General features: G+C 62.3%; 49 protein-coding genes and 3 pseudogenes (2 of these 52 running past the window's edge). 24 read left to right on the forward strand and 28 right to left on the reverse strand.

What is annotated here, in order from left to right; all coding sequences use genetic code 11:
* Window positions 1–76 carry the start of an alkane 1-monooxygenase gene (locus PFEN_RS17205; protein WP_191488023.1) on the reverse strand. Its footprint begins 1,202 nt before the window's first position, so only the first 76 of its 1,278 coding nucleotides appear in the window; it begins with the start codon at window positions 74–76; its stop codon lies beyond the left edge, outside the window.
* 244 nt (window positions 77–320) lie between these two features.
* The gene (locus PFEN_RS17210; protein ID WP_191488024.1) at window positions 321–1,313 is read right to left on the reverse strand and encodes an alpha/beta fold hydrolase; all 993 of its coding nucleotides are present in this window, start codon (window positions 1,311–1,313) and stop codon (window positions 321–323) included.
* A 255-nt stretch (window positions 1,314–1,568) separates the two neighbouring features.
* On the opposite strand from PFEN_RS17210, the gene PFEN_RS17215 reads away from it, so the two are divergent.
* Genes PFEN_RS17215 through PFEN_RS17225 form a run of 3 tightly spaced genes read left to right on the forward strand, consistent with a single transcriptional unit; the run spans window position 1,569 to window position 4,872 of the window.
* Complete coding sequence (locus PFEN_RS17215; RefSeq protein WP_191488025.1) at window positions 1,569–3,128, forward strand: flavin-containing monooxygenase; 1,560 nt, start codon at window positions 1,569–1,571, stop codon at window positions 3,126–3,128.
* Window positions 3,125–4,030, forward strand: a complete 906-nt coding sequence (locus PFEN_RS17220; RefSeq protein ID WP_191488026.1) for an SDR family NAD(P)-dependent oxidoreductase — start codon at window positions 3,125–3,127, stop codon at window positions 4,028–4,030. The genes PFEN_RS17215 and PFEN_RS17220 overlap by 4 nt, the downstream gene beginning before the upstream one ends.
* Before the next feature lie 14 nt (window positions 4,031–4,044).
* The gene (locus PFEN_RS17225) at window positions 4,045–4,872 is read left to right on the forward strand and encodes a metal-dependent hydrolase (protein ID WP_191488027.1); all 828 of its coding nucleotides are present in this window, start codon (window positions 4,045–4,047) and stop codon (window positions 4,870–4,872) included.
* 6 nt (window positions 4,873–4,878) lie between these two features.
* Here PFEN_RS17225 and PFEN_RS17230 read toward each other — a convergent pair whose 3' ends face one another.
* Together PFEN_RS17230 and PFEN_RS17235 are read right to left on the reverse strand one after the other, a co-directional pair.
* Window positions 4,879–6,024, reverse strand: coding sequence for an HlyD family secretion protein (locus PFEN_RS17230; protein WP_191488028.1), 1,146 nt, complete (start codon window positions 6,022–6,024; stop codon window positions 4,879–4,881).
* Complete coding sequence (locus PFEN_RS17235; protein ID WP_191488029.1) at window positions 6,021–7,682, reverse strand: MFS transporter; 1,662 nt, start codon at window positions 7,680–7,682, stop codon at window positions 6,021–6,023. Before PFEN_RS17235 ends, PFEN_RS17230 begins: the two co-directional genes overlap by 4 nt.
* 395 nt (window positions 7,683–8,077) lie before the next feature.
* Here PFEN_RS17235 and arnC point away from each other — a divergent pair, with 395 nt between their 5' ends.
* The 8 genes from arnC (at window position 8,078) to PFEN_RS17275 (ending at window position 17,559) form a co-directional block, all read left to right on the forward strand.
* Window positions 8,078–9,091, forward strand: a complete 1,014-nt coding sequence (gene arnC / locus PFEN_RS17240) for an undecaprenyl-phosphate 4-deoxy-4-formamido-L-arabinose transferase (protein WP_191488030.1) — start codon at window positions 8,078–8,080, stop codon at window positions 9,089–9,091.
* Window positions 9,088–11,079, forward strand: coding sequence for a bifunctional UDP-4-amino-4-deoxy-L-arabinose formyltransferase/UDP-glucuronic acid oxidase ArnA (gene arnA / locus PFEN_RS17245; RefSeq protein WP_191488031.1), 1,992 nt, complete (start codon window positions 9,088–9,090; stop codon window positions 11,077–11,079). The genes arnC and arnA overlap by 4 nt, the downstream gene beginning before the upstream one ends.
* Window positions 11,079–11,963 (forward strand): 4-deoxy-4-formamido-L-arabinose-phosphoundecaprenol deformylase, encoded by an 885-nt coding sequence (gene arnD, locus PFEN_RS17250; RefSeq protein ID WP_191488032.1) that lies wholly within the window; start codon window positions 11,079–11,081, stop codon window positions 11,961–11,963. Before arnA ends, arnD begins: the two co-directional genes overlap by 1 nt.
* Complete coding sequence (gene arnT / locus PFEN_RS17255) at window positions 11,960–13,609, forward strand: lipid IV(A) 4-amino-4-deoxy-L-arabinosyltransferase (protein ID WP_191488033.1); 1,650 nt, start codon at window positions 11,960–11,962, stop codon at window positions 13,607–13,609. Before arnD ends, arnT begins: the two co-directional genes overlap by 4 nt.
* On the forward strand, window positions 13,606–13,950 hold the full coding sequence (gene arnE / locus PFEN_RS17260) for a 4-amino-4-deoxy-L-arabinose-phosphoundecaprenol flippase subunit ArnE (protein WP_191488034.1): 345 nt from the start codon (window positions 13,606–13,608) through the stop codon (window positions 13,948–13,950). The genes arnT and arnE overlap by 4 nt, the downstream gene beginning before the upstream one ends.
* A complete protein-coding gene (gene arnF, locus PFEN_RS17265; RefSeq protein ID WP_191488035.1) occupies window positions 13,947–14,354 on the forward strand; it encodes a 4-amino-4-deoxy-L-arabinose-phosphoundecaprenol flippase subunit ArnF in 408 nt (135 codons plus the stop codon). Before arnE ends, arnF begins: the two co-directional genes overlap by 4 nt.
* Complete coding sequence (locus tag PFEN_RS17270) at window positions 14,351–15,712, forward strand: UDP-glucose dehydrogenase family protein (RefSeq protein ID WP_191488036.1); 1,362 nt, start codon at window positions 14,351–14,353, stop codon at window positions 15,710–15,712. Before arnF ends, PFEN_RS17270 begins: the two co-directional genes overlap by 4 nt.
* Before the next feature lie 251 nt (window positions 15,713–15,963).
* Window positions 15,964–17,559, forward strand: a complete 1,596-nt coding sequence (locus tag PFEN_RS17275; RefSeq protein ID WP_191488211.1) for an ArnT family glycosyltransferase — start codon at window positions 15,964–15,966, stop codon at window positions 17,557–17,559.
* A gap of 711 nt (window positions 17,560–18,270) precedes the next feature.
* On the opposite strand, the gene PFEN_RS17280 is transcribed toward PFEN_RS17275, so the two are convergent.
* The 7 genes from PFEN_RS17280 to PFEN_RS17310 all read right to left on the reverse strand — a co-directional run bounded on the left by PFEN_RS17280 (window position 18,271) and on the right by PFEN_RS17310 (window position 27,124).
* Window positions 18,271–20,118: a polyurethanase gene (locus tag PFEN_RS17280; RefSeq protein ID WP_191488037.1), complete on the reverse strand. Its 1,848-nt coding sequence runs from the start codon at window positions 20,116–20,118 to the stop codon at window positions 18,271–18,273.
* Window positions 20,119–20,143: 25 nt separating this feature from the next.
* A complete protein-coding gene (locus PFEN_RS17285; protein WP_191488038.1) occupies window positions 20,144–21,493 on the reverse strand; it encodes a TolC family outer membrane protein in 1,350 nt (449 codons plus the stop codon).
* A gap of 1 nt (window position 21,494) precedes the next feature.
* The gene (locus PFEN_RS17290) at window positions 21,495–22,823 is read right to left on the reverse strand and encodes an HlyD family type I secretion periplasmic adaptor subunit (RefSeq protein WP_191488039.1); all 1,329 of its coding nucleotides are present in this window, start codon (window positions 22,821–22,823) and stop codon (window positions 21,495–21,497) included.
* Window positions 22,820–24,601 (reverse strand): type I secretion system permease/ATPase, encoded by a 1,782-nt coding sequence (locus PFEN_RS17295; RefSeq protein ID WP_191488040.1) that lies wholly within the window; start codon window positions 24,599–24,601, stop codon window positions 22,820–22,822. Before PFEN_RS17295 ends, PFEN_RS17290 begins: the two co-directional genes overlap by 4 nt.
* Window positions 24,602–24,795: 194 nt before the next feature.
* Complete coding sequence (locus PFEN_RS17300) at window positions 24,796–25,107, reverse strand: AprI/Inh family metalloprotease inhibitor (protein WP_191488041.1); 312 nt, start codon at window positions 25,105–25,107, stop codon at window positions 24,796–24,798.
* Window positions 25,108–25,242: 135 nt separating this feature from the next.
* A complete protein-coding gene (locus PFEN_RS17305) occupies window positions 25,243–26,691 on the reverse strand; it encodes a serralysin family metalloprotease (protein WP_191488042.1) in 1,449 nt (482 codons plus the stop codon).
* 169 nt (window positions 26,692–26,860) lie between these two features.
* The gene (locus tag PFEN_RS17310; RefSeq protein WP_191488043.1) at window positions 26,861–27,124 is read right to left on the reverse strand and encodes a hypothetical protein; all 264 of its coding nucleotides are present in this window, start codon (window positions 27,122–27,124) and stop codon (window positions 26,861–26,863) included.
* Window positions 27,125–27,245: 121 nt separating this feature from the next.
* On the opposite strand from PFEN_RS17310, the gene PFEN_RS17315 reads away from it, so the two are divergent.
* The 9 genes from PFEN_RS17315 (at window position 27,246) to PFEN_RS17355 (ending at window position 36,291) form a co-directional block, all read left to right on the forward strand.
* The gene (locus PFEN_RS17315) at window positions 27,246–28,097 is read left to right on the forward strand and encodes an AraC family transcriptional regulator (RefSeq protein WP_191488044.1); all 852 of its coding nucleotides are present in this window, start codon (window positions 27,246–27,248) and stop codon (window positions 28,095–28,097) included.
* A 49-nt stretch (window positions 28,098–28,146) separates the two neighbouring features.
* Window positions 28,147–28,758 carry a LysE family translocator gene (locus PFEN_RS17320; RefSeq protein WP_191488045.1) on the forward strand — a complete coding sequence of 204 codons (612 nt, stop codon included), beginning with the start codon at window positions 28,147–28,149 and terminating at the stop codon, window positions 28,756–28,758.
* A 135-nt stretch (window positions 28,759–28,893) separates the two neighbouring features.
* Entirely contained in the window at window positions 28,894–29,835 is a 942-nt protein-coding gene (locus PFEN_RS17325; protein ID WP_191488046.1) for a choline ABC transporter substrate-binding protein, read from the forward strand.
* Between the two features lie 177 nt (window positions 29,836–30,012).
* Window positions 30,013–30,942, forward strand: coding sequence for an alpha/beta hydrolase (locus PFEN_RS17330; RefSeq protein ID WP_191488047.1), 930 nt, complete (start codon window positions 30,013–30,015; stop codon window positions 30,940–30,942).
* Window positions 30,943–31,058: 116 nt separating this feature from the next.
* On the forward strand, window positions 31,059–32,096 hold the full coding sequence (locus PFEN_RS17335; protein WP_191488048.1) for a LacI family DNA-binding transcriptional regulator: 1,038 nt from the start codon (window positions 31,059–31,061) through the stop codon (window positions 32,094–32,096).
* Window positions 32,097–32,195: 99 nt separating this feature from the next.
* A complete protein-coding gene (locus PFEN_RS17340; RefSeq protein WP_191488049.1) occupies window positions 32,196–32,984 on the forward strand; it encodes a sugar phosphate isomerase/epimerase family protein in 789 nt (262 codons plus the stop codon).
* On the forward strand, window positions 32,977–33,930 hold the full coding sequence (locus tag PFEN_RS17345) for a sugar kinase (RefSeq protein ID WP_191488050.1): 954 nt from the start codon (window positions 32,977–32,979) through the stop codon (window positions 33,928–33,930). Before PFEN_RS17340 ends, PFEN_RS17345 begins: the two co-directional genes overlap by 8 nt.
* A 65-nt stretch (window positions 33,931–33,995) precedes the next feature.
* Window positions 33,996–35,294, forward strand: a complete 1,299-nt coding sequence (locus PFEN_RS17350) for an MFS transporter (RefSeq protein ID WP_191488051.1) — start codon at window positions 33,996–33,998, stop codon at window positions 35,292–35,294.
* A gap of 19 nt (window positions 35,295–35,313) precedes the next feature.
* Window positions 35,314–36,291 (forward strand): NAD(P)-dependent oxidoreductase, encoded by a 978-nt coding sequence (locus PFEN_RS17355; protein ID WP_191488052.1) that lies wholly within the window; start codon window positions 35,314–35,316, stop codon window positions 36,289–36,291.
* A 49-nt stretch (window positions 36,292–36,340) separates the two neighbouring features.
* Here PFEN_RS17355 and PFEN_RS31495 read toward each other — a convergent pair whose 3' ends face one another.
* The 3 genes and pseudogenes from PFEN_RS31495 to PFEN_RS17365 form a co-directional block, all read right to left on the reverse strand.
* Entirely contained in the window at window positions 36,341–37,204 is an 864-nt protein-coding gene (locus PFEN_RS31495; protein ID WP_412071451.1) for a methyl-accepting chemotaxis protein, read from the reverse strand.
* Window positions 37,199–38,110: pseudogene (locus tag PFEN_RS31500) on the reverse strand (MCP four helix bundle domain-containing protein); the annotation flags it as partial. The gene PFEN_RS31495 and the pseudogene PFEN_RS31500, both read right to left, overlap by 6 nt.
* 377 nt (window positions 38,111–38,487) lie before the next feature.
* A complete protein-coding gene (locus tag PFEN_RS17365; RefSeq protein ID WP_191488054.1) occupies window positions 38,488–39,894 on the reverse strand; it encodes an NAD(P)/FAD-dependent oxidoreductase in 1,407 nt (468 codons plus the stop codon).
* Between the two features lie 243 nt (window positions 39,895–40,137).
* Between PFEN_RS17365 and PFEN_RS17370 the strand changes: the two genes are divergently transcribed.
* The gene (locus PFEN_RS17370; RefSeq protein ID WP_191488055.1) at window positions 40,138–40,428 is read left to right on the forward strand and encodes a DUF1652 domain-containing protein; all 291 of its coding nucleotides are present in this window, start codon (window positions 40,138–40,140) and stop codon (window positions 40,426–40,428) included.
* Window positions 40,429–40,477: 49 nt separating this feature from the next.
* On the opposite strand, the gene PFEN_RS17375 is transcribed toward PFEN_RS17370, so the two are convergent.
* Window positions 40,478–42,943, reverse strand: a complete 2,466-nt coding sequence (locus PFEN_RS17375; protein WP_191488056.1) for a UvrD-helicase domain-containing protein — start codon at window positions 42,941–42,943, stop codon at window positions 40,478–40,480.
* A 282-nt stretch (window positions 42,944–43,225) separates the two neighbouring features.
* Here PFEN_RS17375 and PFEN_RS17380 point away from each other — a divergent pair, with 282 nt between their 5' ends.
* Window positions 43,226–43,924, forward strand: a complete 699-nt coding sequence (locus PFEN_RS17380) for a pirin family protein (RefSeq protein ID WP_191488057.1) — start codon at window positions 43,226–43,228, stop codon at window positions 43,922–43,924.
* A gap of 189 nt (window positions 43,925–44,113) precedes the next feature.
* Here the strand turns inward: PFEN_RS17380 and pgm are convergent, their stop codons facing one another.
* Together pgm and PFEN_RS17390 are read right to left on the reverse strand one after the other, a co-directional pair.
* Complete coding sequence (pgm, locus tag PFEN_RS17385) at window positions 44,114–45,760, reverse strand: phosphoglucomutase (alpha-D-glucose-1,6-bisphosphate-dependent) (RefSeq protein ID WP_191488058.1); 1,647 nt, start codon at window positions 45,758–45,760, stop codon at window positions 44,114–44,116.
* A 162-nt stretch (window positions 45,761–45,922) separates the two neighbouring features.
* On the reverse strand, window positions 45,923–46,192 hold the full coding sequence (locus PFEN_RS17390; RefSeq protein WP_191488059.1) for a DUF1652 domain-containing protein: 270 nt from the start codon (window positions 46,190–46,192) through the stop codon (window positions 45,923–45,925).
* Between the two features lie 425 nt (window positions 46,193–46,617).
* On the opposite strand from PFEN_RS17390, the gene eco reads away from it, so the two are divergent.
* A complete protein-coding gene (gene eco, locus PFEN_RS17395; protein ID WP_191488060.1) occupies window positions 46,618–47,097 on the forward strand; it encodes a serine protease inhibitor ecotin in 480 nt (159 codons plus the stop codon).
* A gap of 38 nt (window positions 47,098–47,135) precedes the next feature.
* On the opposite strand, the pseudogene PFEN_RS17400 reads toward eco, so the two are convergent.
* Window positions 47,136–47,282: pseudogene (locus tag PFEN_RS17400) on the reverse strand (threonine ammonia-lyase, biosynthetic); the annotation flags it as partial.
* Here PFEN_RS17400 and PFEN_RS17405 point away from each other — a divergent pair.
* Window positions 47,280–47,837, forward strand: a pseudogene (locus PFEN_RS17405) (MFS transporter); the annotation flags it as partial. The pseudogenes PFEN_RS17400 and PFEN_RS17405 sit on opposite strands and share 3 nt — an antisense overlap.
* A gap of 61 nt (window positions 47,838–47,898) precedes the next feature.
* Here the strand turns inward: PFEN_RS17405 and PFEN_RS17410 are convergent.
* From PFEN_RS17410 to pcaQ, 10 genes are all read right to left on the reverse strand, one after another.
* Entirely contained in the window at window positions 47,899–49,362 is a 1,464-nt protein-coding gene (locus tag PFEN_RS17410) for an amidase (RefSeq protein WP_191488061.1), read from the reverse strand.
* A 16-nt stretch (window positions 49,363–49,378) separates the two neighbouring features.
* Window positions 49,379–50,626: an MFS transporter gene (locus PFEN_RS17415; protein ID WP_191488062.1), complete on the reverse strand. Its 1,248-nt coding sequence runs from the start codon at window positions 50,624–50,626 to the stop codon at window positions 49,379–49,381.
* A gap of 10 nt (window positions 50,627–50,636) precedes the next feature.
* Window positions 50,637–51,572: a transporter gene (locus PFEN_RS17420; RefSeq protein ID WP_191488063.1), complete on the reverse strand. Its 936-nt coding sequence runs from the start codon at window positions 51,570–51,572 to the stop codon at window positions 50,637–50,639.
* Window positions 51,573–51,641: 69 nt separating this feature from the next.
* Window positions 51,642–52,634 (reverse strand): helix-turn-helix domain-containing protein, encoded by a 993-nt coding sequence (locus PFEN_RS17425; RefSeq protein WP_191488064.1) that lies wholly within the window; start codon window positions 52,632–52,634, stop codon window positions 51,642–51,644.
* A gap of 151 nt (window positions 52,635–52,785) precedes the next feature.
* The gene (gene pcaC, locus PFEN_RS17430; protein WP_191488065.1) at window positions 52,786–53,172 is read right to left on the reverse strand and encodes a 4-carboxymuconolactone decarboxylase; all 387 of its coding nucleotides are present in this window, start codon (window positions 53,170–53,172) and stop codon (window positions 52,786–52,788) included.
* Between the two features lie 14 nt (window positions 53,173–53,186).
* Entirely contained in the window at window positions 53,187–54,548 is a 1,362-nt protein-coding gene (locus tag PFEN_RS17435) for a 3-carboxy-cis,cis-muconate cycloisomerase (protein WP_191488066.1), read from the reverse strand.
* 39 nt (window positions 54,549–54,587) lie between these two features.
* The gene (locus PFEN_RS17440) at window positions 54,588–55,937 is read right to left on the reverse strand and encodes an MFS transporter (RefSeq protein WP_191488067.1); all 1,350 of its coding nucleotides are present in this window, start codon (window positions 55,935–55,937) and stop codon (window positions 54,588–54,590) included.
* A gap of 75 nt (window positions 55,938–56,012) precedes the next feature.
* Window positions 56,013–56,615, reverse strand: a complete 603-nt coding sequence (gene pcaG, locus PFEN_RS17445; RefSeq protein WP_191488068.1) for a protocatechuate 3,4-dioxygenase subunit alpha — start codon at window positions 56,613–56,615, stop codon at window positions 56,013–56,015.
* Between the two features lie 12 nt (window positions 56,616–56,627).
* Complete coding sequence (pcaH, locus tag PFEN_RS17450) at window positions 56,628–57,347, reverse strand: protocatechuate 3,4-dioxygenase subunit beta (protein ID WP_191488069.1); 720 nt, start codon at window positions 57,345–57,347, stop codon at window positions 56,628–56,630.
* A 115-nt stretch (window positions 57,348–57,462) separates the two neighbouring features.
* Window positions 57,463–57,671: the final stretch of a pca operon transcription factor PcaQ gene (gene pcaQ, locus PFEN_RS17455; protein ID WP_191488070.1), read on the reverse strand. Its footprint extends 721 nt past the window's final position; only the last 209 of its 930 coding nucleotides appear in the window; its start codon lies off the right edge, out of view; it ends in the stop codon at window positions 57,463–57,465.

Consider the following 57,671-nt stretch of genomic DNA (forward strand, 5'->3'; position numbering starts at 1 on the left):
TCGGCAACGCACCGAGCCACCAGAGATGGCGCTTACCGTCGGTCCAGACCCCAGGCGCCGCCAGGGAAGCGCTCATGGCAGCCACCTCGGGACCGAAACCACGGGCGACCGCAGATCCGGATGACAGGCAGGCAGAGACAGAGCAAATGCGTCACAAAGCGTTATTTTCATTATTTTAATCGCTCAAATGCACTTTTAAAAAAAACATTCAAAACATTTTTTTAAATATTTAGCTCGGTTTCGTTAGCCCGTCAACTATTTTTTTCACTGAGATTTGAATGTCGCTCGTGGAACCTCTGGCCGACCTCGCAGGCGCTCGCTCAGGAAGGCCCGAGTACCGCAGTTGCTGGGGCAAAGGCGAGGTGGTGGCGCGGTTTTGCCTGCCGGGCGATGTCCCGGACCAGATCGGCCACCGGCTCCGCGGCGGTGACGGGCAGCATGTGCCCGGCCCCTTCGATAATTTCCAAGCGCAGGCCCGGCAGTTTGCCGAGCATCGATTCGCCATGCTTGCGGTAACTGAGTACACGATCCCCGGATCCGTAGATCAAGCCCACCGGAAGTGTCAGCTGCGGGTAGCGCCTGACCATTTCCGGGAGATCGTTGTTCATCGTGGCGACCTCGCTGGAGGCGCAATAGAAGTTGTTGCTGCGTAGCCCCAGCAGCCCGCCGCCGCGCTCGGCAAAGTCCTCGGGCGGCGGCTCGGGGGCGAACACCGCCTTGATCAGGCCCTTGCGTCCGAGCATCCCCAAGGGCACCGAGAGGGTTCGCGCGAGCCAACCGCGCAACCACGCGGGCCTCACCCACAGGGACAGAAACATCAGGGGCAGGACGCGCTGGGGATGGGTCAAGGGCGCCACCAGCACCAGGCCACACACCAACTGCGGATGGTCAAGCGCCAGGGACAAGGCCAACGCGCCGCCCAGCGAATGCCCGAGTACCAGGGGCCGGTCCAGGTCGAGGGTACGAATGAATTCGGCGATCAGCCCGGCCTGCGCCGGGATATCGACCCTGGCGCCCGGACTGCGGGATGAGTAACCGGAACCGGGACGATCCAGGGTGATCACCCTGAACTGCTCGCGCAAACACGGCGACAAGGCATAGGTCAGGTTGCGCCCACAACCGGTCAGCCCATGGATCATCACCAATGCCGGGCCACTGCCCTCGTCCTGATAATGAATCCGCTCCCCACCCACCTCGATGAAACGCCCCTCGGGTGGCACCTTGGCCTCAATGTACCGATCGATCCGCGAGCTGATAGCCCACAACGCGGCATTCACCGCCGCAAAAATTGCAATTCCCACAATCCATTCCATTGCTTGCTCCTCGCAGCCCTGCGTCGAGGCGCTATACCGGGATTGGCTGCCACCTCGAGAATCGCCTACACCTCATGTACCGGCCCATCGGTCGGATGAGTCGTCAGCATTCGGCAGGCCACTAGCGTAGGCGATATTTTCAGACAAGCTATTTAAATTATTTTTTAAAACATTTAATTTAATTGTGCAATGCTGAAGACTCACCCAGCGCTGCCGCTCAGCGGCGGACGCGCGTCCCCCCCCGAGGTACACGGCATGAATGCGTACTCGTCACCCGCGCCGGACGGCGAAGCCGTTGAGATTGCGATCATCGGCGCTGGCTTTGCCGGACTGTGCATGGCCATCCGATTGAAGCAGGCCGGCTTCAACGACTTCTTTGTCGCCGAGCAAGCCGACGCCCTGGGCGGCACCTGGCGCGACAACCACTATCCGGGCTGCGCTTGCGATGTGCAGTCGCATGTCTACTCCTTCTCTTTCGCGCCCAATGCGCACTGGAGCCGGCAATTTGCACCCCAGGCGGAAATTCGCGCCTACCTTGAGCGTTGCGCGGCGGACTTTGCGATCACCGCGCACCTGCGCTTCGGCATGGGCCTGAGCCGCGCGGTGTTCGACGAAAGCCACCAGCGCTGGGCCCTGGACTTTACCGACGGGCGCCGGGTGTCGGCACGCGTACTGATTTGCGGCACGGGTGGACTCTCGCGTCCGGCATTGCCGGCGATTGCCGGGCTGGCCGACTTCCAGGGCAAGCGCTTCCATTCCCAGCACTGGGATCACCACTATGCACTGGAAGGCAAGCGGGTCGCGGTGATCGGTACCGGTGCCAGCGCGATCCAATTCGTGCCACGGATCGCCGCACGGGTGGCCCACCTGAGCCTGTTCCAACGTACGCCGCCGTGGATCCTGCCGAAACCCGACCGCCCATTGTCGGCCGCCGAACGCTGGTTGTTCCGGCACCTGCCCTTTACCCAACGCCTGGCCCGCTCGACCATTTACTGGGCACTGGAAAGCCGGGTGATTGCCTTCTCCCGCTATCCGTGGTTGATGAAGCAGGTGCAGAAAGTCGCCTTGCGCCATCTGCACCGGCAAATCGCCGCGCCAGCGCTGCGCCGGACCCTGACGCCCGACTACACCATCGGTTGCAAGCGCATCCTGATCTCCAACGACTACTACCCGGCGCTGACGCACAGCCACGTACAGGTGGTCAGCCAGCCGGTAACGCGGATCGAGGCCGATGCCGTCGTCACCGCCGATGGTGTTCGCCACCCCGTGGATTGCCTGATCTTCGGCACCGGCTTCCAGGCCACCGAGCCCCTGCCCCGGGGCCTGATCACCGGACGCAACGGCCTCGACATCCTCGATGCCTGGAGCGATGGCGCCCACGCCTACCTGGGCACCTGCCTGCCGGGCTACCCGAACTTCTTCATGATCATCGGTCCGAACACCGGGCTGGGGCACAATTCGATGATCCTGATGATCGAGGCCCAGGTCGCCTACATCCTTCAGGCCCTGGAGCAGATGCGCAGCCAGCGGCTCGAAACCCTGGAGGTCAAGCCCGACGTCGAAAGTCGTTACAACGAGCAGATCCAGCGGCAGCTCCAGCGCGCGATCTGGTCAACCGGCGGCTGTCGCAGCTGGTACCTGGACCCGCGCACCGGCAAGAACACCACCCTCTGGCCCGGCTCGACCTGGCGTTTCCGACAGATCACGCGTCACTTCGAGCTCAACGACTATCGGGTCTCGGCTCAGCTATCGCCACGCCCGGAACCGGCCCCCACCAGCGTTCAAGCACAATCCTCGGGGAGCCCGCGCCCATGAACACATTCGACGGCAAGGTGGCGGCCATTACCGGTGCTGGCGCCGGCATGGGTCGCGCCCTGGCCATTGCCCTGGCCCGCGAAGGCTGCCATCTGGCCCTGGCGGACAACAACCCCCAAGGCCTGGCGCAAACCCTGGAGTTGGCCAGGGCCGCCGCGCTGCTGCCGCTGCGCATGACCACCCGGGTACTCGATGTGGCCGAGCGCCAGGCCCTGTTCGACTGGGCTGCCGCCACGGCCGCCGAGCATGGCGGCATCAACCTGGTCTTCAACAATGCCGGGGTGGCACTGTCGAGTACCGTCGAAGGCATGAACCAGGAAGACCTCGACTGGATCGTCGGGATCAACTTCTGGGGCGTGGTCCATGGCACCCAGGCCTTCCTGCCCTACCTCAGGCAGACCGGCAACGGGCACATCATCAATACCTCCAGCGTCTTCGGCCTGTTCGCCCAACCCGGGATGAGCGCCTACAACGCCAGCAAGTTCGCCGTGCGCGGCTTCACCGAGTCGTTGCGCCAGGAACTGGACCTGATGGGTATTGGCGTCTCGGCCACTTGCGTGCACCCCGGTGGCATCCGCACCGATATCGCCCGCTCCAGTCGTATCCGCGACAACGTCAAGGGCTTGCTGATCGATAACGAGGACCAGGCGCGGGCGGATTTCGAGAAGCTCTTCATTACCGATGCCGATCAGGCGGCCCGGGTGATCCTCCACGGCGTGCGCCGAAACCGCCGGCGGGTGCTGATCGGGCGCGATGCGCGGATCCTCGATCTGCTGGTGCGCCTGCTCCCCAGCGCCTATCAGACCCTGGTGGTGTTCGTCACGCGACGGATGTCGCCCTTGGGTAAACGCAAGAGCCGACCTGGCGTCCGTGATGCCAAGGACCCAGGCGGTGTCAATTGAAAGGAGTACCTGCCATGTTCCCTGTACGCCGTGATGTCCATGTCGACCTGCCCGCCGAGCGTGCCAAGGACTGGCATGCCCACGGGCCCTGGGTCACGCATTTCTTCAATGCCCTGTCCTTGCTCTTTCCCTCGGGCGAGCTGTTCTTCATGGACAGCGTGCGCCATTACCGTGGGCAGGTGCACGACCCCGAGCTCAGGCGTCAGATCCAGGGCTTCCTCGGCCAGGAAGCCATGCACAGCCGCGAGCATCTGCGCTACAACGACATGCTGCAAGGCGCCGGCCTGCCGGCGCACAAGCTGGATCGACGGTTGCGGATGATTCTCGACTTCCAGAAAAAGCATTTCCCGCCCGCCGTCAACCTGGGCATCACCATTGCCCTGGAACATTACACGGCGATGCTCGCCGACCTGCTGCTACGCGATCCGAGCCGCTTCGACGACTCGGTCGAAAGCTATCGGCAGATGTGGATGTGGCATGCGCTGGAAGAAACCGAGCACAAGTCGGTGGCCTTCGACGTATGGAATAGCGCGCTCAAGCCCGGCCCGAGGCGCTACCTGATCCGGATCGGCACCATGCTGAGCACCACGCTGATGTTCTGGCTGGTGGTGTTCGACTTCCATGTACGCCTGCTGATCGCCGACCGCAAGGCCGGTCATCACCTGAAAGGCTGGTGGAGCATGACCAGGTACCTGCTCGGTCGCCACGGCGTGTTTCCGCGCATCGCCCTGCCCTGGCTGGCTTACTTCAAACCCGGCTTCCATCCCTGGGACCATGACAACCGCGAGCATCTGCGGCGCATCGATACCCTGGTCGAGGCGCTGGACAGGCACCGTCCATGACCCCTCTCAGTCCGGCTCCACGGGCTGAACCTGGCTGGCGGTGTCGATACTCACCACCACCGACATCCCCGGGCGCAGCCGGTTGATCTCCTCCTGCCCCGGGTCCACGGTGATCCGCACCGGCACTCGCTGGGCGATCTTGACGAAGTTGCCAGTGGCATTGTCGGCCTGCAACAGGCTGAACTCCGAACCGGTCGCCGGGGCAATGCGCTGAACCCGGCCCGTGAACCGGCGATGGTTGAGGGCATCGATGGTGAAGGTTGCCGCCTGCCCTTCGCGTACCGACGCCATCTGGGTTTCCTTCATGTTGGCAATCACCCAGTGCCGATCCGGCACCAGGGCCATCAACTGCGCGCCGGAGTTCACATACGCCCCCAGCCGGACCCCGATCTGTCCCAGTTGGCCATCCCGGGGGGCGGTGATGCGGGTATTGGACAGGTCGATCCGCGCCAGCTCCACCGCCGCCTCGGCATTAGTCACGGCCGCCTCCAGTGAATCCCGGTTGACCAGCACCGTTTGCAGATCCTGGCGGGAGATATCCAGCGCCGCCCGGGCCTGAGCCACTGCCGCGCCCGTCTGGGCACGGTCGGCGCGGGTCACATCCAGTTCGCGCCGGGACACCGACCCATCGGCGATCAGCGCCTCGTTGCGCTTGAGGTCGGCGCTGCTCTTGAGCACCTGGGCCCGGCTGTTGTCGAGCGCGGCCTGGCGCTGCTCGATGGTCGCCTCGGCGCTGCGCCGTTGTTGCCGGTTGTTGGCCAGCGCGGCCTTCTGCACCGCGAGTTGGGCCAACGCCTGGTCCAGCCGCTGCTTATAGATACGGTCGTCGAGGCGCACCAGCAGGTCGCCGGCCTTGACGAACTGGAAGTCCTGCACCGGCACCTCGAACACATATCCACTGAGCTGCGGACCGATCAGCGTCACCTGCCCGCGGATCAGCGCATTCTCGGTGCTTTCGATCGCGCTGCCGAATGGCGGCAGTTGCCAGGCATACAGCACAATCAACACGCCAGTGATGGCAATCGCGGCAAACCCCAGCGAAGAGACGATCCGCACCCCCAGGGACCGCGGTTCGGTGGACGAGGCCCCTGTGGGGGTGAGCCCTTCGGGAGTGGCTGCAATGGCATTGGTGGTGGTCGCAGGTTCGCTCATCGTGACGGGGCACCGCTGGTCAAGGTGGAAGACGGGGCGTTACGGGCGCTCTTCTTGTTCATGCTGAGCAACCACAGGCTGCGGGTGAAGATCCACAGCATGGTCAACAGCGCAATCACCGCGATCAGCATGAATACGTCGTTATAGGCCAGGATATTGGCCTCGCGGGTAGCGGACGCGGCCAGTGCCTGCATGCCCTGGGTGGTGCGCAGCGCCGGATCGAAGATCACTCCCGCATAGGCTGCGCCAGTGCTTTGCAGGCGCGCGGCCACCTGCGGGTCGATCAGGCTCAGGTGTTCGACGATACTGCTGGAATGGAATTTTTCCCGCACCACCTGAAAGGTTCCCAGCAAGGCGGAACCGATCAGACCACCCAGGTTGTTGCAGATCCCGAACAACACCGAAAAACTCACCAGGTTGCGCGGGTTGGTCATCACGTTGCGGGTGCCCAGCGCCATGGTCGGGCCGAGGAAAAAGGTACCGCCGAAAGCCAGCAGGAACTGGCTGGCATACATGTTGGCCGGGCGTGTCAGGTTGCTGGAAAAACTGTCCATCGACGAACCGGCGGTCATTAGCGCCAAGGAGATGATCAGCGGTTTGAACAGATGCTCGGGGTGAATGGTCAGGGCGCTGACAACCAGCCCGGCGATGCTGCCCAGCAACATCACGACGTAGAGGCTGCGCATCTGCTCGCTGCCCATGTTCAAGGCCTGCAGAAACCCCACCGCGCCAGTAGACTGCTCCGACAGCACCATGCGGATCAGAATCACCGCCAGCCCCAGGCGGATCATCGCCCCGCTGCCCAGCCAGCGGGTCATCAGCATCGGGTTGCTGCGGTTGTGCTCAATGGCCAGTCCGGCGAGGATCAAGACGATGGAAGCCGCCGAAGCGATCCCGATCCAGGGCGCTTCCAGCCACCAGTCGATCCGTCCCAGGGACAGCACCGCGCACAGCAGCGCCACGCCACTGGCGAGGATGGCGAAGGTCAGGAAGTCGAGTTTCTCAAAAGTCTTGAAGCGGTCGCCCGGCGGCAGCTTGAGCAGGAACACACAGCCCAGGGCCGCCAGGGCCAGCCCCAGTTCGAACAGATACAGCCCCCGCCACTCGGCGATCTGCAACAGATCTTCGGAAAACAGCCGCGCCAGGGGCAATGCCAGTTGGGAGGTGCCCAACCCCAGCACCAGGGCCTTGAGCCGCCACTTCGCCGGGAAGGCCTGGATCATGTAATACAAGCCCAGGGAATTGAGGGCCGCCCCGACCATCCCGTGGGCCGCCCGTACGGCAATTGCCGAACTCAGGTCGTTGACGAACAGATGACCGAAGGTCACCAGCGCATAGAGCACCAGGAACACCTCGGTGAAGGCCCGCAGGCCGAACTGCTGGCGAAACTTCACCAGCAGCAGGTTCATCGAGACGTTGGTCATGACATAGGCCGCCGGCAGCCAGGCCATCTCCGCCGTGGTCGCGCCCAGGGCGCCTTGCAGGTACGGCAGGTTGGCGATCACCAGCGAGTTGCCCAACCCACCGGTCAGGGCCACCAGCAGACCGACCATGGCATAGGCCCAGCGCCTGGGCGTGGAATGCACCGGCGTCGACGGCGATCCGGGCAGGCTGGGGCGCTCGTGGGGCAGCCAGTCGCGCGGCGCGTAGTGATTCATCCGGGGCTCAGCTCCAAACACTGCAATGCGAGTCTCTTCAGCTGTTTCACAGATTACCTGAATCGAGGCTGTCCATTGATCAAAAACAACAGGACATTCATCTCTTATTCATAGGCTTTTCACATTTGGGCGTTTACCGTAGAATCCAGCCCGCGCTCCGCACCAGGGAACTGATAAAAATCATGAACATAACGCTGTTATGCAGCTTTGACATTTGTTTTTTTTAGGCTTTAATCGCGGCATGTCTTTTATTACCCCTGTATCATCCCACGGTCTTGCCTCTATGCTTGCCCGCATAAAAGGCATCGTTCATTGTGCCTGAGCGTTGAGTCCGGCATGCTATCGGCTGGCTTGAAGCATCGCCGCACCATTGAAACCTTTCTGGAAAGAAGCCTTTGAAACCTTATCCAATCCAGCGCGTGTCGATCGTTATCCCGGTCTATAACGAAGAGCAGAGCCTGCCCGAACTGTTGCGCCGTACCGAGGCCGCCTGTTCGCAGCTGACCCAGGATGTCGAAATCATCCTGGTCGACGACGGTAGCCGCGATCGCTCCGCCGATCTTCTTCAGGAAGCCGCCGAGCGTGACGGCAGCCCGGTCATCGCGGTGATCCTGAACCGCAACTACGGTCAGCACGCCGCGATCATGGCCGGCTTCGAGCAATCCACCGGCGATCTGGTCATCACCCTGGACGCCGACCTGCAGAACCCGCCGGAAGAGATTCCACGCCTGGTGGAACAGGCCGCGCTGGGCTACGACGTGGTCGGTACCGTGCGCAATAATCGCCAGGACTCGGCCTTGCGCCGCTGGCCATCGCGCCTGATCAACATGGCCGTGCAACGCTCCACCGGCGTCGCCATGAGCGACTACGGCTGCATGTTGCGCGCCTATCGCCGGACCATCGTCGATGCGATGCTGGCCTGCCGCGAGCGCAGCACCTTTATCCCGATCCTGGCCAACAGCTTTGCCCGGCACACCACCGAAGTACTGGTGCAGCATGCCGAGCGTGAGCACGGTGACTCGAAATACAGCCCGATGCGCCTGATCAACCTGATGTTCGACCTGGTCACCTGCATGACCACCACGCCCCTGCGGCTGTTGAGCATCATCGGCTTCACCATGGCCGGCCTCGGCGCCTTGTTCGCCTTGCTGCTGGTGGTGCTGCGCCTGATCTTCGGCGCCGCCTGGGCCGGCGACGGCTCGTTCGTGCTGTTTGCTATCCTGTTCGTCTTCACCGGCGGCCAGTTCATCGGCATGGGGCTCCTGGGTGAATACCTGGGCCGCATGTATAGTGACGTACGCGCGCGTCCGCGCTTCTTCATCGAGAAAGTGCTGCGTAGCCAGCCCTCTCCTGCCAGCACTGCTGGTGATACCCCTTCTACTACTACCGCCAATCAGGTCGCACCATGAATCCGAAAGTTGTCGTCTTCGCCTATCACGATATTGGTTGCACCGGCATCGAGTCCCTGCTCGCCGCAGGTTATGACATTGCCGCAGTGTTCACCCATGCCGACGACCCGAAGGAGAACGCCTTCTACGGTTCCGTAGCCCAACTCTGCGCGCGCAAGGGTATTACGGTGCACGCACCGGAAGATGCCAACCACCCGCTGTGGATCGAGCGCATCGCCAAGCTGAACCCGGACTACATCTTCTCGTTCTACTACCGTAACCTGCTCAGCGAAGAGCTGCTGGCAACCGCCAAGAACGGCGCGTTCAACCTGCACGGCTCCCTGCTGCCACGCTACCGTGGTCGCGCACCGGCCAACTGGGTGCTGGTCAACGGCGAAAGCGAAACCGGCGTGACCCTGCACCGCATGGTCAAGCGTGCCGATGCCGGTGGCATCCTGGCGCAGAACCGCGTCGCCATCGAGCGTGCCGACACGGCCCTGACCCTGCACACCAAGCTGCGTGACAGCGCCGCCAGCCTGCTGGCTGAAGCCCTGCCGCAACTGGCCGCCGGCAAACTGAGCGAAACCGCCCAGGACGAGTCCAAGGCCACTTATTTCGGTCGCCGCACCGCGGCTGACGGCAAGCTGGTCTGGAAAAAGCCCGCCGAAGAACTGTTCAACCTGGTTCGCGCCGTGACCCAACCTTACCCGGGTGCTTTCTGCGCCGTGGGCGAGCACAAGCTGATCGTCTGGAGCGCCGAAGTCGTCAAGGGCAACGAAGGCCAGGCACCTGGTCGCGTGATCAGCGTCGATCCGCTGCGCATCGCCTGCGGTGAAGACTCCCTGGTGATCAACGCCGGCCAGCGCAACGACAACGGCCTGTTCCTCAGCGGTCCACAACTGGCCAACGAACTGGGCCTGGTGGACGGTTCCTTCCTGCGTGGCGCCGAGTCGGGCCGCAAGCCACGTCGTACCCGCGTACTGATCCTGGGCGTCAACGGTTTCATCGGTAACCACCTGTCCGAGCGCCTGCTGCGCGACGACAAGTACGAAGTCTATGGCCTGGACATCGGCTCCGACGCCATCGAGCGCCTGCGCAGCCATCCGAACTTCCACTTCGTCGAAGGCGATATCAGCATCCACTCCGAGTGGATCGAATATCACATCAAGAAGTGCGACGTGGTCCTGCCGCTGGTGGCCATCGCCACCCCGATCGAATACACCCGCAACCCGCTGCGCGTATTCGAACTGGACTTCGAAGAGAACCTGAAACTGGTTCGCTACTGCGTCAAGTACAACAAGCGCGTGATCTTCCCGTCGACTTCCGAAGTCTACGGCATGTGCCAGGACGAGAACTTCGACGAAGACACCTCGAACCTGATCGTCGGCCCGATCAACAAGCAGCGCTGGATCTACTCGGTTTCCAAGCAACTGCTGGACCGCGTGATCTGGGCTTACGGCGCCAAGGGCCTGAACTTCACCCTGTTCCGTCCGTTCAACTGGATGGGTCCACGCCTGGACCGTCTGGATTCGGCGCGTATCGGCAGCTCCCGCGCCATCACCCAGCTGATCCTGAACCTGGTGGAAGGCACGCCGATCCGTCTGTTCGACGGTGGCGAGCAGAAGCGTTGCTTCACCGACATCGCCGACGGCATCGAGGCCCTGGCCCGTATCGTCGACAACGAGAACGACTGCTGCAACGGCCAGGTCATCAACATCGGTAGCCCGAACAACGAAGCCAGTATCCGTCAGTTGGGCGAAGAACTGCTGCGTCAGTTCGAAGCTCACCCGCTGCGCGGCAACTTCCCTCCGTTCGCTGGTTTCCGCGACGTGGAGAGCAAGGCGTTCTACGGTACCGGCTACCAGGACGTGTCGCACCGCAAACCAAGCGTCGAAAACGCCAAGCGCCTGCTGAACTGGGAGCCGACCGTCGAGATGAGCGAAACCATCGGTAACACCCTGGACTTCTTCCTCAAGGAAGCCATGCTCGAAATCGCGGACAAGCGCTGATGCAGGCTGGACTTCGCATCGATGTGGACACCTATCGCGGCACCCGTGAAGGGGTACCGCGGTTGCTGGAACTGCTCGACGAGGCCCAGGTCAAGGCGACGTTCTTCTTCAGCGTCGGACCGGACAACATGGGGCGCCACTTGTGGCGCCTCATCAAACCCCAGTTCCTGCTGAAGATGTTGCGTTCCAAGGCTGCCAGCCTGTATGGCTGGGACATTCTGCTGGCCGGCACTGCCTGGCCAGGCAAGCCAATCGGTCGGGATCTGGGGCATCTGATGCGCCAGACCCTGGCCGCTGGCCATGAAGTCGGCCTGCACGCCTGGGATCACCACGGTTGGCAGGCCAACGCCGGACGCTGGAGCGAGGCCCAACTGGTCGAGCAGATCCGTCTTGGCGTCGATTGCCTGAGCGATATCACCGGCCAAGCCGTCGAATGTTCGGCCACCGCCGGTTGGCGCGCGGACGAGCGTGTCGTGCAAGCCAAGGAGCAATTCGGTTTTCGCTATAACAGTGACTGCCGCGGACACGGTCTGTTTCTGCCACGGTTGGCGGATGGCAGCCTGGGTACCCCGCAAATTCCCGTGGACCTGCCCACTTTCGACGAAGTCGTGGGTGCGGATCTGGCCGCGAAAGATTTCAATGCGTTCATTCTCGACCGGTTCAGTCCGGCGCGCCTGAACGTCTACACCATTCACGCAGAAGTAGAAGGGATTCTGATGGCAAACGAGTTCCGCCAGCTCTTGGCCCAGGCCAAGGCGCGCGACATCGAGTTCCAACCCCTGGTCAACCTGCTGCCCGCGCAATTGGACCGTTTGCCCGAAGGGCGACTGGTACGTGGCACCCTCAGTGGCCGTGAAGGCTGGCTGGGGGTACAGCAAGGATGACCAGACGCTGGGCTTTGCCACTGCTGTTTCTCGCTTTCCTGCTGTTTTATCTGCTGCCACTGGTCACCCATGGCATGTGGATTCCCGACGAAACCCGTTACGCACAGATCGGCCAGGAAATGCTCACGCGCGGCCAATGGGCTTCGCCGCATTTCATGGAGCTGCGTTACTTCGAAAAACCCATCGCCGGTTACTGGATGATCGCCATTGGTCAGGCGATCTTCGGCGAAAACTTTTTCGGCGTGCGCTTCGCCTCGGCCCTGAGCAGCGGGCTGAGCGTGCTGTTGGTCTATCTGATCGCCGGACGTCTGTGGAACGACGAACGCAAGCAGTTTGCCTGCGCCGCGCTGTACATGAGCTTTGGCCTGATCGCCGGGCAAGCCGGCTACGCCAACCTCGATCCGCAGTTCACCTTCTGGGTCAACCTGAGCTTCGTCGCCTTGTGGTTCGCCATCGACAGCAGCAGCCCACGCGCCCGCCTGTGGGCCTGGGCGGCCCTGGGCCTGGCCTGCGGCATGGGCTTCATGACCAAGGGTTTCCTCGCCCTGATGCTGCCAGTGCTGATCGCCCTGCCCTACATGATCTGGCAGAAACGTTTTCGCGAACTGGTCGGTTATGGCCTGGTGGCCGTGCTCGTGGCCACGCTGATCAGCCTGCCCTGGGTCCTCGCGGTTCACCTGCAGGAGCCGGACTACTGGCGTTTCTTCTTCTGGCACGAGCATATCCGTCGCTTTGCCGCCGAAGACGCGCAGCACACCCGCCCATGGTGGTTCTACCTGCCGATGATCGTGGTCTCCAGCCTGCCCTGGGCCCTGCTGCTGCCAATTACCCTCAAGGACGCCTGGAACACCCGCGGCCAGCGCATCACCGTGTTCCTGCTGCTTTGGCTGCTGTTGCCGCTGGCGTTCTTCAGTCTCAGTCGCGGCAAGCTGCCGACCTACATCATGCCGTGCCTGATGCCCCTGGCGTTGTTGATGGGGCATTCGCTGATGGACCGCATCAAGCTTGCGCAAGGCCAGGTTCCCCGTCTCAACGGCCTGCTCAACCTGGTGCTGGGCCTGGCGGCGCTGGCGGCGTTGGTGTATTTCCAGATCAAGCAGCCGTTCTACGATAACGAGCCGCTGCACCTGACCCTGCTCTGCGTGTTCCTCGGCAGCTGGATTCTGGTCAACGCCCTGTCCGTGTTCAAGCCGCTGGCCTTCTGGGCCACCCCGGCGCTGGGCATGGGCATGCTGGTACTGTTGCTGCCGGCGGCGATGCCGAACGTCATCGTCCACAACAAGATGCCGGACCAGTTCATCGCCCACCATGCCGAGGAACTGAGCCAGAGCCGGCATTTCCTGAGCAACGACCTGGGCGCCGCTTCCGCATTGGCCTGGCGCATGAAACGCAGCGACATCACCCTCTACAATACCCAGGGTGAACTGCAGTACGGCCTGGGCTATCCCGAGGCCGCGGGTCGCAGCCAGGACCTGAGCCAGATCCAGGCCTGGATGGACAACGCCCGCCGCGAAGGCCAGGTCGGCGTGGTGATGCGCGTCAAGGATCAGGACGAACTGCATGAGATCGACCTGCTGCCCAAGGATCATGTTCGCTATGAAGAAGGCAACATGGTCATCCTGATTTTCTCGAAGACCGCCCCATGACCCTGATGTTGTTGCTCAGCGCCTGCCTGTTGACCTGCCTGGGCCAGGTCGCCCAGAAGTTCGCCGTCGAAAGCTGGCGCGGCCCGTCCCTGGGCATGCTGCATAAACTGCGCTCGCCCTGGCTGTGGCTGGCGCTGGCCAGCCTCGGTTTCGGCCTGCTGGTCTGGCTGCTGGTCCTGCAACGGCTGGAAGTCGGGATTGCCTATCCGATGCTCAGCCTGAACTTTGTCCTGATCACCCTGGTGGCGCGCTACCTGTTCAAGGAGTCGATCGATACCCGCCATTGGTTGGGCGTGGCATTGATCATCGCCGGTGTGGTCCTTTTGGGGCGTCACGTATGAGCCAGGCTCGCGGTTTTACCCTGGCCACTGGCAGTGTCCTGCTGGTCAGCGGTGCCCAACTGGGCATGCGCTGGAGCATGACCCGCCTGCCGGAACCGGCGCAATGGCTGGACGCGCTGATGACCCAGGACGTATCGTTGCTGGCATTGGCCGTGGTGGCCGGGTCGATTCTCGCCTACGCCCTGTCCATGCTGTGCTGGCTGGCCGCCTTGCGCGACCTGCCCCTGGGTCGGGCCTACTCGTTGCTCAGCGTGAGTTACGCGCTGGTCTACCTGTTGGCCGCCGGGCTGCCGTTTTTCAATGAAAGCTTCAGTCTTTCAAAATCGCTGGGAGTGGCCCTGGTCATTCTCGGTGTGTTAACGATCAACTCTCCACGTATACCCCGTCCTAGGGACTCCGTATGAAAATCAGCGTAATTGGTAGCGGTTATGTCGGTCTGGTGCAGGCGACTGTGCTGGCCGAAGTCGGTCATGATGTCGTCTGCATGGACGTCGACCAGAACAAGATCGACTTGCTGCGCAAAGGCCACATCCCCATCTTCGAACCAGGGCTGGAGACCATGGTCAAGACCAACCTGGAAAGCGGTCGCCTGCATTTCACCAGCGACGAAAAGCTGGCGATCGAGCATGGCCAGGTGCTGTTTATCGCCGTCGGCACGCCGTCGGACGAAGACGGTTCGGCTGACCTCAAGTACGTCCTCTCGGTAGGCGACGCCGAGGTCCGCCACCGCGTCGAGCCGCTGATCCTGGTGGAAAAATCCACCGTTCCGGTCGGCACCGGCGACACCCTGCGCGCGCATATCCAGGCCGCCCTGGACAAAGTCGGCCGCAGCCTGGAATTCGATATCGTCTCCAACCCGGAATTCCTCAAGGAAGGTTCGGCGGTGGAAGACTGCCGTCGCCCGGACCGGATCGTCATCGGTTGCGAGCGCGAAGAAGTGCGCGAAGTCATGCGCGACCTCTATGCGCCGTTCAACCGCAACCATGATCGCATCATGTTCATGGACCTGCGCAGCGCCGAGCTGACCAAGTACGCCGCCAACTGCATGCTGGCGACCAAGATCAGCTTTATCAACCAGATCGCCGAATTGGCCGAACACCTGGGCGCGGACATCGAAGCCGTGCGCATGGGCATCGGCGCCGACCAGCGCATCGGTTACCACTTCATCTACCCGGGCTGCGGCTACGGCGGCTCGTGCTTCCCCAAGGACATGCGCGCCCTGATCCACAGCGCCCAGGCGGCCAACTGCTCGAGCGACCTGCTGCAAGCGGTCGAGGCGATCAACGAGCGCCAGAAGTACAAGCTGTTCGACCGTCTGACCGCGTTCTACAAGGGCGACCTGAAAGGCAAGACCTTCGCCCTCTGGGGCCTGGCCTTCAAACCCAACACCGACGACATGCGTGACGCACCGAGCCGCGTGCTGATGGAAGCCCTGTGGGCGGCCGGCGCACAGGTTCGCGCGTTCGACCCGGAAGCCATGCAGGAAACCCAGCGCATCTACCCGGATGAGCCAGGCCTGTCGCTGATGGGCACGCCGGAATCGGCACTGGTCGGCGCCGATGCGTTGATCATCTGCACCGAGTGGCAACAGTTCAAGGCGCCGGACTTCGATCTGATCAAGCAGCGTCTAAAGGCGCCGGTGATCTTCGACGGCCGTAACCTGTTCGACGCCAACCGCATGCAGCGCAAGGGTTTCACCTACTTTGCGATCGGTCGCGGCGCCTCGCTGGACCTGCCGGTGACCCGCTACGGCCAGGAGTGACATCCTGATTGAGAATACCCTGGTTGAGCCTGAGCGGTGGGAGCGGGGCTTGCCCGCGAAGCTTTTAGCGGTCTCAAGGGCCTCTTCGCGGGCAAGCTCCGCTCCCACAGGTTCGAGGGTGTTCTAGGGGTTTGGTGTCAGACAGTGATATCGGGCCTATCCGAGATAGACAAACGACGCGGCCATTGCCCAATGACCGCGTTTTCGTTCCTAACGGGCTCGCCCGTTGTTTTAGGTCCACGGCCGTGACATTGACGTCCTCATCCCGAAATACCCTGAATCGCCAATCCCTCGGCCTGGGCCTGGTGGCCCTGTTGCTGTTCATCGCCGGGGTCTATCAGCAAGCCGCCATCGGCTTCGACTCGCGCTTCGTGCTGTTCGCCGAGGAAATGCTGCGCCACGGTCCGAGTTTCTTTCCGACCACATATGGCGAGCCCTATCCGGACTATTCGGCATTTTCCACCCTGTTGATCTGGTTGCTGGCCCTGCCCTTCGGCACCGTCAACGCCTTCGCCGCCTGGCTGCCGAGCGCCCTGGCGTCGGCCTGGATCGTGGTGTTGATGTACCGGTTGGTGGCCCCTCATTCACCGCGCTGGGCGCTGCTGAGCATCGCCTTGCTGTTGTTGACCAACAACTTCCTGATCGAAACCCGTGCCGTTTCCCTCGACCAGATGCTGGCCGCCGTGTCACTGGCGGTGTTCTACCTGGGTTACGCGGCCAGATACTATGCCGCCCCAAGGCGCGCAATACTGCTCCTGGCGCTGCTGGTGCTGGGCTTTGCCATTCGCGGGCCGATGGGCCTGGTGATTCCCACCGGCATGCTGTGCAGCTTCTATCTGCTCAGCGGTCAGTGGCGCCGACTGTTCGTGTTTGGCTTCCAGGCCCTGTTCCTGCTGGCGGCCTGTATCGGCCTGCTGTTGTGGCTGGCCTCGCTGGACGGCGGCCCGGCCTTTCTCCAGGAAGTGATCCACATGCAGTTCACCGGCCGCATGGACGGCACGGCGGGCTCCAGCGATACGCTGTATTACTTCAGCAGCGCCTTTGGCAATTACGCCTTGGCCTATCCGCTGGCGGTGCTGGTGCTGGTGGCCATCCTGGCGACCGGTCGCCAGCATCGTGGCCCGGCCTTGCAGTTGACCCTTTATGCGGTCGCGGCTGGCCTGATCGTGATGCTCGGCTTGTCCGTGCCCCAGGCGAAAAAGGCCCGCTATATCCTGCCGATGGTGCCCATGGCGGCGATCATCGCGGCCTATCCGTTCCAGGTCGCCCGGGGCCGTCTGTTCGCCTGGTTGCGCGGACTGATGCAGGGCCTGTGGCTGATACTGCCGGGCCTGCTGATCGGTGGGATGTTCATGTTGCATCGGCGCTTTCCTGAAGAACTGCCGACCCTGGGTGTTGCGCCCTACCTGGTCGGGGCCTTGCAGGTGATTGCCGTGGTGGCGCTGTTCAATGCCCGCTGGCGTGCGCTCGGGCTGGCCGGTTGCGCGGTTCTGGCACTGTGGAGCAGCTATATCCTGATCGTCGAGCCGACCGAACGCGTGGCCTACGACACCCGAGCCTTTACCCAGGCGACCCAGCAGTTGATGCGGCAGGATCCGGCGCCGCTGGTCATGCACGCGGTGGGTAAGGACGGACGGGCAATCAAGTTCATGGTCAATGCCGAGGGCGATCTGCGGCCGATCTTCACGGAAACGCCTGAGCAACTTCAGGCCGTGGCGCGACCGGCCTGGGTGATGATGGGCAAGAACAGTTATGAAGCACTGAAAGGCACGGCCATCGGTGATTTGACGCCGGTGCTCAGCCAGCGGTTCGACAAAAACGATTATGTGTTGCTGAAGCTGCCATAACGCAGTCTTGTGGTGAGTTGAGAACTTGTGGCGAGCGGGCTTGCCCGCGCTCGGCTGCGAAGCAGTCGTAAACCCGGTTATTGCGGTCTGCCTGGCAGGTCGCATTCGCCGGTTTCAGGGGCGCTTCGCTCCCCAGCGCGGGCAAGCCCGCTCGCCACATAGATCTCAGCGAGACTTGAGATCTTATTCAAGCCTGCCTATCCATAGATCTCAGCGAGACTTGAGATCTTATTCAAGCCTGCCTATCCATAGACCTCAGCCAAAATTGAGATCGCAGTCTTGTGGTGAGGTGAGAACTTGTGGCGAGCGGGCTTGCCCGCGCTCGGCTGCGAAGCAGTCGTAAACCCGATTATTGCGGTCTGCCTGGCAGGTTGCATTCGCCGGTTTCAGGGGCGCTTCGCCCCCCAGCGCGGGCAAGCCCGCTCGCCACATAGATCTCAGCCAGACTTGTGATTTTATTCAAGCCTGCCTATGCATAGACCTCAGCCAGACTTGTGATCTTATTCAAGCCTGCCTATCCATAGATATCAGCCAGACTTGAGATCTTATTCAAGCCTGCCTATCCATAGATCTCAGCCAGACTTGAGATCTTACTCAAGCCTGCCTACCCATAGATCTCAGCCAGACTTGAGATCGCAGTCTTGTGGTGAGGTGAGAACTTGTGGCGAGCGGGCTTGCCCGCGCTCGGCTGCGAAGCAGTCGTAAACACCGTCAGGCAATCACCACGCTCGCCCCCTTCAGCACATCCAGCCCCACCCCCACCAGCGTCACCGAATCCACGCCGAAACTCAGCACGGTATCGTGCCCCACCACCCTGGCATGCTCCTGGATAGTGTGTCCCTGGGAATCGGCATACCCCATGAACACCAGTTTATCGGACGCCTGGAAGCCGATGATCTTGTCCTGGCCGAACGATCCGTTGAAGCCGTTGAACAGGAAGGTATTACCCCCACCCTTCGAGTCCATCAGGTCATTGCCGGCGCCACCGACAAACAGGTTGCCGCCCTTGGCCGCACCGATCAGGTGATCGTCGCCGCCATTACCCAACAACCACTCTCCCGAAGACTTCGCGGTCAGGGTATCGGCGGCGTCACTGCCCACCTGCGAGTTGACATAACTCCCCTCTGACAGACTCTGATTGCCCACCACATGGGCCACCTCCTTGTTGAAGAACACCAGGCTCGACTCCTTGCTGAGCAGCGTACCGATGTTCCGGGCAATGCTGATCCCACCCTCGACATCACGGATATACAAGGTGCCGTGGCCGTCATTGGCGATATCGAAGCTGCCCAGGGATTTCTGCAGGTCAAAGGTGTTGTTACCCTTGCCGCCGAGGATGATGTTGTAGCCACCATCGTCCCGGAAGGTGTCGTTGCCGCCGCGCCCCTCGATGTAATCATTGCCATGGCCGCCCTTGAGCAGGTCATTGGCATCGCTGCCGATGATGAAGGTGCTGCCGCCATGGGTTTCGGCATTGCGATTGAGGTCCTGCACCCAGGTCTTGTCCCGCGCCGGATCCGACAGGTTGGCAACGATAATGGTCGAGTCCTTGCTGGTCAGGTCATAGAACTGCGAGCCCGTGACGCGGTTCAGGCCATCGCCATAGGCCGTCGGCAGATGGGAGATCCAGGTGGCGACATTACCGATGGAGAACGGCAGCACATTCCAGGCATCGGAGGCGTAATGGTCGTTGAAACTGACGATGTTGTTGGTCGCCGAAGCCTTGTTCGCATCGTGCACGCCCAGGCTCGCCAGCGTCAGACTGGAGCCGTCGAGCACTCGGAATACCGGGTCGTTTTCATAACCGATGTTCAGTACCTGGGTACCCGGGCCGCTCTGGGTCGGTGAAGCGAAGGCGATGTAGTTGGCGTCCTGATAGAACCCGCCCCAATGGTCCTTGCTCAGGTCGGCCACGCTGTTGACCGCCAGCCCGCCCAGGCTGTGGCCGCTGACCAGCACATCCTTGCCGGAAAGACCATTGCTCGCGGCAAAGCCGGCGACACTCTTGAGCAGCCCGTCGAAGGCATTGGCACTGTAGTTCTTCGCGTAATCCTTGGGCCCGATGGCTGCCAGCAAATCGTTGATCGCATCGCCGAGGGTGTCGCTGACCTCGCTTTCGCGCGGACCGCTGGTGCCGCGAAAAGACACGCCAATCTCCGTCAGATGCCCGCCAGCGTCGTATTTGCCGAGGATTTCCGCCTGCGCCGTGGTGTAGCCGGCCCTCTCGCCATAGAAAGTGCCGCGGGCGTCGGTCTTGCCGGCGTAACCCAGTTGCGCGGCACTGATGGGCGTCCAGCCAGCGGCCTTGACCGCCACCAGCGCGGCTTTCTCCGAGTCGGGGTTCCACGGCACTCCGGGAATGACCCCCTGGGCATCCGTGCCGCCGATCAGGGCCTTGACCAAGGTGGCCGGCAGGCCGAGGCCGAAGCCATTCTGCTGGTAGCCCACGGCAAAGCCGTTGTCGAGATTGTGATAGGCGTACAAGGTAATCGCCAGCGCATCGCCATACAGCGCTTTCGAAGCCTCGGCCCCGACGTTTTTATAGTCAAACACACCCATGGTATTGCCTCCTTGCTGGTTGGAATTATTGACGCACAAAGGCCTCATCGACCCTGGCCAGGTCGGTTTCGCGCAAGGTGCCCGCGTAGTAATGCAATTTGGTCCAGGCCATCAAATAGTCATAGCGCGCCTGGGCCAGGTCGCGCCGGGTGCTGTAGAGCTGCTGCTCGGCGTTGAGCGCATCAAGATTGACCCGCTCGCCGCCAAGGATGCTCTGCCTGGTCGACACCACCAGGGCTTCGGCCGAAGCCAGCGCCTTGCGATAAGCGCGCAACTTGCTCACCCCCGACAGGCAGGCACTGAACTGACGGCGCAGTTCGATCAGGGTTTCGCGGGTCTTGCCGTCCAGTTCGTATTCGGCCTGCTCCAGGTTGGCACTGGCCTGACGCACCGAAGCCGAAACCCCGCCGCCAGCGAACAATGGCACGTTGACCTCGAAACCGATGGTGTTGGTGTCGTAGCGCTGGTTGTAGGTATTGCCGCTGTCGGACTCGCTCTTGCGCACGCTGGCGTAGGCATTGAGCTTGGGCAGGTGCCCGGCGCGATTGCGCTCCACTTCGTAGCGGGCCACTTCCAGGGCCTGACGCTGGGATGCCAGGGTCGGATTGTTTTCCAGGGCCATGGCATGCCAGGAGTCGAAATTGGCCGGTTCCAGGGGAAACGACTGGAAAGCCTGGGCCAACGGCGCCAGTTCGGAAACATCCACCGAAGGCACGCCAATCAGGGCCCCCAGCTCGCGCAAGGCGGCGTCCTGCTCGTTACGCGCCTCGATTTCCTCGGCGGTGGCCAACTCGAAACGCGACTCGGCTTCGAGAATATCGGTACGCGTGCCCTCACCCTGGCGGAACAACTGCTCGTTCTGCTGGAACTGCTCCTGATAGGCTTTCTTGCGCGCCTGGGCGATCTCGATCTGGTCCTGGGCAAACAACGCCTGGGTGTAATAACTCAGCACCCGCACCAGCAGTTCCTGGCTCTTGCCGCGAAAGGTTTCATCGGCGAACAGCGCCTGCGCCACGCCCTTGCGGTAGTTGGCGTAGGCTTCATAGTCGATCAGCGGTTGTTGCAGCATCAGCGTGGAACCGGAGCTGGTGTAGCGACGGTCCTCGTCGGCGTTACCGCGTTCGTTGAGGTAGGTGGCCCGCGAATCGTTACGCCCCTGGTTGTAGTTGTAGGAAATCTTCGGCAGCAGGCCGGCCCGGCCAATGGCGCGGCTTTCCTGACCGGCATCGCGCTCCTTGAGTGCGCCGAGGAATACCGGATCGTTACGCAGCGCCTGCTCGTAAACCTGGAACGGCCCCATGGCCTGGCTGCCGGTGCTGACCAACAGGGACAGCGTTGCCGCGATCATCGACAGTGTCTTCATTCGGTGGAACATCCTATTGCTCGGTCAACGCGGAACCCGCGCGGTCCAGCAGTGGTTTGAACAGATAGTTGAGCAATGAGCGCTCGCCGGTACGCACGAACATCTCGGCGGGCATGCCCGGTTTGATCACCAACCCGTTGAGTTTTTCCAGGGCGCTATCGCTCACCGAGCTGCGCAGCACGTAGTACGGCGCGCCGGTCTTTTCATCGAGCAACTGGTCGGCGGATACCAGACTGACTTCGCCGGGCACCCGTGGGGTGCGGCTCTGGTTGAAGGCGGTGAACAGGATGTCCACTGGCAGATGGCGGCCGACCTTGTCCACCAGGTTGACCGGCAAGTGCCCCTCGACTTCCAGGCGCTCGCCCTGGGGCACGATCTCCAACAGGGTTTCCCCGGCCCGGATCACCGCGCCTTCGGTGTGCACGCTCAGGTTGACCGCGATACCCTGCGCTGGCGCGCTGATTTCGCTGTGCTGCAGATCGAATCCCGCCGAGCGCAACTGTTGCTCCAGGGTCAGGCTCTTGAGCTGGGCCTCGGCCAGTTGGCCGCGGACTTCTTTCTGGTACTCCTCGGCGTGCTGGGAGAGTCGCAGGCGCGACTCGACAATCCCCTGCTCGACCCGCCCGCTTTCGCCGTTGTTCTGTGCCAGGTCCTGTTGCACCTGGGACAGTTGCCGCTGGTAGTCCAGCAGGCGGTTGCGCGGGATATAGCCGCTGTCCGCCAGGGGCTTGAGATTGTCCAACTGGCTGCGCAGGGAGTCGGCCCGGGCCAACATGTCGGTGCGCGCCCGGCGCATGCCGGCCAGTTGCGCGCTGGCACCGTCGATACTGGCGCGGATACCCGCCTGCTCGCGGGAAAAGGCTTCGCGACGGCTGCTGAACAGTTGTCGCTGCCCTTCGAGCACCAGCGCCAGGCGCGGGTCGGCATCCGCGCTCAACTCGGGCGGAAACACCACCCGGGGCAGATTGTCGCGCTCGCTCTGCCAGCGCGCCTGGCTGGCCCAGGCCATGCGGTACTGGGCCTGCAGCGATTGCACATCAGCCGACAGCTGGGTCTGGTCGAGGCGAAACAGCGGCTGGCCCTGATGCACCACTTGCCCTTCGCGTACCAGGATCCGGCTGACCACGCCAGCGCCGAGGGATTGCACGGCCTTGCGCTTGCCGGACACCACCACGGTGCCTTGCACGGCAATGCCCTGGTCCAGCGGTGCCAGCGCCGCCCAGAGAAAGAAGCCGCCGGCACCCACCAGCGCCAGCAACCAGCCCAAACGGGCAAAGAACCGGGCATCGTGCTCGCGGTATTCAGCAGGGGTACTGATCTGCATCGTGCTGTCCTTGCTCATGCGCCGCTGCTCCGCGTCGGCGCGGGATACTGTCGGCTCAGGCTGACGCCGGCCTGGGTGACGGCCTCGCGGCTCGCTTGCGCCGCGGGTTGGGCACCGGCCGATAACGCCTTGAGCACATCGGCACTACCGCCGAAGGCTTGCAGTCGGCCTTCGTTGAGCACCAGCAACTTGTCCGCCTGGGTCAGGGAGGTGGAACGGTGGGTCACCAGGACCACCGTGCTGCCCCGGGCCTTGAGCAGGGCAATCGCCTGGGTCAAGGCGGTTTCCCCGACCACATCGAGGTTGGAATTGGGTTCATCCAGCACCACCAGGCGCGGGCCGCCATAGAGCGCACGGGCCAGCGCCACGCGCTGTTTCTGTCCGCCGGACAGGCCACTGCCGTCTTCCCCCAGCAGCGTGTCGTAGCCCTGGGGCAGGCGCAGGATCAATTCGTGCACCCCGGCCTGGCGCGCCGCTTCGACCACCTTCGCTGAGTCGACCTCGGCAAACCGCGCGATATTCTCGGCAATGCTGCCGCTGAACAACTCGATGTCCTGGGGCAAGTAGCCGATATGCGGGCCGAGATCGTCGCGGTCCCAGCGATGCAGGTCGGCGCCGTCCAGGCGCACGGTGCCGCCGAGGGTTGGCCAGACGCCCACCAGCACCCGGGCCAGGGTCGACTTGCCCGAACCCGAGGCGCCGAGCACCCCCAGCACTTCGCCGGGGGCCAGGCTGAAGCTCACCAGATGCAAGGTCGCGCCAGACTTGCCCGGCGGTCCGGCGCTGACCTGTTCAAACGCCACCTGGCCCTGGGGCGCGGGCAGGCTCATCTGCCCTTGCACCTCGGGAAACTCGCGCAACAGACCGTCCAGACGCTGGTAGGCGAGCTTGGCCGTGCTCCACTGTTTCCACACCGCAATCAATTGGTCGATGGGGCTGAGCACCCGCCCCATCAGGATGGAGCCGGCGATCATCATACCGGCGGTCATCTCGCCCTTGATCACCAACAGCGCGCCCAGGCCCAACACCAGCGATTGCAGGCACAGGCGCAACATCTTGCTCAGGGAGGTGATTACCGCCCCGATATCGCTGGCCCGGTTCTGTCGCGCCAGAAATCCGCTGTGCACCTGGAACCAACGCCTGCGCAGGGCACCGAGCATGCCCATGGCCTGGATGATTTCGGCGTTGTGCAGATGACTGCTGGCCAACTGACTGGAACGTTGCGAATAGCCGCTGGCTTCGCTCAAGGGCTTTTGGGTCATGGACTCGTTGAGACAGGCCAGGGCGATCAGCAGTAACACCCCGACACTGGCGAACACGCCCAGCCAGGGATTGAACAGGAAGATCACCAGCAAGTAGATGGGAAACCACGGCGCATCGAAAAAGGCGAACAAGGCCGGTCCCGTGAGGAACTGGCGGATATGGGTCAGGTCGCCCAGGGCCTGGCCGGCCTGCCCCTCGCCGCGCGACAGGTTGCGCTCGAAGGCCGCCTGATAGACCCGCAGGTTCAAGCGGCGCTCCAGGGCGCTGCCGATACGGATCACAATAAAACTGCGGAGCACTTCCAAAAGTCCGATAAAGGCAAAGAACCCCACCACCATCAGGGTCAACATCACCAGGGTGGTTTCATTCTGCGAGGTCAATACCCGGTCATAGACCTGAAGCATGTAAATCGAGGGTACCAGCATCAATAGATTGATCAGCGCGGTGAAACAAGCGACGCTGATCAAGACACTTTTATAATCGCCGAGCACACGGATCAAAGGTGTCCCGGACAGTATTTTCGGCGCTTGCATCTCTCTTCCTTGATAGTTACGGGCAGCCGAATACGTACCTTTATTCGCTGCTGAGCAAACCTCTCTGAAATATAGGCACTATCGACACGAAGCACTCTTTCGCGGTGCACCAGGCGCCCGCGAAAAAGAACGGGACAAGCGTGCAGATACACAAGGCATCAAGTTGCTCTTCAAACGAGACTGGATCTGAATACTCAGGGAGTATCGCGCACCAGTACCAGAACACCGCCACTCTTCAAGCGAACTTCATAGCGGTCGGTTTTCTGCCGATTGAAGTGCACAATGCCAGTTCCCTCGATGCCATACAGCCATAAGCCATCAGGGGTCGGTTCCCAGTTGGTCGGGCGCTCGCCCAACCAGCCGGCGATACATTCCAGGTCGCCACTCAGGCGCGGTATTTGAAGCGCCAGGTCAAGCTCGCAGACCTGGGCGTTGGCGCCTTCGGGGTACATCCGCCACTGGCCGGCAAGGGCCTCGGGAGGGGTGAGGATCAGGCTGCTCGCCATGCTTGTTTCTCCAAAAAGCGCCAGCAACGCAGCTATCAGCCACGTCGAACCGGTACGGGGTATAAACGTCTTGGACATGGGCCTGGACTACCGGGTCAGAGGGCAGCGCCACGGCGCTGCCCGTACCGCATCAACTCAAGCCACGATATCCGTGACCGCTGCCTGCCCCACGGTGGTCACCAGGAAATCGGCGACGCCATGCCCGGAAAAGTCCACCGCCAGGGTACCCAGGTTGGTACCCGAGGCATACGTCAGTACCGCATCGCCGGCATGCCCGGTGAATGCATTGACGAAGCTCAGGCCCGCGCCATGGGTGATCCCGGACAAATCGATCTTGTCCTGGCCACTGCTGAAATCCATGATCCGGTCGGTGGCATTCGGCGCCGAGTCGGAAACGGCGGCGAACACAAAGGTATCACTGCCCGAACCACCCCAGAGCTTGTCGGCTCCGCCCGCGCCAAAGAGGATGTCGTTGCCGGCGCCACCGCGCAGTTCGTTGGCCACGTCGTTGCCGATCAGCAGGTCGTTGCCCGAACCGCCAATGGCGTTCTCGAGCGTGACCCCCTGGGCGATGGAGATATTGCCGAGCATGCCACCCACGTCGGAGAACGAGCCGGCATGCAAGTTGATCTTCTGGTTTTGAGTGAAGCCGGAGAAGTCCAGGGTGTCGTTGCCGCCACCGTCCCAGACCGAGAACACCAGCTTGTCCGAAGACGAGGTGGCGCTCAGATAGTCGCGACCGGCATTGGCATTGAACCCATAGGTGGTATCACCGGAACGGGTGCTGTAGTTGGCGCCGTAGAGCTTCTGGATCGCCGCGATGTCGTCCATCAGCGGGCCGGAGGAATAAGCCTCGACCCCGCCTTTGCTGAAGTTCTGACTGGTATTGCTTTCGCTCCAGTAGCTCATCACGCTGTAGCCGCGGGTGTCTTGTCCATAGGACGCGTCGTTGTAGGTCGGGTTGCCCTCGCCGGCGTTGTAGTCGCCGGGATGAGCCAGGCCAAGGGTATGGCCGATCTCATGGGTCAGGGTCTGCCGCCCGTAGTTGTTCAGGCCAGGCGTCTTGTTGACGTTGTAGCCGCTGCCGGTCAGGTACCAGGACTGGCCGTCGTAGCCAGCCTCGGTACCCGGCAGGAAGGCGAACGCCGCCGCGCCTTCCTGCCCGCCGCTGTAGTTGCCGAAGGTCATATGACCGTCGCCGCCCTTCGCCGCCTCGCTGAAGGTCACATTGGCCACGTCCGCCCAGGATTGCATGGCGAGCACGGCTTGTGACTTCTGCAACGCGCTGAACTGACTGAATCCGCTGACGCCCAGACCGCTGAAATTCGCAGTCTGGGACGTCAGGAAGGTATAGCTCAGCTCGATCTTGCCGCTGCCGTTCAGATCGTGCCAGGCGGCACCGTCGCGCAGCAATTGCGTGGCGGCCTGATCGACGGAGTAGGAGGGTTTGCCATTGACCGTAAGATTGCCACCACGGTCGTATTGATGGCTGAAACTATCGATCTGGTTGAAGGCGGAACTTGTGCCGTTGGCCGCCAGTGCCGCATCCACGGAAACAATGGCTTTTGCTTTTACTTTCGACATAAACACACTTCCTTGTTTACAAGTGAAACAGTTTTTGTCCGATAGCGACAATCCCTTGGCGAGATCATCCTATCACTCGCCCTTTTTGAAGGCAGCGAGAAACTGACACACTTCGAAATCAAACGTCCAGCGCTTTTTTGAGATCGAATCGTATAAACAAGGAAAACGCCTACAAACATTGGCCTGCGCCATGAAAGTTTTTTCCGACAGTAACGAGCAACTCACACAAGCAGACTTTCGGAAAACCACAAGTCATATGAATGCCTATGTGAAGTGCATCATTAAATGACCATATAGTCATTTCGTTACTTATTAGTTTTATATCACCGGTTTGTCCTCCATGCATCAGGGCAATTTTGCCCTTTAAAGCCAGTACCTCTGTTACATTGGCAGTGGCCATATCCTCGCTGACCAGCAGTGCGTTGTCGGACATATCCGGCCACTCCAGGCCGCTGCGCCTGTCGGGATACTGCCATTGCACGGATCTTCTAGACTGACAGCCGGCCATGGGCGTCAACTACCCCCGTATGATTGACCACGACTCCGGGAAACGCATGTCCACCACCGTCAACCACTGGATCGACCTGGCCCAGGACCGCGACACCGGTATCGAAACCCTGCGCGCGCGTTTCCAGGGCCATGCCCACGCTTACGACGCCCACTGGCACGACAGCTACCTGGTGGGCGTCACCGAGCATGGCGTGCAGCAGTTCAATTGCCGGCGCACCCGCCACCAGAGCCTGGCGGGCAACGTGTTCCTGCTCGAGCCCGGCGAAATCCACGACGGTGACGCGCCCACCGAAGGCGGCTTCACCTACCGCACTCTCTATCTCGATCCGCACTGGCTGGAACGGGAACTGAGCGCGCTGTTCGAGGAGGCCCCGGCGGGCAGCCAACTGAGCTTCGCCACGACCCTGGCCACCGACACCCGACTGGCCCACGCCACCAGCGTCGCGTTCCAGGCGATTCACACCAAGGAATTGCGCATCGTCCGGCAAAGTGCCCTGGACCAGCTGTTCGACAGCCTCACCGGTCATCTGCACTGGCGTACCCGCTACCATGAAGACCCGCGCCTGCCACGGGTCGCGCAGATTGCCCGGGAATACCTGCACGCCCATCTGCACCATGACGTGAGCCTGGATGAAGTTGCCGCCGCCTGTGCTGTCGACCGCTTCCGCCTGACCCGGGCCTTCAAGGCCGCCTACGGCCTGCCGCCCCATGCCTATCTGGTGCAACTGCGGGTGGCCAAGGCGCGGCAACTGTTGTCCCGGGGCGAGACCCCGGCGAACGTCGCCATGACCCTGGGCTTTGCCGACCAGAGTCACCTGGGCCGCTGGTTCCTGCGCGCCTACGGCCTGACACCCGCCGCCTACCGCAAGCGCTGCTCAAACCTTCCAGACGCCTGAAGCGGCACACGGGAAAATCGGCGCATCGTTCTTTGCGCGGAGCCGTCCCATGCTGTCCAGTCTTTCCAGCTTCCTGCCCTTTGTGCTCTTCGCCGTCGTGGCTTCCATCACGCCTGGACCGAACAATATCCTGGTGCTGAGCAACAGCGCCCGCCACGGCTTGGCGGCGGCACTGCCGATCGTCCTCGGCGCCGGCGCCGGTGCCGCGCTGATCGTCCTGCTGGTGGGCAGTGGTGTCGGTGAGTCACTGGCGCAACTGCCCCGGGTACGCATGGCCATGCAATGGATCGGCATCGCCTGGCTGAGTTACCTGGCCTGGCAGGTCTTCAGTGCCCCGGCCACGGCCATCGACTCCGACGCCGGAGGGCCGCGCCGTCTCGGGTTGTTCGGTGCCGCCAGCCTGCAACTGATCAACCCGAAGGTCTGGATGATGGCCCTGGCGGTGATCGGGGTGTTTGCCGGCAACGGCGACGAGCGCCAGGCCCAGGTGGTTTACCTGTCCCTGGTATTCTTCCTGGTATCGTTGCCCTGCATGGGCCTCTGGGCATTGCTCGGCGCTGGATCGACGCGGTTGTTGCGTTCGCCCCGGGCCATGCGCCGCTTCAATCGTTGCATGGCCGTATTGCTGGTACTTTCAGCAGGGCTGAGTGTGCGGGCATAGCCCAAGGAGTCGCCACAGTGCAAAAGCCGGTCGCACTGGTGTGCTTTTGCTATCAACCGGCTGGGTAACGTGGCCGGACGGCGCATGAAGACGCCGACCTCCACAATAAACGACCTGCCGCGAGACCTGCGTATCATGAAAAGACTGTTCAACAGCTGTCTGTTCCTCTGCGGTACCGCACTCCTGAGCACCAGCGTGCTCGCTTCCGAAGACGCCTCCTGCAAGACCGTGCGCATGGGCGTGGTCAACTGGACCGACGTGATCGCCACCAGCGGCATGGCCGACGTGCTGCTCAACGGACTGGGCTATGAAAGCAAGCAGACCAGCGCCGTGCAGCAGATCATCTTTGCCGGTATCCGTGACAAGCGCCTGGATATTTTCCTCGGCTACTGGAAGCCGGCAATGGACAAGAACATCGCGCCATTTATCGCCGCCAACCAGCTCAAGGTCCTGGCCCAGCCCAGCCTGTCCGACGCCCAGGCCACCCTCGCGGTGCCGCAATACGTGGCTGACGCCGGCCTGAAGACCTTCGCCGATATCGCCAGGTTCAAGGACCAGCTTGGTGGCAAGATCTATGGCATCGAACCTGGCAGCGGCGCCAACACCACCATCAAGACCATGATCGACACCGATCATTTCGGCCTCAAGGGCTTCAACCTGGTGGAGTCCGGGGAAGCCGGGATGCTTGCCGCCGTGCAGCGGGCGGTCAATCGCAAGGAGTTCGTGGTCTTCGTCGGCTGGACCCCGCATCCGATGAACATCAATATGAAGATCGCCTACCTGACCGGCAGCGAAGATGTCTACGGGCCCAACGAAGGCGCGGCCACCGTCTCCACCGTCACCGCCCCGGACTACGCCCAGCGTTGCCCGAACGTCAACAGGCTGCTGGAGAACCTGAAATTCAGCGCCGCCCAGGAAAGCCAGTTGATGGTGCCGATCATGGAGCGCCAGACGCCCCAGGACGTGGCAAAGAAATGGCTGCGCGAGCATCCTGAAGACCTTCAGAAATGGCTGAGCGGCGTGACCAGTGTGGATGGCAAGGACGGCCTGGCGAGTGTGCAGGCGAGTTTGAAATAGCGCGAATCATTGAGGGAGCGGTGCTCTTTTATTACAGGAGCAGTGCCTATTGTGGGAGCAGTGCTTGCCCGCGAAGCTTTTAGCGTTCTCACGGGCCTCTTCGCGGGCAAGCACCGCCCCACACAAGTTCCGCTCCCACAAGTTCTCCCGTCACCTGGAATACGCCTGGGACCACGCATGAGCGATTACCCGCTTTCCCCCGAACTCGGCGCCTTTGTCGCCAAAACCCTCGGCTTCAGCTATCCGGACACCAGCATCCGGGGCCTGCGTGCCGGCTACAGCGCGATGTGCCGGGCCTTCACGCCACCGCGGCCAGCCGGTATCAACATCAGCGAGCATCTGATCGACCAGGTGCCCGTGCGCCATTACCGCCCGGTCTCCCAGCCACCCGCCACCGGCTGGCCCTGCGTGCTCTACCTGCATGGCGGCGGCTGGGTGGTCGGCGACCTCGACTCCCACGATTTCATCACCGCGGAGCTGGCGTCCCTGCTCAACGCCGTGGTCATCGCCGTCGACTATCGACTCGCGCCGGAGCATCCCTACCCCGCGGCCTTCGAGGACTGCCTGGCGGTCTGGCGCGGCCTGCAGGCGGGCGCCGCGACCTGGCAACTGAACCCCCGACGCATGGCGATTGCCGGTGACAGCGCCGGTGGCAATCTCGCCGCCGCCGTGTGCCTGGCCCTGCGCGATGCCGGGCAAGCACAGCCGCGACTGCAAGCACTGATCTATCCAGGGCTGGGCGGCGACGACAGGTTACCCTCACGCACCGAATGCGCCGACGCCCCGCTGCTCAACGCCCGCGATGTGCACTGCTATCAGGCGTTATATCTGCCGACCCCGGGAAAACCTTCAGCCTATGCAATGCCATTGCAGGCCACGGATCTGCACGGATTGGCCCCGGCGTTTATCGCCGTGGCGCAGTTCGACCCCTTGCGCGATGACGGCGTGCACTACACCGGGCGCCTGCAGGCCGCCGGCGTGGCGGTGGATTTCCATCCCGGTCACGGCCTGGTGCATGGCTGCCTGCGGGCCCGGAGGATGGCCCCGGAGGTGGATCTGCTCTATGAAAAACTCCTGGCCGCACTACGCCGGTCCTTGAACCTGTAGTCGACAAGCCCGGCAAAAAAACTTGACGACAACCCTTGCCTTGAGTTCTCCTGAAACCGGTTTCAACGCCAATGCGGCGACCGCCTGCCGACAACTCCAAGAAAAGGTTTCAGGCCGTGAACAGTTTTTCCGCTGCCCAACGCAGTCGCGTCACCATGCTCGATGTCGCCGAACGTGCCGGGGTTTCCAAGGCCAGTGTGTCGCGCTTTATCGGCGATGACCGCGCCCTGCTCTCCGAAGCCATCGCTTTGCGCATCGAACAGGCGATCAGCGAACTGGGCTACCGCCCGAACCAGATGGCCCGTGGACTGAAGCGCGGGCGGACCCGCCTGATCGGCATGCTGGTGGCCGATATCCGCAACCCCTATTCGATTGCCGTGATGCATGGCGTGGAAACCGCCTGCCGCGCCCACGGCTATAGCCTGGTGGTGTGCAACACCGATCGCGACGACCAGCAGGAACGCCAGCACCTCGCGGCGCTGCGCTCGTACAACATCGAAGGCCTGATCCTCAACACCCTCGGCCATCACCTCGAAGAACTGCAGCAGTTGCACCGGGAAATGCCGATGGTGCTGGTGGACCGTAAGGTCGAGCACCTGGACAGCGACCTGGTCGGCCTCGACAACGGCGCCGCCGTGCGCTGCGCCATCGAGCACCTGGAGCAACAGGGTTACCGCGACCTGATGCTGGTCAGCGAACCGCTGGATGGCACCAGTTCGCGGCTGGAACGGGTCGAGCGTTTCAGCGGCGAAATCGCCGGGCGTGGCGCACTGAGCGGTCGTATCGGTCATACCGGCGACACCTTGCAGGCTCAGTTGCGAGACTTTCTGGCCTCGCCGGGTGCCGGTCCCAAGGCGCTGTTCTGTGCCAACGGCGTCGCGGCCCTGGCCAGTGTCCAGGCCCTGCGCGAGCTGGGCTGCGCGCTTTTCGATGAGATCGGCCTGATCGCCCTGGACGACCTCGAATGGTTCCCGCTGGTGGGCACTGGCATCACCGCCCTCGCCCAACCCACCCGCCAGATCGGCGCCAGTGCCTTCGACTGCCTGTTCAAGCGGCTGCGGGGTGACAAGGGCGCGGCAAGGGCCATCGACTTTCCCGCACAGCTGATCGTCCGCGGTTCAACCCAGCGAACGAAAACCGAACACCCCTCGTAGGCGCGCGCCGAGGTAACAGCACTTGCCTGAATTCCGCTACCTATGACCTTTTATCAATATCCGCCAAAAAATGAAACCGGTTTCAGAGGTACAACAACCATGAAAGAACAGCTGTTTCCCGTCTCTATCAGCCTCTCCAGCTATGGCGCGGCGCTGGTCCGCGAACGCGGCCAGGAAAGTTTTATCGAACTGCTGGCCGAGGCCGGCGCCCGCCGTATCGAGGTGCGCGAAGAGTTGCTGACCGATGAAGACCCGCGGCGCTTTGCCGCCCGAGCGACAGCGATGGGCCTGGAGTGCGCCTACTCCTCGCCCCTGGAATTGTGGCCGGCCGGCCAGTCGCGCCCGGATGCGCAACTGGCGGCCACCCTGCAACGCGCCGAAGCCTTTGGTGCCGGCTGGCTGAAAGTCTCTCTGGGCCACTTCAGCGGGAACAGCGACCTGTCGGCCCTGGCAGGATTACTCTCGGCGTCATCGGTGCGCTTGCTGGTGGAGAACGACCAGACCTACCAGGGCGGTCGCATCGAACCCTTGCTAGGTTTTTTCGATCAGGTCGAGCAACAACGCCTGCCGGTGAAAATGACCTTCGATATCGGCAACTGGCATTGGCAAGACCAATCCGCCAGCAGTGCCGCGCGCCTGCTCGGCCGGCATGTCGACTACCTGCACTGCAAGGCAGTGGCCCAGCGCAAGGATGGCAAGCTCGTCGCCCAAGCACCGAGCGCCATCGATCTGGAACTGTGGGAACGTTTGCTGGAGCAGATGAGTCAAGGAGTAACCAGGGCCGTGGAATACCCACTGCAAGGTGACGAACTGCTGGCCGTCACTGGCGAACAGGTGCGCATCCTCGCCCGCCTGGGCCGTTTCATGGAGGAACGCGCACATGCCTGATATCGAGATCCTGTCCTTCGGCGAGACCATGGCAATGTTCGTCGCCGAACAGACCGGCGATCTGGCCCGGGTCGGACACTTCCACAAACGTATTGCCGGGGCTGACAGCAACGTCGCCATCGGCCTGGCCCGGCTGGGTTTCAAGGTGAATTGGCTGAGCCGGGTCGGCGCCGATTCCCTGGGCCGCTTCGTGATCGACACACTGCAAGGTGAAGGTTTGTATTGCGACCACGTCGAGATCGATCCGACCTGTCCCACCGGTTTTCAACTCAAGTCCCGCGAAGACCTCGGCCAGGATCCGCAAGTGGAGTATTACCGCCGGGGCTCGGCGGCCAGCCGCCTGTCGGTGGCCGATATCCGTCCGCGGCTACTCCAGTCCGCTCATCTGCATGCCACCGGTATTCCGCCGGCCCTGTCGGCCAGCACCCGGGAACTGTCGTTCGAGTTGATGACGCGGATGGCCGCCGCCGGACACAGCGTGTCCTTCGATCCCAACCTGCGCCCAAGCCTTTGGACCAGAGAAAAACAGATGATCGAGGACATCAACGCCCTCGCCGCCCTCGCCCATTGGGTACTGCCGGGGTTGGGCGAAGGCCGCTTGCTGAGCGGCTACCAGGAACCACGCGATATCGCCGCCTTCTACCTCGACCAGGGCGCGGCGATAGTCGCCATCAAGCTCGGTGCCCAGGGTGCCTACTACCGGACCCAGCGGGACGAGGGGTTCGTCGCCGCGGTGCCGGTGCCAAAGGTGGTGGACACGGTCGGTGCCGGTGACGCCTTCGCCGTTGGCATGATCAGTGCGCTGCTGGAGAACCAGGGTGTTGCCCAGGCCGTGGCGCGCGCCAACTGGATCGGTGCCCTGGCGGTTCAGAGCCGTGGCGACATGGAGGGCTTGCCGACCCGCGAACAGCTGACGGCGGCCAACCGGCCCGCGCCTGTCGGCTGAGTCAGATCGCCGTTTTCTTGAATGCCACCTGCTGCGACAAAAACAACAAGCTCAGGAGCCACACCATGCAAACGCTGAAACTCGCCACCCGCCGCTGGTGGTACATCATGCCCATCGTCTTCATCACCTATAGCCTGGCGTATCTGGACCGGGCCAACTACGGTTTCGCCGCGGCCTCGGGCATGGCCGAGGATCTCAGGATCACCCCGGGCCTGTCGTCGCTGCTCGGCGCGCTGTTCTTTCTCGGCTACTTCTTCTTCCAGGTGCCCGGCGCCCTCTACGCGCAGAAGCACAGCGTGAAGAAGCTGATCTTCGTCAGCCTGATCCTCTGGGGCGGCCTGGCCACCCTCACCGGCATCGTCTCCAACGCCTATATGTTGATCGGCATCCGCTTCATGCTCGGCGTGGTCGAAGCCGCCGTGATGCCAGCGATGCTGGTGTACCTGTGCCACTGGTTCACCCGCGCCGAGCGCTCACGGGCCAATACCTTCCTGATCCTCGGCAACCCGGTGACCATGCTCTGGATGTCAGTGGTCTCGGGCTACCTGGTGCAACACTTCAGCTGGCGCTGGATGTTTATCGTCGAAGGTCTGCCGGCGGTGATCTGGGCCTTTATCTGGTGGCGCCTGGCCGACGAACGCCCAGCCCACGCCAGCTGGCTCAGCGCCCGGGAAAAACACGACCTGGACAGTGCCCTGGCCGCCGAGCAGGTCAGTATCAAGGCGGTGAAAAACTATGCCCAGGCCTTCCGCGACCCCAAGGTGATCATCCTGGCCCTGCAGTTCTTTTGCTGGAGCATTGGCGTCTACGGCTTCGTGCTGTGGCTGCCATCGATTCTCAAAAGCGGCCTGAAGATGGACATGGTCGAAGCCGGCTGGTTATCGGCCCTGCCTTATCTGGCCGCGGTGCTCGCCATGCTCGCGGTGTCCTGGGGTTCGGACCGGCTGCAGCGGCGCAAACGCTTCGTCTGGCCGCCACTGCTGGTGGCTTCGGTGGCCTTCTACGCCTCCTACGCCCTGGGCGCGGAGCATTTCTGGTGGTCCTACGGTTTGCTGGTGCTTGCCGGCGCCTGCATGTACGCCCCCTATGGTCCGTTCTTTGCCATTGTCCCGGAAATCCTCCCGGCCAATGTCGCCGGTGGCGCCATGGCTCTGATCAACAGCATGGGGGCCCTCGGCTCCTTCGGCGGTTCCTACCTGGTGGGCTACCTGAACAGCGAAACCGGCTCGCCAGGCGCCTCCTATCTACTGATGAGTGGCGCCCTGCTGTTGTCCGTGATCCTGACCGCCTTTCTCAATCCCGGCGCCAGCGACCGCGCAGCCCCCAAGAGCATGCCGACGCAGCATGCGCTGTCTCACCCCTGAACCCTATCGAGCGAATCCGATGAAAAAACCGATTGTGTTGTACAAAAGACTCTCGCCTTCATTGATGGCCCGCCTGCAAGCGCACACCCAGGTCACCCTGATCGAAGACCTGGGGGACGATGGCATGGCACAACTGCGCGCGGCGCTACCCGAGGCCCGGGGCTTGCTCGGTGCCAGCCTGAAACTGGACGCCGCGCTGCTCGACCTGGCGCCACGCCTGGAAGCAATCGCCAGTGTCTCGGTAGGTGTCGACAATTACGACATCGACTACCTGAGCCGGCGGCGGATCCTCCTCAGCAACACCCCCGATGTGCTGACCGAGACCACCGCCGACACGGGCTTCGCCCTGATCCTGGCCACCGCCCGACGCGTGGTGGAACTGGCAAACCTGGTACGCGACCGCCAGTGGACGCGGAATATCGGCCCACTGCATTTCGGCAGCGATGTACATGGCAAGAAGCTGGGCATCATCGGCATGGGCCGTATCGGTGAAGCCCTGGCCCAGCGCGGGCATTTCGGCTTCGGCATGCCGGTGCTCTACCATAGCCAAACGCCCAAGCCCGAGGTCGAGCGGCGTTTCAACGCACGCTACCTGGGGCTGCGCGAATTATTGCAGGAGGCCGACTTTGTCTGCCTGACCTTACCTCTGACCGCTCAGACCCAAGGGCTGATCGGTGCCGGGGAATTGGCCCTGATGCGCCCGGACAGCATCTTCATCAATATTTCCCGGGGCAAGGTGGTGGATGAGCAGGCGTTGATCGAGGCCTTGCACAACCACCGGATCCGCGGCGCCGGCCTGGATGTGTTCGAACATGAACCGCTGGCAATGGATTCGCCCTTGCTGAGCCTGGCCAATGTGGTGGCGACGCCGCACATCGGTTCGGCCACCCATGAGACCCGCGAAGCCATGGCGCGCTGCGCGGTGGACAACCTGCTGGCGGCACTGGCCGGAGAACGGCCATCGAACCTGGTCAATCCGCAGGCCTACCAGCACTGAAGTCAGTGCCGGTAGCGAGCGCTGCCAGGCCCGGGCAATGCGCCAAGCGTCAGATCACGAAGCGCGCCACCATCGTATTCAGGTCCACCGCCAGGCGCGACAGTTCATGGCTGGCGGCGCTGGTCTGGTTGGCACCGGCCGCCGACTGGGACGCCAGGTCACGAATGTTCACCAGGTTGCGGTCCACTTCACGGGAGACCTGGGCTTGCTCTTCCGAGGCGCTGGCGATCACCAGGTTGCGTTCGTTGATCAGGTTGATGGATTGGCTGATCTGCTCCAGGGCCACGCCGGCGGCACGGGCCATCTCCAGGGTGCTCTGGGTCCGCTGGTTGCTCTGCTGCATCGATTGCACGGCCTGGCCGGTGCCATTCTGGATACCGGCCACCATCTGTTCGATTTCCTTGGTCGACTGCTGGGTGCGATGGGCCAGCGCTCGCACTTCATCGGCCACCACCGCAAAACCACGCCCGGCCTCGCCCGCCCGCGCCGCTTCAATGGCGGCGTTGAGGGCCAGCAGGTTGGTCTGTTCGGCAATGGCGCGGATCACGTCCAATACCTGGCCGATGTCGCGGCCCTGGGTCGCCAGGCCTTCGATCAGCACCGAGGTGCTTTGTACATCCTCGGTCATGGCCTGGATCGCGTCCACTGTCTGGACTACCCGGTCGCGCCCTTCCCGCGCGGCCTGGTTGGACTGCTGCGAGGCTTCGGAGGTCGACACCGCATTACGTGCCACTTCCTCTACCGCGCTGGTCATTTCATTGACCGCCGTGGCCGCCTGCTCGATCTCGTTGTTCTGCTGCTGCAGGCCGCGGGACGACTCCTCGGTCACGGCACTGAGCTCCTCGGCCGCCGACGCCAACTGGGTGGCCGAGCCGGAAATCTGCTCGATGGTCTTGCGCAGATTGCCTTGCATGGCCAACAACGCACCGAGCAACCGGGCCGGTTCATCCTTGCCCTCGATGACAATGGCCTTGGTCAGGTTCCCGCCGGCGATGGTCTCAGCCGCTTCGACAGCCTTGTTCAGCGGCACGACGATGCTGCGGGTCAACAGCCAGGCCAAGAGCACGGTCATCAGCGCTGCCACCACCGAGACCAGGATAATACCGAAACTGGCATTGCTGTATTGCTCACCGGCCTGGGCCGACGCCGCCTTGGCACCGGTCTTGTTGATCTCCACCAATTGGTTGAGCTGCACGCCCATCAGATCCGTACCGGCCTTGATCTGGTTGTTGATCAGATTACGCATCTCCTCGACCTTGTCCTGTCGTGACAGCTCCAACATCTGGCCCTGGTCCTTCAGGTAGGTATCGAGCGTCGCGGCAAACTCCTTGTACTTGGCCAGTTCCTCCCCGTCAGCAGGCAAATCGGCGTAACTTTTCACGTCCTTGCGAACTTTGTCCACCAGGGCCGCGATACGTGCTTCGGCGTCCTGCAAGGAGGCCGGATCACGGTTGACCAGCACGCGAAAGGAAAGAATGCGCATGCGCAGGACATCTTCGAGCACATTGCCCAGATACCCCACGCTGGGCAGTTGGTTCGTATCCATATCGATGGACGCCTGACGAATCACCGTCATGCGGGTCTGGGCAAAGACCCCCAGCACAATAACCAGTAATGCAATGAATGCAAAACCGAGAAACGCGCGCGGGGCAATATTCATATTGCGTAGGGACATGGCTTGCTCTCTATGGGCAAAAGGACTACTAGCTTCCATGCCGGAAACATGTCGAATGGCAAATAGCCATGACAACAGTGCTGGCGCCACACTTTTATCAACGGTGGACTTACAACTGCTTATCGGCAGAAGTTGCGATTTCATACAGGGGAAAATGAAAAAAATTTACTTCATGAATGACGTGAAAGTAGTTGATTCCCAGATGAAACATCTTCAGCCACCTAGGCGACTGAAAACAAGGCATTACGCCACTATTTGTATAGACAAGATCAACCCGCAAGAGCCGTCCGTGAGAGCACGGAGGCCCACAACCGGCCGATGAAGTTATAGCGAATCATTCTCCGCTCTTGAGCTCGCTCCATACCGGGTACGATCAGGATCGATATTCAATAACGCGGATAAAGACTCAACCGATCTTTCTATTCCCGCATCGGTCGGCATATGCAAGTAACGCTGGAAGGAAACAGCACTTCATAGGCGGACTTGCCAACCATCAAGATGGGCTGGCGCCCAGGTGCCGGCTACTGCATGAAACCTTCCATGAAGCCGGCCACGCTACGCGCCAACTTGCGCCGCCAAGGGGGTGTGTTGGGGTTGGCCAGGATCTGGTCCTCATGGACAAAACTGCGGATGATCGCGTTGTAGCCCAGCCAGCGATAGGGTTCGGGTTCCCAGGCCTTCAATGCCTGGAGGCCGCCATGCTGGATCACCCAGGGCTGCCGAACCCGTTCACTGTCCTGCTGCAGGATCAGATCGGCCAGCGTTCGGCCGCCCAGGTGACTGGCGCCCACGCCCTCGCCGCCATAACCACCGGCCAGGGCGAGACCATTGGCCCGGTCGCAGAGCATATGCGGCCGGAAACGGCGCGACATGCCCAGGTTGCCACCCCAGGAATGGGTGATGCGCACGCTCTTCAATTGCGGGAACAGCTCGCCGAACAGGTAGCGCCGCAAGTCGACCTCACTGTCGCTGAGGTCGAAGTCATGACGCAGCCGGCCAGCAAAGCGATAGCCACCGCGAGCACCAAAAATCAGTCGGTTGTCGGCCGAGCGCTGGCCGTAGGTGACCTGGCGACTGCTTTCGCTGAAGGCCTGGCCCTGGGCGAGGCCGATTTCGTCCCAGGTTGCTTGCGATAACGGCTCGGTGGCCACCAGCAGGCTTTGTACCGGCAGTTGATAGCGCCCCAGAGGCGGCAGCGTTACCGAGTAACCTTCCACGGCCGGGACCACCCAGCGACTGCGGACCTGCCCCCGAGCCGTGCGCAGGCCGCCAGCACGCCAGTCGGTCACCGGGCTGTTTTCGAATATCCGCACCCCCAGTCGTTCGACGGTCCGGGCCAGGCCGCGCACCAGTTTGGCCGGCTGGACGGTGGCAACATGGGGCGCATAGATACCACCGTAGGGTCGGGCGACGCGAATCTGCCGAACCAACTGCTCGGGGCTCAGCCAGCAGTAGTCGGTCTCGTCGAGGCCTTGTTTATAGAGCCCGCCCAGGTAGGCCCGCAGGCTCTGCTCCTGCTCGGGGTAACGCGCGGCGCAGTACAGCACGCCGCCTTTACGGTAGTCGCAGTCGATGCCTTCGCGATCGATGACGCGCTTCACTTCATCGGGAATGTCATGCAACAAGTCGAAGGACGCCCGTCGCCGTTCCGGTGAGAGTCCGGCCAACAGGCGATCTTCACCCAACAGATTGCCCATCACCCAACCGCCGTTGCGTCCCGAAGCGCCGAAACCGGCGATCTGCGCCTCGACAATGACGATGTTCAACTCCGGAGCCTGGCGCTTGAGGTAATACGCGGTCCACAGTCCCGTGTAACCGGCGCCGATGATGGCCACGTCGACATCCAGCACCTGCTCCAGAGATGCGCGCGGCGTCAACGATTCATCGAGCTGATCCATCCATAAACTGATGCCGCGCCATGCCGACATTCCGGACTCCATAATCTGTAACTGATAGTTGCGATCCTAATCCCTGCTGTCAGAGGCCATCGCGTGCCCGCAGAGAAAGCACTCGAATCAAGGTATATAGACGCAGATCAACTTACACGAAAACAATCGCCGAACGGCTTGAAAAACCCTCCTGTGCCCGCTCAACGGATGCTATTTTTAAGCACTCGACTGGCGGGACCATGAGGTCCTGCCGTTCCTACCCGGAGCAAAAGGAAGCGCTCAATGAAACAGGTGGGCAACATGAACAAAGTCTTCAGCAAGGTGACCTTCCCCAACGCCTGCCAACTGATGCGTTGGCATTTTCATCCCATGGGCTTCGAGGCCAGCATGGATGCGCCAGGCAGCATGGTCGCCCGGTTGTTCGACCGGGCCAGCGGCGAGACGCTGATTGCCATCGCCGGCATTCCTTGCGCCACGGTGATGAACGCCGCCGATGTCGAGCGCATCATCGAAGCGGTTGAAGACGAGCTCGAATCCTTCGTGCCGCCCCAGAGCCTTCGGGTCGTCAACTGACATTTGACCGAGCCGGCTTGCCAGTCTCTTGACTGGCCGGACACACGCCTCAGGGTTTGAGGCGTAGATCGGCGAAAAACGCCTTGTCTCCCGCCACCCGATCCGAGGCTTTGGGCCCATTCGCGGCTTGGCCGTCCTGCCCCTCCAGATACCAGTAGCAGTGCTTCACCGCCCGGGTGATGCCCACGTAGGCCAGCCTCAGGATTTCGTCTTTCTGCGCATTGTCGTAGGCCTCGGCATCACCGTCATCGCCCAGCCCGGCCATGCGATAGACCTGGTTCTTGTAAGGCGAACGGGTCAGGTGCTGGCAATCCCCCAGCAAGAACACCACATCGGCCTGCAGCCCCTTGGCACTGTGATAGGTCAATTGCCTGAGCCGACGCCGCTCGACAGGCAAGCTAGAATCAACATTAACCAAGTGATTAATATGCTCATTAATCAATGACTTATCACTACTTTTTCGAAATAACATCAATATACTTTCACCCTGCCGGTAGTGCTCCTCCAAGCGCTTGGCCAAACCGGCGTCGTCGCGATCCAGCACGTTGACCGGCCACGGTTCCTTCGGCACCCCGCTGGCCCTGGCCTTTTTCCCGGCGATTGCCGGTGCCGCGCGGACGATATGTTCGGCAGCGTCGATGATGTGCTGATGACTGCGATAATTGTCGCTAAGCAGGACCCGGGTCGTCGCTGGCGACGGAAATTGCTTGCTGAACTCCATGAAGTATTTGGGCGAACTGCCGCGCCAACCGTAAATCGATTGCCAGTCATCGCCCACGCACAACAACGACGAATGCCGCGCCGCGCGTCCCACCTGCATCGCCGGGCCGCGACGGCGGATTTCCCGCAGACTGGCCCGCAGCCAGGAGACGATCTGTGGTGAAACGTCCTGGAATTCGTCGATCATCAGGTGCGACAACGGGCGCAACAGCTCGTCGCTGAGCAGTGCCTGGTTTTCCGGGGTATTTTCGCCGAACAGCGAGAACATCCGATTATAGGTCATGATCGGTGGCGACTGGGCCAGCAGATGGCTCTCCAGTGCCTTCCAGAACAGGCTCAAGGCCTCGAAGAAGAAGCGGTCCGGATCGTCCGTGGCGAAACTCATCCGCGCCACGGCGCTCGGTACATCCAGGCCGAGGTTCTCGATAAAGCCGGCCGCCATCACGAAACAGTCGAGCAGTGGCGCGCAGGTCAGTTCACCCTTGACCTTATAGTCGAAACCGGGACCTGCCGTGGCATCGCCGGCCAGGGAGGCGAGGACAGATTTTGCCGAGTCATAACTTTCTAACCATATCAATGGTTTACGACAGAAAGCTTGAAATAGGGTGCGTTTTACCGCCCATTCAGCCCGCACCGTGAGCTTGGCTCCGGGACGGCTGATCTGCGCGTTTTCCCGTGGGTCGAAACCGAGCACCACCCAGGCCTCCAACTCAGGGATATAACCGTGGCAATGGAACGGCGAACCGTTGATCTCGACCACTTCACGGTCCGGTTCTATCCCGGGAATCGGCCAGGCGCCGGCGCGAAACCAGAGATCCTCCAGCGTGTCACACAGTTCCTCGTCACGCTTGGATGCCAGTTCGGTGACCGCCATCCGCTTGCGCACATCCGGGTGGTCCTGCTCCAACTCGCGCAGTTGCAAGGCCTGCTTGTAGAGTGGCACCAACACCTCGCGGAAACGCGGATTATCGCTGTACAGGCGCTGATAGCAGGCATTGAGTTGCCGACGCTGGGCATCGTTGATGCGCAGGTCGAACGGATTGCTGTCAGCGCCTTCGTCCGCCAACGGAGCACGCTCGCTGAGGTTCTCGAACGCCTGCAACTGACCGAACCCCGGCAGGCTGCGGACCATGGGCAGAATCCGCGAATGGAAGGTGCGAACCATGTCGCGGGCGTCCCGCGGACTCAGTACATGCCCCCAGAGCCCCATGACTTCCACCAGCTTGGCCATGAAATCCTTGCGCGACTCGCGGGTAAAGGTCACCACCGTCAGCGCGTCCAGCTCGAAGCCCAGGTAGTGGGTCAGCAGCAGGATGCGCAGGACCAGCGAGGTCGACTTGCCCGCTCCGGCACCGGCGATCACCGCCGTGGATGGCGTGTCGCTGAAGATCATTTTCCATTGCGCCGCGCTGGGCTGCGCGTGCGCGGGCAGCAGCCGGGCCACATCGGCCTTGATCCGCTTCTTCAACTCGGCCGTCAGCGGCAGCCGCCAGTCGTCGAACAGGTTGTCGTCGACCCCGGGCGCGCGGTGCTCCGGCGCACGCGTGTCGCGGATCAGCAGGACCTGGCGTCCCTCCTCCAGGCCGTCGCGCCGGCCTTCCTTGTAACCGTATTCGACGCCCGCGCCATGGCCGCTACGAAAGCCGTCGGCCTGGCCCTGCAACCAGGACGCCACATGCTGGGCGCGAAGACGACTCAACCCACCGCCCAGCAATCTGGCCAACAGGCGCTTGAACAGGGGCAATTGAGCCAGGGAGGAAAGTTCGGCAGGCGGTTCGGGTGTCGATAATGGCACGCTGACTCCAGGTAGGCGACGGTCTGGGCGAAAGGCCTATGGTCGCTCCATTGCATCCTGAGTTCTAGTCAATTGCTTGTCGATCAGCCATTTAGGCGACGAATTGAAAGCGGGAAGACAACTATCACCGCCAACAAAGCATCGATTAATACGATTATTTAAAGGCATTTTTTACGCTTTTTATCGATATCAATCTGATAGATGATCGTTGCCATCAACCATCGGTTATCGTCCTGCCCTGGCTTGCGCCGGCCCATGACGAACCTGAACAGGAGAAGACTCATGCTGCAACTTCGACCCTTCAAGAGCCTGGGCGCTGCTCATCACGGCTGGCTGGATGCACACCACCACTTTTCGTTCGCCGAATACCATGATCCGCAACGCATGAACTGGGGTAACCTGCGGGTCTGGAACGACGACGTGATCGCCCCCGGCACCGGTTTTCCAAAGCACCCGCACCGGGATATGGAAATCATCACCTATGTCCGTGAGGGCGCGATCAGCCACGAGGACAACCTGGGTAACAAGGGCCGCACCGAAGCCGGCGACGTCCAGGTCATGAGCGCCGGGACCGGGATCGCCCACAGCGAGTACAACCTGGAATCGACGCCAACCAAGATTTTCCAGATATGGGTCATTCCCAACGAGGCTGGCTCGGCACCGTCCTGGGGGGCCAAACCGTTTCCCAAGGGCGAGCGTGGCGAAGGTTTCGTCACCCTGGCCAGCGGCAAGTCCGGCGACGACCAGAGCCTGCGGATTCGCGCCGATGCGCGCCTGGTGGCGGCCAACCTGAAAGCGGGGGAAACCACCGAGTATCACCTGGACAGCGGTCGTCGCGCCTACCTGGTGCCGGCCACGGGGCTGATCGAGGTCAACGGCCTGCGTGCCGAAGCCCGCGATGGCATCGCGGTAGCCGACGAGCAGGTGCTGCGGGTGACCGCCGTGCAGGACAGCGAAATCATTCTGGTGGACTTGGCTTGACTCGCTGATCGCCCCACCAAAAAAGGGTGAACAACCATTGTGGCGAGCGGGCTTGCCCGCGCTGGGGTGCGAAGCACCCCTGAAACCAGCGAACTCGGTCTATCAGATAGACCGATATCTCCGGTTTCACGACTGCTTCGCAGTCGGGCGCGGGCAAGCCCGCTCGCCACGGCGTCGTGCTCCACGGGATCAGTTCGGGGAGATTGCCCCGTCCACCAGCACCTGCGCCTCTTCCACCAGGCGCTTGAGGTGATCGTCACCGATAAAGCTTTCAGCGTAGATCTTGTAGATATCCTCGGTGCCCGACGGCCGCGCGGCGAACCAGCCGTTCTCGGTCATCACCTTCAACCCGCCAATGGCCTGGTCGTTACCCGGGGCATGACTGAGGATGCGCTGGATCGATTCGCCGGCCAATTGCGTGGACGTCACCTGCTCCGGTGCCAACTTGCTCAGCAGGGCCTTCTGCGCCGGCGTCGCCTTGGCATCGACGCGCACGGAGAACGGCTCGCCCAGCTCATCGGTCAGGCCACGGTAGATCTGGCTCGGATCGCGACCGGTGCGCGAGGTCATTTCCGCCGCCAGCAAGGCCGGGATCAGTCCGTCCTTGTCGGTGGTCCAGACGCTGCCGTCCTTGCGCAGGAACGACGCCCCGGCGCTCTCCTCGCCACCAAAGCCGAGGGAACCGTCGAACAGACCGTCGGCGAACCACTTGAAGCCCACCGGCACCTCATACAGGCGCCGCCCCAGGCGGGCCGCCACCCGATCGATCAGGCCACTGCTGACCACGGTCTTGCCCACCGCCGCGTCGCCGCGCCAGTGCGGACGGTTCTGGAACAGGTAGTCGATGGACACCGCCAGGTAGTTGTTCGGCGCCAACAGGCCGCCGGACGGGGTGACGATGCCATGGCGGTCATGGTCCGGGTCGCAGGCAAAGGCCACGTCGAAACGCTCCTTCAAACCGATCAGGCCCTGCATCGCATGGCTGGAGGACGGGTCCATGCGAATCTTGCCGTCCCAGTCCACGCACATGAAACGGAAGGTCGGGTCGACTTCGGTGTTGACCACTTCCAGGTTCAGTCGATAGTGCTCGGCAATCGCCGACCAGTAACGCACCCCGGCCCCGCCCAGCGGATCCACGCCCAGGCGCAGGCCGGCGGAACGGATGGCGTCCAGGTCGATGACGTTGATCAGGTCCGCCACGTAGGTATTGAGGTAGTCATGGCGATGGGTAGTGTCGGCCTTGAGCGCCTGCTCATAGCTCATCCGCTTCACCCCCGCCAGGCGGTTGCCCAGCAGTTCGTTGGCCTTGGCCTCGATCCACTTGGTGACATGGGTATCGGCCGGGCCACCGTTGGGCGGGTTGTATTTGAAGCCACCACTTTCCGGCGGGTTATGGGACGGGGTGATGACCACACCGTCCGCCAGGCCCGAGGTTCGCCCGCGGTTATAGCAGATGATCGCATGGGACACCGCTGGCGTCGGCGTGTACTCGTCGCCGGTGGCGATCATGGTCTCCACGCTATTGGCGGCGAATACTTCCAGCGCGCTGGCGCCGGCCGGCGTGGACAGGGCGTGGGTATCGATACCGACAAACAGTGGACCGTCGATGCCCTGGGCCTGGCGATACAGGCAGATGGCCTGGCTGATCGCCAGGACATGCCACTCGTTGAAACTCAGCTCGAACGAATTGCCGCGATGCCCGGAGGTGCCGAAGGCCACGCGTTGGGTGGAGATCGCCGCATCGGGCTGGCCGGTGTAATAGGCCGATACCAGTCGCGGGATATCAACCAGCAACTGTGCCGGTGCCGGCTTGCCCGCAAAAGGACTGAGTGTCATGCAAAACCTCTGGAGATGGGTGGTACAGGAGAAGATGCGCAGTTTACTGGCAGTTCGACACTGGCGTTAAGGGTTCTATCCGTTGGCGAAAAGATTTTCCATGCGGCACGCGCTCCCCCGGCAGGGAAGCGCGTGTCTCGACGGCGCAAATGATGCGGTGCGTTAGCGCGCCCGGGCTTTCATTTCGCCAAGAGAAACGACCTGATGATTTTTCAGGTCATAACGCAGTTCTGCAATCAGGTCGGAAATGGCCCGACTGCTGTCAAGCGTCGAAGCCTGGATACCGGTAACCACCAGGTCCACCCGTTCGGATTTTCGGTCGAATACCTTGACCGTCAACGACTCGTCCGCCCCCAGGCTGCATTGACAGCGCGTGGGCAGGAAACTGCTCTCGATGATATTGCGTAACTCCAGCGTGGACAATACTTGCATGGCGACTCTCTCCTTTATGTGAGACGGCCAGGTCTTTGGCAGAATAGCCAGCGTTAGCCATTCACAACGGCACTTCAAGCGGGCGCCCGGTCCAGCCCTGGAGGGCGACAGCCTCCTCTAGATTAGGCCGTTTTACCCCGGCCGTTAAGGTTATTCGTCCGACAATCCGACACAATGACCACGCACTCAGCGTGCCGAAACAAGATGAATTATTGTTTGCTGGAATAATCAATGCTTTAAAGTGCTAATAGGCCCGCGTGCCAGTGCAAAATGCATCAAATGCCTTCTACGACCATGCCGTTTGCCGGTATCGTGGCAAACGCCCTGGCCTGGACGGGCATCCAACGCCAGTGTCATTCGGCGCCGTGCCGCAACCGCATCCATCAAACGAGGGAGTTCCCCTCATGACAGGGCAACGAGAGCTCATGAATTCGACGACTATCGCCGCAACCCTCCTGCTGGCGCTGACGACCACCGGCGCGGTCGCCGCCGACAAAGCCGACCTGGCCGCCTTTCCCAAGGCCGAGGACGGATTTACCCGCTCGGTCATTCGCGTGCCGAAGATGACCAAGGACTCCGATCATCGGGTCGAGATCATCGCCGGCAAGGTCATGCCGGTCGATTGCAACCAGAAGCGCCTGGGCGGCAACCTTGACGAAAAGAACCTGGAGGGTTGGAGCTACTCCTATTACCGCCTGGAGAAAGTCACCGGGCCGGTCTCCACCCTGATGGCCTGCCCACCTGGCAGCAAGACGAAAAAAGATTTCATCCCGGTGATCGGCGAAGGCTACATGCTGCGTTACAACAGCAAGTTGCCGCTGGTGATCTACGCCCCCGATGACCTCGAAATCCGTTACCGGATCTGGTCGCCTTCCAAGCTGATCAAGCCTGCCAGCCGCGAATAACCCGTGCCGACTCACGCGCCCCCGGCTTTTCATACAGAGCCCAGGGCCGCGCGTTCGGCGACATGGCGCAGACTGTCGAAGTTGATGTTGGCCCCAGAGTTGATCGCCACCAGGGTCTGCTCGCGCACGCCGTGCGCGACCACATACTGCTTGATCCCCGCCACCGCCAGCGCGCCGGAAGGCTCGGCTACTTCTTTACCCTGACCGTGATGTACATGTTGCTCAACTGGCTGCCTTCGCTGCTGCTGGAACAAGGTTTCAGCAAGCCGCAGGCCAGCTTGGTGCAGGTGCTGTTCAACATCGGCGGTGCGCTCGGCTCCCTGCTTGGCGGCCTGCTACTGGATCGCTGCAACGGTATCAAGGTAGTGCTGTTCGTGTATGCCGGGTTGCTGGCAGCGTTGGCCGGAGTCGGCCTGTCGCTGGGCATAGTGCCAATGGCCGTCGCCGGGTTTGCCGCGGGGCTGTTCGTGATGGCCGCGCAATTGGTGCTCTATGCCCTGGCGCCGCCTTCGTATCCGACCTCGGTGCGGGCCACCGGAGTGGGGGCGGCCGTTGCGATCGGCCGCCTGGGATCAGTGACCGGTCCCCTGGCGGCGGGACAGATTCTGGCAGCCGGGGCGGGTACCACTGGGGTGTTGCTGGCGGCTTCACCTGGCTTGGTGATTGCCGCGTTGACCATCATCGGCGTGATCGCACGAGCAGCCCCGCTGAACGTATCGATGAAAAACGCCAAGGCCTGATATCCGTGATCAAGGTGGAACAGAACCAGTGGGAGCGGGCTCGCTCCCACACGCATCGCGCTTAACCGTTGAGAGCGCTCTGGCAGGCATTCACTGGCGGCACACACTGGCGCCAGGGCTGGGCCTGTTCCAGTTGCGCGGCCAAGGCCAGCAAGGTCGCTTCCTCGCCAAAGCGGCCGGCGAAATGCGCGCCCATGGGCAAGCCTTGCGCGCTCCAATGCAGCGGCACCGACATCGCCGGTTGTCCGCTGGCGTTGAACAAAGCGGTAAACGGCGAGTAGCTGTGGAAGCGCTCGATCAATTCATCAAGGCTCAGGCTGGCGTCGCGCAGATCCAGCTCGCCGATTGGCACCGGTTCACGGGTCAGGGTCGGGCTGAGGATCAGGTCGTAATCCTGCATGAACAGCGCCAACTGCCGGCCGAGGGCATGGATCCACTCCACGGCCGCCGCATATTGCGCGCCGCTGACCCCACCCTTGTCGCGCAAAATGATGCGCGTGCGGACTTCCAGCTCCTCGGGCCGCACCGGCGCGCCACGCATCTGTCCCAACAGCTCGACGTAGTTGCGCGTGCTGGCACCGATGATGGTGAACACCTGATCGAGAAACTCGGGCAGTACCACCGGTAACCGGGCAGGCTCAACCCGATGTCCCAGGGACTCGCACAGGCTCGCGGCCTGATGCACCGCCGCCAGACTTTGCGGAGAGGTCGGCCAGGGCCCGAGCTGATCCACCAGGGCGATCCGCAATGGCCGTGGTGCCTGCTCCAAGGCCGTCACATAAGGCCGTGCCTGCCGCGGCGCGGCATAGGGCGCGCCCAGATCGGCCCCAGCCGTGGCATCGAGCAGCGCCGCGCTGTCGCGCACCGACAAGGTGATGCAGTGGTTGGTCCCCATGCCCGCCCAGCCCTCGCCGATCATCGGTCCGGAGGGCAGCAAACCACGGCTGGGCTTGAGCCCGAAAACCCCGCAACAGGACGCTGGCACCCGCAACGAGCCACCGCCGTCATTGCCATGGGCAAAAGGCACCACCCGTGCCGCCACCAACGCCGCCGCCCCACCGCTGGAGCCGCCAGCACTATGCTGGGTATTCCATGGGTTGCGGGTGGCGCCAAAGCGAGTCGATTCTGTGGAGTAGGAGGTACCGAATTCCGGCGCCGTGCTGGTGCCGACAATCAGGCAACCGGCGCGGCGCAGGCGGGTCACCACCTCAGACTCGAAATCGGCGCGAGCCGCGCCCAGGGCCAGGGAACCATTGGTCATCGCCGCTCCTCGCACCGGCGCGAACAGGTCCTTGATCAAGGTCGGCACACCGGCAAACAGCCCCTCGCGAACCCCGGGTTCGAGTGCCGCTTCGCGGGCCTGCTCGTAGAGCCGCTCGGCCACCGCATTGAGCTGGGGCTCGACCCTCTCCAGACGTTCGATCACCGCGTCGAGCAGCTCCACCGGCTGCACGTCGCCGCACCTGACCAGCGCGGCCAGGCCGCTGGCGTCTTCTTTGTCCAATAGCTGCTGGATGTCTTGCATGCTTGATACTCCGACTCTATTTCAATGACGAGGGGGTGGATACGGCGACAGCATTCGAGCGCTGACGCGCCAACGCGGCGATCCCCCACAGGAACGCGGCAGCGACACTGGCAAGGGCCAGCCATGCGATGGAATGGCGCAAGTCACCCGTAAACGCCCCCAGAGCCACCACCACCAAGGGGCTGACGAATTGACCGAAATACAGGCAGGCGGTGAAGCCGCCCAGCCCGCGACCACGGGTTCTGGCACTCAGGGCCTCCATTACCGGGGCCATGACATTGGGTACCAGCAGCCCCGCGCCCAAACCATGGATCAGCACCGCCAACAGCACTTGCTCATAGCTGTGCCCGCGCATCAGCAACCACAGCCCGATCCCCAGCAACAGCAGCAATAGCCCATTGGTACCAGCGATCCCCAGGCGCCGCCGCAGCAGCGGCCAAGCCAGGGAGCCGCCCAGGGTGGCCAGCAGGCTCAGGCCGGCGGACAAACCGATCAGGGTGCTCGACGTTACGCCGAGACCGACCAGCAAGATGGGGGTTTGTACCGGCACCACAAAGCACAGCACCATACCGCCGAGGATCAGCAGATAACCCACAACCAGCGGCAGGAACGCCACCCGCTGCGCGCCTTGCGCCTCGACGGACGGCTGGGCACTAACCGGTTCCCAGAGCAGCTTGAGCATGGCTGGCACCAACAGCAGCGGTAATAGATAGAGAAGGAACGGCAAGCGCCAGGAATGCTCGCCCAAGGCGCCGCCCAGGACGTAGAACAACGCACCGACCAGGCCGATGGTGACCACCTGGCGATTGATGTAGTGCAACCGTTCCTCACCCTGCCAATAGTCGGCGATCAGCGCCGCGCAACAGGTCATCACCGCTGCCTCGGCCACCCCGAACAGCAGGCGTACCGCAACAATCGAGAGCAGGTCGCCGAGCAACGCCGGCAGCGCGCCAAGCAAGGCATAGAGCACGGTGGCAAACACCAGCAGCGCCTTGCGTCCGACCCGATCGGCGAGCCAGCCGGCCAGCGGCGCGCACACGGCAATCGCCAGCGCCGGCCCGGTCACCGCCAATGGCAGCAGCACACCGGCCTGCGGATTGAGTGGAGCGAACTCGGCCCCCAGTTTCGGCAGGATCGGCGCAACCATCGCCGCGCCCATGATGGTCAGGCTACTGCCCAGCATCAGCACCAGCCCTTCACGGCGCCCCGTGGCCTGACGCGTGACGGGCGTGGCCAGAGTCGAAGCAGAATGCACATCGGTCATGATCCGGCCCTCAGAAGCTTTGGGAAACGCGCAAGGCGACGGTGTAGCCTTCGGCGCGGTTGCTAGCGCCCTGCTCTTTGTAAACGTGCAGCCAGATCGGCGGCAGCCCCGGTTTGAAGTAGCTCACCGCCGGCCCCACCGCCAGCACCCGGGCCCGATTGCCACCGGTCAGGCCCGGGGCTTCATCATCGGTGAACTGACGGTAGTAGTAGCCGCCAATGCCAGCGGTCCAGGGACCGAAGTGCTGGCCCACGGCGAACTCGTGACGGTACTCGATGCCGCTCTTGTAGTCGGTAGCCGGGTTGCGTGTGTTGACGTCCGCCTCGAAGCTGGACGACACCTCGAAGCCGCTGTCGCTGATGTAGGTGGCGTTGACGATGGGGGAAAAAGTCCAGTGGTTGAGCCCGGGGGATACCAGTCGGTTCTTGTCGTAGTCACCGGTTGGCGCCTGGATCTGAAACTGGGTATTGATGAACAGATTGGGCGACAGGTTCCACTGCAGGATCAGGGGCAGGAACTGCACATCGGCCAGGCGGAAGGGATCGGCGTCCAGTTTCAGTGGCCCAGCCGGTGTCGGCACTTCCAGGGACGCGTCCATCTTGAAGAACGGCACCACCGTGCCGAAGCCGTATTGGGCACCCAACACGGTGTAGTTGGTCATGCGCATGTAGGCCAGGCCAATAGACAGCACGTCCAGGGAGAACTTGTTGTCCACGGAGCGTCCGTGGCTGTCTTTCTGCACATGGGTCGAATAAAAGGCGGTACGCAGGCCCAGGGTGCCGAACGGCGTGGCCGGCGGCATCATCCCCGCGCCGAAGTCATAGACCCCCACGGCGGTGGTGGGTGAGCCGTTTTCAGTGGCCTGCGCGGCGGCGCATAAACCGAACAGCCCCAAGGTGAACACGCTGACGCGGCGAATACTTGAATTGTTGTTGTGGTGACTCATCGAATGCCCCTCCCAATCAAATGGTGTGGGCCATCCTAGTAACGGTCCCGGGTAGCGGGTTATCCGTTTTCAGCACAGTTGATGGCGACGCAAGGTCTGCGATGGCGTCTCGCCGAACAGCGTCCGATAATCGCTGGCAAAGCGACTCAGGTGCCAGAAGCCCCAGCGCGCCGCCACCTCTTGCACCCCTTGCTCATAGAGGCTGTCACGCAGCTCACGGCGCACCGCGTTGAGGCGCAGTGCCCGCAAGTAGGCCACGGGATTGATACCCAGGGTTTCCTGGAAACAGTACTGGAGTTTGCGCCGGCTGGCGCCGATGTGATTGCACAGGTCGAGGATCGACAAGGGCTCGTCCAGATGCCCCAGCGCATATTCCCTGGCACGATCGACCATGCGCTTGCGCGCCGTCGGATTGAGGGGTGGCGCCTGATCCGGTGCCACCAGCTCCAGCAACTGCACCATCACCGCGTCGCGGATCCCATGACGAATCGCCTCATGACCCAGCAGGTTATCTTGCCCCTGATCGGCAGCGGCCAACTCATCGAACAATAGCGTCAGCTCGGCTTGCACCGAGGAAGTGCCCAAACGGTAACACCTGGGAAGATCGGTAATTCGAAACCGGCTGGCCTGGCGTTCCAGAACATGCTCCAGGGCCTGGATTTCAACCGTGACGGCCAAGAGGTCCAGATGCTCGGGGATGCGCAGATCGGGCAAGTGCTCACCATGAGCCACCAGCAGGCTCTGCTCATGGATCGGATGCCCGGCGCAAAACACCGGCCCCTGTGAGCTCAGTGGCACGCTGAAGGTGATGGCCCCCGCCCAGGCGCTACCACTCTTGAGCATGGACTGATTGGTGCGGTCGCGCACCAGCTGCATCCAGCCGGCACGGAACTCGATCAGCTCGCCCTCGAAGCGCCCCGGCGTCATCTGATCGTAACGCACCTGCCAGCCACCCATGTTACGCGCGTGCTGATCGATATCATGGGTGTGATACCGCTGAATCGCTGAAGGCATACCCGAGGTTGCCATGGTGGTTTCCACGGCTGAATTATTGTTGTTCATGGACGGTTCCTGTTGAGCACACAAGGCTTACAGGCAGTTGCTTACGCAAGTTCCATTCCGCCACATCGACCACTGGCGCTATTGTGCCGAAAATGGCTAATGGCGACGCCGCAGCCTACGCCGGCCACACCGTAGATCCAGCATCGCTACCTCACGACTGGGCGTCCATTTCCTCCCAAACCGCCTCAGCCAGATGGAAGGTGGCGTTGGCCGCGGGAATGCCGCAATAGATCGCGCTCTGCATCAACACTTCCTTGATCTCGTCGCGGGTCACGCCATTGTTTTTTGCCGCACGCAAATGCAGGCGCAACTCCCCTTCGCGGTTCATGCCGATCAGCATGGCGATGGTGATCAGGCTGCGGGTGTGCCGTGGCAATCCGGGGCGAGTCCAGATATCGCCCCAGGCATGCCGGGTGATCATCTCCTGGAACTCGCCATTGAACGGAGTCAGCTTTTCGAGACTGCGATCCACGTGGGCATCGCCGAGCACTTCGCGGCGTACTTTCATGCCGGCTTCGTAGCGTTGTTGTTCGTCCATTTCAGGATCCTGTTCTAAGGTTTGAAGGCGTGATGTTCGGCCAGCGCGCGCTGGACCCAGCGCTGTGACTGCCCCAGGTAGTGGGCCGGATCCAGCAGGCGGTCCAGTTCCCCGACGGACAATTGCGCGGTCACTTGCGGTTCGCCAGCGAGTACCTGACGCAGGTGTTCGCCCCGCGCCACCGCGCGGCGGCAGCATTGCTCGACCAGATGGTGCGCCGCATCACGGCCGATACACCGGGACAAGGCGATGCTCACGGCTTCCGCCAGCACCAGCCCTTTGGTCAGTTCCAGGTTCTGCAGCATGCGCCCACTGTCGACTTCCAACCCTGGCACCACCTGCAACGCTTGTTGCAGCGCGCCGGATACCAGGCAGCAGAGCTCCGGCAAGGTTTCCCATTCGGCATGCCAGAGGCCGAGGCTGCGCTCATGTTCCTGCGGCATTGCGCTGAACATCGTCGCCACCAGCCCGGGGGCCCGGGTCGCCGCGCCGATCATCACTGCCGCGCCGACCGGATTGCGCTTGTGCGGCATGGTCGAGGAGCCGCCCTTGCCGGGTGCGGCCGGCTCGAACACCTCGCCCGCTTCGGTCTGCATCAGCAAACTGAGATCGCGCCCGACTTTGCCCAGGCTGCCGGCGATCATCCCCAGCAGACTGGCGAACTCCACCAAACGATCACGCTGGGTGTGCCAGGGTTGCTCGGGCAGGTTCAGATTCAACTCACCGGCCAGGGCTCCCGCCACCGCGAAAGCCTGATCACCCAAGGCCGCCAGGCTGCCGGAAGCTCCGCCGAATTGCAGGCACAGCAAACGCGGTTTGATTTCAACGAGGCGCTGGCGATGGCGAGTGATGGCGCCCAGCCAACCGGCGATTTTCATGCCCAGGGTCACGGGTGTCGCCTGTTGCAGCCAGGTACGCCCGGCCAGTGGCGTGCTCGCGTAGCGCGTGGCCTGCTCGGCGAGCGCATCGGCCAGGCTCGCCAGATCGCGTTGCAACAGCTCGATGGCGCAACGCAGTTGCAGCACCAGGCCGCTGTCCATCACGTCCTGACTGGTGGCGCCCATATGCAGGTAACGCTCAGCCGTCGGGTTGACCGCGGCAATCTTCTTGCCCAATGCCTTGACCAGCGGAATCGCTGAATTACCGGCATTGCCGATGGCCACGGCCAGCTCGTCGATATCGAACAGCTGCGCGCGACAGGCTACTTCGATATCGGCAACCACCTCCTGGGGAATCAGCCCGCTGCTGGCTTCGGCACGGGCCAGGGCGGCTTCGAAATCGAGCATGCCCTGCAACCGGCCCTGATCGGAAAAAATCGCCCGCATGGTCGGCTGGGTGAAATAGGCATCGAAAAGTTGATTCGTCGGTCTGTTCAAACCACAGCTCCAGGATTCATGAAAATCAGTGAGGCGCTCTCAGGTAGCATCCGCATGGCTGACCAGTCCCTTGATCACGACCGCCAGGGTCGCCAATGCCGCGGGTACCACCAGGGCGGTCAGCACCTGTTCGAAGTTCCAGCCCAGGCCCAATAACGTCGCTCCGGCCCAGGCTCCCAGGATCGCGCCGAAACGACCAATGCCGAGCATCCACGACACCCCGGTGGCGCGCCCCTGGGTTGGATAGAAGCGCGCGGCCAGTGAGGGCATCGCCGATTGCGCGCCGTTGATGCACATGCCGGCCAACAGTACCAGGGCGGCCAAGAGGCTGACATGGCCGAGGTTCTGCCCCACCAGCCAGGCGAATACGCCCGCCAACAGGTAGGCAGCGCCAATGACCTTGTGCGGATTGAATCTATCCATCGCCCAGCCCACCCCCACGGCACTGAGCACGCCGCCGAACTGGAACAGCGCGCCGATAAAGGCCGATTGCTCCATGCTCGCGCCGCTGTCATGCATCAGGGTCGGCAACCAGCTGGTCAGCAGGTACACGATCACCAAACCCATGAAATAAGTCAGCCACAACAACAGGGTCCCCGCGCTATAGGTAGCGGAGAAAATCACCTTCAACACGTTGCGACTCTGTACCACCGTCTGTTCCGGCACGCTGAAGCCGGTGGCCGCCGCGACGTCCAAGGGTGCGATGGGTGCCAGCACCCGGCGAATCCGCTCCACGCCGCGATTGCGCACCACCAGAAAGCGTGCCGACTCCGGCAGCCGGAACAACAGCACCACCGCCAGCAGCAGGGGCAAGATCCCGCCGAGCATCAGCAGGCTGTGCCAGCCCAGTAGCGGAATCAGCTTGGCCGAGACGAACCCGCCACAGGCCATGCCCAGATTGAAACCGCAGAACATGCTGGTCACCAGCAACGATTTGAGCCGCTCCGGGGTATATTCGGACAACAGCGTGGTGGCATTGGGCATCGCCGCCCCCAGGCCCAGACCGGTGAGCAGACGCAGGGCCAGCAGTTGATCGATGTTGCTGCTGTAGGCCGACAGCAAACTGAACGCGCCGAACAGAAACACCGCCACCACCAGCACCACTTTGCGCCCGAAACGGTCGGCCAGGGGGCCGGAACCCAGGGCACCGAAGACCATGCCGATCAGCGCGGCACTCATCACCGGTCCCAGGCTGGCACGATCAATGCCCCAGTCCTGGCTCAAGGCCGGGGCAATAAAGCCCATGGCCGCCGTGTCCAGACCGTCGAGAAAGACGATCAGGAAACACAGCAGCACCACCCGCCATTGATAGCTGGAGAGTGGCTTGGTGTTGATCAATAGCTGAACATCAAGCGTGCCCACCACGGGCACAGGGGCGAATAACGACATACAGGCATTTCCTTCTTATTATTATCGGGTCGCTTGCATCGGCAAGCGCCCTACAAGCGCACGCAAGCCACAACCTTAGAAGTCGAAGAACACCGTTTCCGCCTCGCCTTGAACATGGATGTCAAAACGATAGGCCAGCTTGCCGTCAACCGTGCAACGCTTGGCAACCAGGGTCTCGCGGCGTTGCGGTTGTTCGATCAGGTTCAGTACCGGATCGAGCGCATTGGCCTCGGCTTCGTCGTCGAAGTACAGACGGGTCTGCAGGTGAATGTTGATGCCCCGGGCAAACAGCGAAACATTGATGTGGGCCGCCATGGGCACACCGGCGGCATTGTTCAGCGTACCGGGCTTGATGGTCTTCAGCAGCCACTCGCCGGTATCCGTGGTGGCGGTACGGCCAAAGCTGTTGAAGGCTTTTTCCAGGTTGTAATCGCTGTCGTAGACCCCTTCGTGGTTGGCCTGCCAGAACTCCAGGAACGAATCGCGAATCAGGTGACCATTACCATCGTAGACATGGCCCAACAGCAGGATATGCTCGCCCGGCGCACCGGGTTTGGCCATCTCGTTCCAGATTTCCTGCTCGCGCGGCGGGTTGCCGGCGGCCTCCAGCGCCAGGCCGATATGCACGTAGGGACCGGCGGTCTGCGAAGGGGTTTCAGGCAGAAGTTGAACGGGCATGCGCGTGCCTCCTCAGCGGTTTTCGAAGTGGGTCTTGCGCTGGCCGCGCAAAACGATATCAAAGCGATAAGCCAGGCAATCCATGGGATTGGCCATGCTCATGTCGAGCCTGGCGATCAGGCTCTGCACCGCTTCCGGATTGGCGATCGACTTGACGATCGGGCACATCGGGATAAGCGGATCGCCTTCGAAATACAGCTGGGTAATCAAGCGCGCGGCAATCGACGGGCCGCTGATGGAGAAGTGGATATGCGCCGGACGCCAGTCGTTGGGACCATTGCGCCACGGGTACGGGCCTGGCTTGACCGTGCGGAAACTGTAGTTGCCGTCGCGGTCGGTCAGGGCCCGGCCGACGCCACCGAAATTCGGGTCGATGGGTGCCAGGTAGCTGTCTTTCTTGTGCCGGTAGCGGCCACCGGCGTTGGCTTGCCACATCTCCACCAGGGTATGCGGGATCGGCTTGCCGTACTGGTCGCAGACCCGCCCGGCGACAATGATGCGCTCGCCGATGGGCAGGCCGCCATTGTTGAAGTTCAGCAGCAGATCGTTATCGTGCTGGTTCATCTTCAGATGGGAAAAGTCCGGGCCGCTGGTTTCCGACAGGGACTGGGGAATGCTCACCAGGGCCTGGCGTGGCGAACGCAGGATCGAGGTTTTGTAATCAGGCGTCAGGGCTTTTGGGTGCCAATTGCGGTCACGAATGACGAAGCGGCTGTTGTCCGCGTCAGACATACCAGTCTCCTTATTGTTAGAGGTAAAGCTGCATGGCTAGCAGTCTGTGCCTCAGTCTCCCCTGATAGAGCCCTCTGCAAAACTGAAAAAACCGACCTTATCCATATCCAAATGGTTATGGATAACAACCCTCGCGGTAGGCCTGCCCCACCTCGCGCAGCACCTCCACGCACCATTGCGCCGCCAGTGGCATCGGCAGCGCCGGATTGCTGCACAACCCCACCGAACCGCCCGGTTCGCGAATCCCCAACTCCAGTTCGACCAGTTCCCCGCGACTCAGGTCCTGTCTGACCGCGTCGAACGGCGCGACCCAGATTGCCTGGC

The sequence above is a fragment of the Pseudomonas sp. FEN genome, assembly GCF_904067045.1.
Classification (GTDB): Bacteria; Pseudomonadota; Gammaproteobacteria; order Pseudomonadales; family Pseudomonadaceae; genus Aquipseudomonas.

Bases quoted from the DNA above. Each gene is read 5' to 3' on its own strand.
- PFEN_RS17210 (WP_191488024.1), bottom strand. From the start codon at position 1,313: ATGGAATGGATTGTGGGAATTGCAATTTTTGCGGCGGTGAATGCCGCG.
- PFEN_RS17215 (WP_191488025.1), top strand. From the start codon at position 1,569: ATGAATGCGTACTCGTCACCCGCGCCGGACGGCGAAGCCGTTGAGATT.
- PFEN_RS17220 (WP_191488026.1), top strand. From the start codon at position 3,125: ATGAACACATTCGACGGCAAGGTGGCGGCCATTACCGGTGCTGGCGCC.
- PFEN_RS17225 (WP_191488027.1), top strand. From the start codon at position 4,045: ATGTTCCCTGTACGCCGTGATGTCCATGTCGACCTGCCCGCCGAGCGT.
- PFEN_RS17230 (WP_191488028.1), bottom strand. From the start codon at position 6,024: ATGAGCGAACCTGCGACCACCACCAATGCCATTGCAGCCACTCCCGAA.
- PFEN_RS17235 (WP_191488029.1), bottom strand. From the start codon at position 7,682: ATGAATCACTACGCGCCGCGCGACTGGCTGCCCCACGAGCGCCCCAGC.
- arnA (WP_191488031.1), top strand. From the start codon at position 9,088: ATGAATCCGAAAGTTGTCGTCTTCGCCTATCACGATATTGGTTGCACC.
- arnD (WP_191488032.1), top strand. From the start codon at position 11,079: ATGCAGGCTGGACTTCGCATCGATGTGGACACCTATCGCGGCACCCGT.
- arnT (WP_191488033.1), top strand. From the start codon at position 11,960: ATGACCAGACGCTGGGCTTTGCCACTGCTGTTTCTCGCTTTCCTGCTG.
- arnE (WP_191488034.1), top strand. From the start codon at position 13,606: ATGACCCTGATGTTGTTGCTCAGCGCCTGCCTGTTGACCTGCCTGGGC.
- arnF (WP_191488035.1), top strand. From the start codon at position 13,947: ATGAGCCAGGCTCGCGGTTTTACCCTGGCCACTGGCAGTGTCCTGCTG.
- PFEN_RS17270 (WP_191488036.1), top strand. From the start codon at position 14,351: ATGAAAATCAGCGTAATTGGTAGCGGTTATGTCGGTCTGGTGCAGGCG.
- PFEN_RS17280 (WP_191488037.1), bottom strand. From the start codon at position 20,118: ATGGGTGTGTTTGACTATAAAAACGTCGGGGCCGAGGCTTCGAAAGCG.
- PFEN_RS17285 (WP_191488038.1), bottom strand. From the start codon at position 21,493: ATGTTCCACCGAATGAAGACACTGTCGATGATCGCGGCAACGCTGTCC.
- PFEN_RS17290 (WP_191488039.1), bottom strand. From the start codon at position 22,823: ATGAGCAAGGACAGCACGATGCAGATCAGTACCCCTGCTGAATACCGC.
- PFEN_RS17295 (WP_191488040.1), bottom strand. From the start codon at position 24,601: ATGCAAGCGCCGAAAATACTGTCCGGGACACCTTTGATCCGTGTGCTC.
- PFEN_RS17300 (WP_191488041.1), bottom strand. From the start codon at position 25,107: ATGGCGAGCAGCCTGATCCTCACCCCTCCCGAGGCCCTTGCCGGCCAG.
- PFEN_RS17305 (WP_191488042.1), bottom strand. From the start codon at position 26,691: ATGTCGAAAGTAAAAGCAAAAGCCATTGTTTCCGTGGATGCGGCACTG.
- PFEN_RS17310 (WP_191488043.1), bottom strand. From the start codon at position 27,124: ATGTCCGACAACGCACTGCTGGTCAGCGAGGATATGGCCACTGCCAAT.
- PFEN_RS17315 (WP_191488044.1), top strand. From the start codon at position 27,246: ATGTCCACCACCGTCAACCACTGGATCGACCTGGCCCAGGACCGCGAC.
- PFEN_RS17320 (WP_191488045.1), top strand. From the start codon at position 28,147: ATGCTGTCCAGTCTTTCCAGCTTCCTGCCCTTTGTGCTCTTCGCCGTC.
- PFEN_RS17325 (WP_191488046.1), top strand. From the start codon at position 28,894: ATGAAAAGACTGTTCAACAGCTGTCTGTTCCTCTGCGGTACCGCACTC.
- PFEN_RS17330 (WP_191488047.1), top strand. From the start codon at position 30,013: ATGAGCGATTACCCGCTTTCCCCCGAACTCGGCGCCTTTGTCGCCAAA.
- PFEN_RS17340 (WP_191488049.1), top strand. From the start codon at position 32,196: ATGAAAGAACAGCTGTTTCCCGTCTCTATCAGCCTCTCCAGCTATGGC.
- PFEN_RS17345 (WP_191488050.1), top strand. From the start codon at position 32,977: ATGCCTGATATCGAGATCCTGTCCTTCGGCGAGACCATGGCAATGTTC.
- PFEN_RS17350 (WP_191488051.1), top strand. From the start codon at position 33,996: ATGCAAACGCTGAAACTCGCCACCCGCCGCTGGTGGTACATCATGCCC.
- PFEN_RS17355 (WP_191488052.1), top strand. From the start codon at position 35,314: ATGAAAAAACCGATTGTGTTGTACAAAAGACTCTCGCCTTCATTGATG.
- PFEN_RS31495 (WP_412071451.1), bottom strand. From the start codon at position 37,204: ATGCAAGGCAATCTGCGCAAGACCATCGAGCAGATTTCCGGCTCGGCC.
- PFEN_RS17365 (WP_191488054.1), bottom strand. From the start codon at position 39,894: ATGTCGGCATGGCGCGGCATCAGTTTATGGATGGATCAGCTCGATGAA.
- PFEN_RS17370 (WP_191488055.1), top strand. From the start codon at position 40,138: ATGAAACAGGTGGGCAACATGAACAAAGTCTTCAGCAAGGTGACCTTC.
- PFEN_RS17380 (WP_191488057.1), top strand. From the start codon at position 43,226: ATGCTGCAACTTCGACCCTTCAAGAGCCTGGGCGCTGCTCATCACGGC.
- pgm (WP_191488058.1), bottom strand. From the start codon at position 45,760: ATGACACTCAGTCCTTTTGCGGGCAAGCCGGCACCGGCACAGTTGCTG.
- PFEN_RS17390 (WP_191488059.1), bottom strand. From the start codon at position 46,192: ATGCAAGTATTGTCCACGCTGGAGTTACGCAATATCATCGAGAGCAGT.
- eco (WP_191488060.1), top strand. From the start codon at position 46,618: ATGAATTCGACGACTATCGCCGCAACCCTCCTGCTGGCGCTGACGACC.
- PFEN_RS17410 (WP_191488061.1), bottom strand. From the start codon at position 49,362: ATGCAAGACATCCAGCAGCTATTGGACAAAGAAGACGCCAGCGGCCTG.
- PFEN_RS17415 (WP_191488062.1), bottom strand. From the start codon at position 50,626: ATGACCGATGTGCATTCTGCTTCGACTCTGGCCACGCCCGTCACGCGT.
- PFEN_RS17420 (WP_191488063.1), bottom strand. From the start codon at position 51,572: ATGAGTCACCACAACAACAATTCAAGTATTCGCCGCGTCAGCGTGTTC.
- PFEN_RS17425 (WP_191488064.1), bottom strand. From the start codon at position 52,634: ATGAACAACAATAATTCAGCCGTGGAAACCACCATGGCAACCTCGGGT.
- pcaC (WP_191488065.1), bottom strand. From the start codon at position 53,172: ATGGACGAACAACAACGCTACGAAGCCGGCATGAAAGTACGCCGCGAA.
- PFEN_RS17440 (WP_191488067.1), bottom strand. From the start codon at position 55,937: ATGTCGTTATTCGCCCCTGTGCCCGTGGTGGGCACGCTTGATGTTCAG.
- pcaG (WP_191488068.1), bottom strand. From the start codon at position 56,615: ATGCCCGTTCAACTTCTGCCTGAAACCCCTTCGCAGACCGCCGGTCCC.
- pcaH (WP_191488069.1), bottom strand. From the start codon at position 57,347: ATGTCTGACGCGGACAACAGCCGCTTCGTCATTCGTGACCGCAATTGG.